At 70.1% G+C, this 57671-nt stretch carries 44 protein-coding genes and 1 rRNA gene (1 of these 45 running past the window's edge); 15 read left to right on the top strand and 30 right to left on the bottom strand.

Translation table 11 applies throughout. The features are described from left to right. Window positions 1-984: the 3' portion of a hypothetical protein gene (locus tag QMG73_RS21645; RefSeq protein ID WP_281898397.1), read on the top strand. It extends 492 nt beyond the left edge of the window; only the last 984 of its 1476 coding nucleotides appear in the window; its start codon lies off the left edge, out of view; it ends in the stop codon at window positions 982-984. Between the two features lie 3 nt (window positions 985-987). Here QMG73_RS21645 and QMG73_RS21640 read toward each other — a convergent pair whose 3' ends face one another. Beyond that, window positions 988-2517: a sugar transferase gene (locus QMG73_RS21640; RefSeq protein ID WP_281898395.1), complete on the bottom strand. Its 1530-nt coding sequence runs from the start codon at window positions 2515-2517 to the stop codon at window positions 988-990. Between the two features lie 109 nt (window positions 2518-2626). Continuing rightward, the gene (locus QMG73_RS21635; protein WP_281898393.1) at window positions 2627-3706 is read right to left on the bottom strand and encodes an LCP family protein; all 1080 of its coding nucleotides are present in this window, start codon (window positions 3704-3706) and stop codon (window positions 2627-2629) included. 98 nt (window positions 3707-3804) lie between these two features. On the opposite strand from QMG73_RS21635, the gene QMG73_RS21630 reads away from it, so the two are divergent. The 6 genes from QMG73_RS21630 to QMG73_RS21605 are packed head-to-tail and all read left to right on the top strand — an operon-like array spanning window position 3805 to window position 11913. Further along, complete coding sequence (locus QMG73_RS21630) at window positions 3805-4578, top strand: hypothetical protein (protein ID WP_281898391.1); 774 nt, start codon at window positions 3805-3807, stop codon at window positions 4576-4578. Further along, window positions 4579-5700, top strand: a complete 1122-nt coding sequence (locus tag QMG73_RS21625) for a glycosyltransferase (RefSeq protein WP_281898388.1) — start codon at window positions 4579-4581, stop codon at window positions 5698-5700. Then, the gene (locus QMG73_RS21620) at window positions 5697-6830 is read left to right on the top strand and encodes a glycosyltransferase family 4 protein (RefSeq protein WP_281898386.1); all 1134 of its coding nucleotides are present in this window, start codon (window positions 5697-5699) and stop codon (window positions 6828-6830) included. Before QMG73_RS21625 ends, QMG73_RS21620 begins: the two co-directional genes overlap by 4 nt. Before the next feature lie 5 nt (window positions 6831-6835). Continuing rightward, window positions 6836-8008: a glycosyltransferase family 4 protein gene (locus QMG73_RS21615; RefSeq protein ID WP_281898384.1), complete on the top strand. Its 1173-nt coding sequence runs from the start codon at window positions 6836-6838 to the stop codon at window positions 8006-8008. Continuing rightward, window positions 8005-9330: an O-antigen ligase family protein gene (locus QMG73_RS21610; RefSeq protein ID WP_281898382.1), complete on the top strand. Its 1326-nt coding sequence runs from the start codon at window positions 8005-8007 to the stop codon at window positions 9328-9330. Before QMG73_RS21615 ends, QMG73_RS21610 begins: the two co-directional genes overlap by 4 nt. 3 nt (window positions 9331-9333) lie before the next feature. Next, entirely contained in the window at window positions 9334-11913 is a 2580-nt protein-coding gene (locus tag QMG73_RS21605) for a glycoside hydrolase family 55 protein (RefSeq protein ID WP_281898380.1), read from the top strand. 3 nt (window positions 11914-11916) lie between these two features. Here the strand turns inward: QMG73_RS21605 and QMG73_RS21600 are convergent, their stop codons facing one another. Genes QMG73_RS21600 through QMG73_RS21590 form a run of 3 tightly spaced genes read right to left on the bottom strand, consistent with a single transcriptional unit; the run spans window position 11917 to window position 15154 of the window. After that, window positions 11917-12573, bottom strand: coding sequence for a GntR family transcriptional regulator (locus tag QMG73_RS21600; RefSeq protein ID WP_281898379.1), 657 nt, complete (start codon window positions 12571-12573; stop codon window positions 11917-11919). Continuing rightward, complete coding sequence (locus QMG73_RS21595; RefSeq protein ID WP_281898378.1) at window positions 12570-13694, bottom strand: CaiB/BaiF CoA transferase family protein; 1125 nt, start codon at window positions 13692-13694, stop codon at window positions 12570-12572. Before QMG73_RS21595 ends, QMG73_RS21600 begins: the two co-directional genes overlap by 4 nt. Window positions 13695-13708: 14 nt before the next feature. Then, on the bottom strand, window positions 13709-15154 hold the full coding sequence (locus tag QMG73_RS21590; protein ID WP_281898377.1) for an aldehyde dehydrogenase family protein: 1446 nt from the start codon (window positions 15152-15154) through the stop codon (window positions 13709-13711). A gap of 78 nt (window positions 15155-15232) precedes the next feature. Here QMG73_RS21590 and QMG73_RS21585 point away from each other — a divergent pair, with 78 nt between their 5' ends. Both QMG73_RS21585 and gabT read left to right on the top strand, forming a co-directional pair. After that, window positions 15233-16399: an acyl-CoA dehydrogenase family protein gene (locus QMG73_RS21585; protein ID WP_281898375.1), complete on the top strand. Its 1167-nt coding sequence runs from the start codon at window positions 15233-15235 to the stop codon at window positions 16397-16399. Further along, complete coding sequence (gabT, locus tag QMG73_RS21580) at window positions 16396-17709, top strand: 4-aminobutyrate--2-oxoglutarate transaminase (RefSeq protein ID WP_281898373.1); 1314 nt, start codon at window positions 16396-16398, stop codon at window positions 17707-17709. The genes QMG73_RS21585 and gabT overlap by 4 nt, the downstream gene beginning before the upstream one ends. A 56-nt stretch (window positions 17710-17765) precedes the next feature. Here gabT and QMG73_RS21575 read toward each other — a convergent pair whose 3' ends face one another. From QMG73_RS21575 to QMG73_RS21535, 9 genes are read right to left on the bottom strand one after another with little or no spacing between them, the layout of a single operon-like run. Next, window positions 17766-18827 carry a C45 family autoproteolytic acyltransferase/hydolase gene (locus tag QMG73_RS21575; protein ID WP_281898372.1) on the bottom strand — a complete coding sequence of 354 codons (1062 nt, stop codon included), beginning with the start codon at window positions 18825-18827 and terminating at the stop codon, window positions 17766-17768. After that, complete coding sequence (locus tag QMG73_RS21570) at window positions 18824-19456, bottom strand: FMN-binding negative transcriptional regulator (RefSeq protein ID WP_281898370.1); 633 nt, start codon at window positions 19454-19456, stop codon at window positions 18824-18826. The genes QMG73_RS21575 and QMG73_RS21570 overlap by 4 nt, the downstream gene beginning before the upstream one ends. Before the next feature lie 3 nt (window positions 19457-19459). Continuing rightward, window positions 19460-20443 (bottom strand): P1 family peptidase, encoded by a 984-nt coding sequence (locus tag QMG73_RS21565; protein ID WP_281898369.1) that lies wholly within the window; start codon window positions 20441-20443, stop codon window positions 19460-19462. Next, entirely contained in the window at window positions 20440-21177 is a 738-nt protein-coding gene (locus tag QMG73_RS21560; RefSeq protein ID WP_281898368.1) for an ABC transporter ATP-binding protein, read from the bottom strand. Before QMG73_RS21560 ends, QMG73_RS21565 begins: the two co-directional genes overlap by 4 nt. After that, window positions 21174-22124 carry an ABC transporter ATP-binding protein gene (locus QMG73_RS21555; RefSeq protein ID WP_281898367.1) on the bottom strand — a complete coding sequence of 317 codons (951 nt, stop codon included), beginning with the start codon at window positions 22122-22124 and terminating at the stop codon, window positions 21174-21176. Before QMG73_RS21555 ends, QMG73_RS21560 begins: the two co-directional genes overlap by 4 nt. Next, window positions 22121-22933 carry an ABC transporter permease gene (locus QMG73_RS21550; protein ID WP_281898366.1) on the bottom strand — a complete coding sequence of 271 codons (813 nt, stop codon included), beginning with the start codon at window positions 22931-22933 and terminating at the stop codon, window positions 22121-22123. The genes QMG73_RS21555 and QMG73_RS21550 overlap by 4 nt, the downstream gene beginning before the upstream one ends. Further along, a complete protein-coding gene (locus QMG73_RS21545; RefSeq protein ID WP_281898364.1) occupies window positions 22930-23868 on the bottom strand; it encodes an ABC transporter permease in 939 nt (312 codons plus the stop codon). Before QMG73_RS21545 ends, QMG73_RS21550 begins: the two co-directional genes overlap by 4 nt. A 3-nt stretch (window positions 23869-23871) precedes the next feature. After that, window positions 23872-25482 carry an ABC transporter substrate-binding protein gene (locus QMG73_RS21540; protein ID WP_281898363.1) on the bottom strand — a complete coding sequence of 537 codons (1611 nt, stop codon included), beginning with the start codon at window positions 25480-25482 and terminating at the stop codon, window positions 23872-23874. Window positions 25483-25495: 13 nt separating this feature from the next. Beyond that, window positions 25496-27412 (bottom strand): primary-amine oxidase, encoded by a 1917-nt coding sequence (locus tag QMG73_RS21535; protein WP_281898360.1) that lies wholly within the window; start codon window positions 27410-27412, stop codon window positions 25496-25498. 114 nt (window positions 27413-27526) lie between these two features. On the opposite strand from QMG73_RS21535, the gene QMG73_RS21530 reads away from it, so the two are divergent. Continuing rightward, on the top strand, window positions 27527-28516 hold the full coding sequence (locus QMG73_RS21530; protein WP_281898358.1) for a LacI family DNA-binding transcriptional regulator: 990 nt from the start codon (window positions 27527-27529) through the stop codon (window positions 28514-28516). A gap of 3 nt (window positions 28517-28519) precedes the next feature. Here QMG73_RS21530 and QMG73_RS21525 read toward each other — a convergent pair whose 3' ends face one another. Beyond that, on the bottom strand, window positions 28520-28891 hold the full coding sequence (locus QMG73_RS21525) for a hypothetical protein (RefSeq protein WP_281898356.1): 372 nt from the start codon (window positions 28889-28891) through the stop codon (window positions 28520-28522). Window positions 28892-29156: 265 nt separating this feature from the next. Continuing rightward, window positions 29157-30548: an aminotransferase-like domain-containing protein gene (locus QMG73_RS21520; protein ID WP_281898354.1), complete on the bottom strand. Its 1392-nt coding sequence runs from the start codon at window positions 30546-30548 to the stop codon at window positions 29157-29159. A 113-nt stretch (window positions 30549-30661) separates the two neighbouring features. Here QMG73_RS21520 and QMG73_RS21515 point away from each other — a divergent pair, with 113 nt between their 5' ends. Next, window positions 30662-31588: a branched-chain amino acid transaminase gene (locus tag QMG73_RS21515; protein WP_281898352.1), complete on the top strand. Its 927-nt coding sequence runs from the start codon at window positions 30662-30664 to the stop codon at window positions 31586-31588. Window positions 31589-31615: 27 nt separating this feature from the next. Here QMG73_RS21515 and QMG73_RS21510 read toward each other — a convergent pair whose 3' ends face one another. From QMG73_RS21510 to QMG73_RS21475, 8 genes are all read right to left on the bottom strand, one after another. Further along, window positions 31616-33664 carry a cellulose binding domain-containing protein gene (locus QMG73_RS21510; protein WP_281898351.1) on the bottom strand — a complete coding sequence of 683 codons (2049 nt, stop codon included), beginning with the start codon at window positions 33662-33664 and terminating at the stop codon, window positions 31616-31618. Beyond that, window positions 33661-34977 (bottom strand): extracellular catalytic domain type 1 short-chain-length polyhydroxyalkanoate depolymerase, encoded by a 1317-nt coding sequence (locus QMG73_RS21505; RefSeq protein ID WP_281898349.1) that lies wholly within the window; start codon window positions 34975-34977, stop codon window positions 33661-33663. Before QMG73_RS21505 ends, QMG73_RS21510 begins: the two co-directional genes overlap by 4 nt. Window positions 34978-35867: 890 nt before the next feature. Beyond that, window positions 35868-37325 (bottom strand): GTPase ObgE, encoded by a 1458-nt coding sequence (gene obgE / locus QMG73_RS21500; RefSeq protein ID WP_281898347.1) that lies wholly within the window; start codon window positions 37323-37325, stop codon window positions 35868-35870. Window positions 37326-37401: 76 nt separating this feature from the next. Next, on the bottom strand, window positions 37402-37659 hold the full coding sequence (rpmA, locus tag QMG73_RS21495) for a 50S ribosomal protein L27 (protein WP_281898346.1): 258 nt from the start codon (window positions 37657-37659) through the stop codon (window positions 37402-37404). Window positions 37660-37670: 11 nt separating this feature from the next. Next, on the bottom strand, window positions 37671-37985 hold the full coding sequence (gene rplU, locus QMG73_RS21490) for a 50S ribosomal protein L21 (protein WP_281898513.1): 315 nt from the start codon (window positions 37983-37985) through the stop codon (window positions 37671-37673). Between the two features lie 273 nt (window positions 37986-38258). Beyond that, a complete protein-coding gene (locus QMG73_RS21485) occupies window positions 38259-40946 on the bottom strand; it encodes an Rne/Rng family ribonuclease (RefSeq protein ID WP_281898511.1) in 2688 nt (895 codons plus the stop codon). A 134-nt stretch (window positions 40947-41080) separates the two neighbouring features. Further along, window positions 41081-41863 carry a TIGR03936 family radical SAM-associated protein gene (locus QMG73_RS21480; protein ID WP_281898345.1) on the bottom strand — a complete coding sequence of 261 codons (783 nt, stop codon included), beginning with the start codon at window positions 41861-41863 and terminating at the stop codon, window positions 41081-41083. 73 nt (window positions 41864-41936) lie between these two features. Continuing rightward, window positions 41937-43889, bottom strand: coding sequence for a TIGR03960 family B12-binding radical SAM protein (locus QMG73_RS21475; RefSeq protein ID WP_281898343.1), 1953 nt, complete (start codon window positions 43887-43889; stop codon window positions 41937-41939). A gap of 100 nt (window positions 43890-43989) precedes the next feature. Here QMG73_RS21475 and QMG73_RS21470 point away from each other — a divergent pair, with 100 nt between their 5' ends. After that, window positions 43990-45111, top strand: a complete 1122-nt coding sequence (locus tag QMG73_RS21470) for a hypothetical protein (protein WP_281898341.1) — start codon at window positions 43990-43992, stop codon at window positions 45109-45111. A 56-nt stretch (window positions 45112-45167) separates the two neighbouring features. Continuing rightward, the gene (locus tag QMG73_RS21465) at window positions 45168-46616 is read left to right on the top strand and encodes a cryptochrome/photolyase family protein (protein WP_281898339.1); all 1449 of its coding nucleotides are present in this window, start codon (window positions 45168-45170) and stop codon (window positions 46614-46616) included. 60 nt (window positions 46617-46676) lie between these two features. Here the strand turns inward: QMG73_RS21465 and ileS are convergent, their stop codons facing one another. Further along, window positions 46677-49790, bottom strand: coding sequence for an isoleucine--tRNA ligase (gene ileS / locus QMG73_RS21460; protein ID WP_281898337.1), 3114 nt, complete (start codon window positions 49788-49790; stop codon window positions 46677-46679). Between the two features lie 980 nt (window positions 49791-50770). Continuing rightward, complete coding sequence (ndk, locus tag QMG73_RS21455) at window positions 50771-51196, bottom strand: nucleoside-diphosphate kinase (RefSeq protein ID WP_281898334.1); 426 nt, start codon at window positions 51194-51196, stop codon at window positions 50771-50773. A 76-nt stretch (window positions 51197-51272) separates the two neighbouring features. Between ndk and QMG73_RS21450 the strand changes: the two genes are divergently transcribed. Continuing rightward, a complete protein-coding gene (locus tag QMG73_RS21450) occupies window positions 51273-52499 on the top strand; it encodes a VOC family protein (RefSeq protein WP_281898332.1) in 1227 nt (408 codons plus the stop codon). Between the two features lie 64 nt (window positions 52500-52563). On the opposite strand, the gene QMG73_RS21445 is transcribed toward QMG73_RS21450, so the two are convergent. Genes QMG73_RS21445 through QMG73_RS21435 form a run of 3 tightly spaced genes read right to left on the bottom strand, consistent with a single transcriptional unit; the run spans window position 52564 to window position 56830 of the window. After that, window positions 52564-52902, bottom strand: a complete 339-nt coding sequence (locus tag QMG73_RS21445) for a DUF4233 domain-containing protein (RefSeq protein WP_281898330.1) — start codon at window positions 52900-52902, stop codon at window positions 52564-52566. Further along, complete coding sequence (locus tag QMG73_RS21440; RefSeq protein ID WP_281898328.1) at window positions 52899-54227, bottom strand: bifunctional folylpolyglutamate synthase/dihydrofolate synthase; 1329 nt, start codon at window positions 54225-54227, stop codon at window positions 52899-52901. The genes QMG73_RS21445 and QMG73_RS21440 overlap by 4 nt, the downstream gene beginning before the upstream one ends. Further along, window positions 54224-56830: a valine--tRNA ligase gene (locus tag QMG73_RS21435; protein WP_281898326.1), complete on the bottom strand. Its 2607-nt coding sequence runs from the start codon at window positions 56828-56830 to the stop codon at window positions 54224-54226. The genes QMG73_RS21440 and QMG73_RS21435 overlap by 4 nt, the downstream gene beginning before the upstream one ends. 69 nt (window positions 56831-56899) lie before the next feature. Here QMG73_RS21435 and QMG73_RS21430 point away from each other — a divergent pair, with 69 nt between their 5' ends. Beyond that, complete coding sequence (locus QMG73_RS21430) at window positions 56900-57535, top strand: hypothetical protein (RefSeq protein WP_407676837.1); 636 nt, start codon at window positions 56900-56902, stop codon at window positions 57533-57535. Between the two features lie 47 nt (window positions 57536-57582). On the opposite strand, the gene rrf is transcribed toward QMG73_RS21430, so the two are convergent. Beyond that, a 5S ribosomal RNA gene (rrf, locus tag QMG73_RS21425) occupies window positions 57583-57671 on the bottom strand; the annotation flags it as partial.

The raw sequence follows: 57671 nt of genomic DNA, 5'->3' as shown, positions 1-57671 counted from the left end.
CAGCTCGAAGCCATGACGCCAGTCAACCCGTGGGCCACGCCACCCCAACCGGTTTCGGCGCCACCGGACCAGCCGATCTCGACGCCACCCCATGCGGTGTCCGGTCCGCCACATTCCATCTCGGCTCCCCCGGACTCGATCTCGGGCGTGCCGGACATGGTGTCAGGCCCGCCGCAGCACATGTCCGTGCCGCCGCACGTGGCGTCGAGCATCCCCTATTCGCCGACCCCCATGCAGTACTCGCCGGCCTACGGGCAGCCGCCACCCGACGGCCCCTCCCAGTACCCGGCGTACTACCCGCCGCAAGCCGCACCGCCGGCGGCTTCTCCCGCGCGGCCCCGCACCGGGCTGTGGGTCGGCATCGGTGCGCTCGTCCTGCTGGTGATTGTGGGCGGAGGCACCGCACTCGCCCTCCGCGGGTCGGGAGGCGATCCGTCGACGAATCCGACAACCGCGGCACCGCCGAGCGCCGCCGCCATGTTTCCCGGTATCGAACCGCCGCAGAATGGCTCGTGGCCCGCGCAATGGCCAACGTTCGCGACGACCGACCAGGTGCAGACCATCGCCGACCTTGAAGGGTTGGGCTTTCCACTCAAGGTGCCACAGGGCTGGGGGTGCACCCCGGGCGGCCGGTCCGAAGGCTACGCCCGCTACCTCTGCGGCATGCCGCCCGGCGAGAATCCCCGCATCGGCGGCGAGGTCATCGTGCGGACCTGCCCGTCACCGTGTTCGCCCGAGACCCAGACCGCGATGCGGCGCGCCGAGGAAGCCTGGGGACTCCAGTGGATCCAGGTCGGCGAGTCCGCCACGTACGCCGAGCTCGGCGGCGCGCAGCGGTACGGGCTCGTGGTCGTGGCCTATTGGCGCAGCACGTCGAGTGGCGACCCCGATCGTCAACTGGTCGTGCGAATGACGGGTCCCTTGGCCGACGCTGATGACCTGCACAAGATCGTCACGAACCTTCGCAAGGAGTTGAACTTCTGAGGTTCAGCGGCCGCCGCCGCGCAGCACCTCGGCGATCGTTCGCAGTACGACCTTGGCGTCCAGCCACAACGACCAGTTCTCGATGTAGTAGTTGTCGAAACGCGCTCGGTCTGAGATCGGGGTATCGCCGCGCAGCCCGCTCACCTGGGCCAGCCCGGTCAGGCCCACCGGCACCCGGTGGCGCATGGCGTAGTCGGGGTGTTCCGCGGAGAACTTCTCGACGAAGTACGGCCGCTCCGGCCGGGGCCCGACAACCGTCATGTCGCCGCGCAGGATGTTCCACAACTGCGGCAGCTCGTCAAGCGACGTACGGCGCATGAACCGCCCGACGGGGCCGACGCGGCGGTCGTTGGCGATCGACCATGTCGTCTGTGACTCCTGCTCGTCGGCAGGCCGCATCGAACGGAACTTGAGAAGCTCGAACCGCTTTCCGTAGCGCCCGATCCGCTCCTGCCGGAACAGGATCCCCGGGCCGCCTTCGATCCTCGTCGCCATCGCGCAGAGCAGGAAGATCGGGCTGAGCAGCACCAGCGCCGACACGGCAAAAGCGATGTCGGAGCCGCGCTTGACCGCCCAGCGCAGGCCCGCCAGCTCGATGTCGCTGATCCGGACGACCGGGATCGCACCGATGTGGTCGGGCAGCTTGACCTGGGAACGCGATCCCCACAGCCGGGGAACGGCCCAGAGGTCGCGCTTGGCGCACTCGTGCCGGCGCAGCACCTCCATGAGCGTGGACTCCGGCACCTCGGTGTCGGCCACGATCAGGACCTCACAGTCGACCAGGTCGATGGTCGCTTCGAGGTCGTCGACCGCGCTGAGCACGGGTGGCGTGCCGGTGCCGCCGCGCACCGGCGAGTCGACCCAACCGACGAACCGCAGGCCGTACTGGGGGTAGCGACGCAGGAGGCGGGCCAACTCGACCGCGATCGGGCCGCTCCCCACGATGACCGCCGTGTGCTCCACCCAGCGTCGCCTGCGTGCGATCAACGTCGCGGTCCTGGTCAGGACCCGACCGGCGATGACCAACCCGGCGGAAAGGGCCACAGTGCGCATGAACCCGGCTCCGTACTCGACGGAGTCGTGTCGCAGCGCGGCGATGACCGACACGATGGCCGCGGAGGCGAACAGCCGCCCGCAGAGGCTGGGCAGCTCGTCGAGGACGCTGATGTGCCGGCGCGCACGGTAGAGGCCGCCCGCGGTGAAGATGACCACGGTGAGACCGGCTGCGCTCAGCGTGCCCTTCCAATATCGATCCGTGATCAGCAGGGGTGCGACGAGCGCGACAACGTCGACCGGCGCGGTCAGCATCCACGCGCGCAGCCGGCGCGTGCGCCGGGACGCGACCGAGCCGGCGTACGGCAGAACGGCGGTCGAGTCGTGGTCAACTGGCTGATACGAGGGCTCGGGATGAAGCATCTCCGGCCGGCGCGCCGCCGGAACCACTCCAGGCGACGCCGCAACGTTGTCGCGTATGCGTACGATCGGCAGCTCAGTCGTGACTTCGCCGGCCGCCGAGACACTCCCCGTGCTCATGGCCCTCCCCCATTAGCCGCCGACCGCATACCCCGTGCGCTCGACGGCTGCCAGCACCATAGTGGCTATGCAGCTCCTTCACCAGAATCCATTAATTAACGTCACAGTTCTACGCTCCAGCGTTCAGTATCTCGGAGACGGCGTCGCGGCGAACGGCGTCGTACAGCGACTTGGCCTTCGCCTTGTCCTCGAAGACCACGCTCTCGCTTCCCACCTGTCCGGTGCCCTTGGTGGGATTGGTGAGGAAGGTGAGGTTGCCGCTGCGGAGGTGCCGCAGTTCCGTCGCGGTATCGAAGATCCCAAAGGTCTCGTCGACTGATACCGCATCGGCCGTGGCGCGGAGGAACGAGTTCAGCTTGGCGGGATTCGCCAGCGTGCCGCCGGACGCCGCCTTGTCGAGGATCGCCTTGATGACCTCCTGTTGGTGGCGAATCCGCGCGAAGTCCCCGTCCGGGAAGGCGTAGCGCTCGCGGGCGTAGTCGAGCGCCATGGCACCGTCCATGGTCTGCTTGCCCTGCTTGAATTCGCGCCGGCTGCCCGGCTGCAGCGAATGCGTCGACGTGAAGCTACGTTCGACGGTGATTTCCACGCCACCGAGGGCGTCCACGATCTCTTTGAATCCGGCAAAATCGACAATAGCCACATTATCGATGCGGATGCCGGTGTATTTCTCGACCGTCTGCACCGTCAAGGGAATGCCGCCCCACGCGAATGCCGCGTTAATCTTCGCATTCCGCCCGCCGCGCTTGCCGTCCTTGGACTTCGGCACGTACACCCAGGTGTCGCGCGGGATCGAGATCAGCTGCGCGCTCTGCCGCCCCTTGGGCAGATGCGCGAGAATGATCGTGTCGCTGCGCGAGCCACCGGTGTTTGCCGGGTCGCGCGTGTCGCTACCGAGAATCAGCAGATTCTTGGCCTTCTCGACGAGCTTTTGCGGCCGCGACTCCACAGGCACGTCCTGGAAAGCCTCGACGCGCTCGATGCTGCCCTCCACGGACCGGTAGTACAGTCCTGCGGCCAAGACTCCGCCACCTGCGACCAGGGCAACCGCCAGCAAGGTGATGAGCACGATGAGGCGCCACCGGCGACGCTTGCCCTTCCCGTCACTTCCGCTACGCGGCGGACCGGCCGGGGGCACGTCGAGGCCCTGTGTCGAGTCGGGCTCGGTGACAGGCGGTCGGGGTGACATGGCCTGATGGTACTGGTCGGCTCGTAGGCGACCACCCACATGCCCAGCTCAGGTCTCGCCTACGAGAAGCTCTCACAACGCTGATAACCTCACCGCTCGTGAGCGAAAACCCGTCTCGTGACGCCGAACACGCAGGTGGTGGGTGGACTGCGGGCGGCTATCCGCCGGTGGCCTATCCCGCGGTCGGTCAGACGGGCGCCGGCTATCCCGGCGCTCCCCCGACGGCGCCACCGAGCCGGACAAAATGGATGCTCGGTGCGGCCATTGGCCTGGTCGTGGGGGCGCTGGTGGCGGGCACACTGGGCTTCGTCATCGGCGCCAGCACCGCTGACGACCAGCCCGGCGACGAGACGTCCAGTCCCAGCCCCGACACCAGCCTCCGCCCCTACGAGGCGCAGCAAATGGCGGTAAACAAGGAGAAGTTCTCCGGCGACCTGGCGGTGCTGGCCGAGCCGTGGCTGCCCTGGGTCGGCGCGTGCGCGGCCAACACCGACCCGAACGGGCCGAAGCTGCCGTCGGACGAGAAGGTCCATGTCTTCTGCCGGTACGGAAACGTGTCCGTCCACTTCGCTGAGTACAACTCGGCCGCCAACCGGGACGACGCCCGCGCCTACCGCAACCGGCTGAACCTCGACGGCTTCGAGCTGGCGCCCGGCATGGAGCAGCCGGCCCGGAAGCGGGGTGGGTCGACCAACGCGCAGGGCAACTATGTGGAGTACGCGTTCCGCGGCTCCGACGACCGCGCCCTGTGCGGCATCTGGTGGGACCGGGACGACAGCACGTCGGCCGCGTTCTACCTGGAGACGCTGTGCCAGGAGACCCTCGGAGGCAAGTGGGAGCCGCTGCGGGACCTGTGGCAGCGGTACAGCTAGATGGCGATTTCCAGCACGCCGTCCCTGCTCACCGGGCGATCGGTCGCGGTGGTCCACGAGTGGTTCGCGTCGGCCGGTGGTTCGGAGAACGTCTTCCTGGCGATCGCCGGGCTGGTTCCCCACGCCCGGCGGTACGTCCTGTGGGCCGATCACGACGTCGACGCCGACCGGTTGGGGCTGCGCCAAACGTGGTTGGCGCGCACTCCGCTGCGCCGGAGCAAGGCACTCGGGCTGCCGCTGATGCCCGTGGTGTGGCGCACGTTAGGCGAGTCCGGCTTCGACGTGGTGATCTCGTCCAGCCACGCCTTCGCGCACACGGTCAAGCTCGGCCCGCCCGACCGGACCCGCCACCTGAGCTATGTCCACACCCCGGCTCGCTATGTGTGGAGTCCCGAGTTCGACGGCCGCGGTTCGAACCCGCTGTTGCGCCTGCCCCGGCGGGTGCTGCAGTGGTCGGACGTACGGCTGAGCCGGCACGTCGACGCCTACGCCGCCAACTCGGAAGAGGTCAGGAGCAGGATCAAGAAGTACTGGCGGCGCGACGCGGTGGTGATCAATCCGCCGGTGGACGTAACTTTCTTCGCCTCGCCGCCGGCCGCACAGCGCACCCAGGCACGCGACTACCTTCTCGGCGTTGGTCGCTGGATCCCGTACAAGCGGTTCGACCTCGTCATCGAGATCGCCGATCGCACCGGCCTGCCGCTGGTCATCGCCGGGTCCGGGCCGCTGGAGGACCGGCTGCGCCGCGCCGCCGCCAGCGCGCGAGTGCCGGTCAGGTTCGAGGTACGGCCAGATCGGGAACGCCTGCGCGAGCTGTACTGGGGAGCCCGCGCACTGCTCTTCCCCGCGCATGAAGACTTCGGCATCATCCCGGTCGAGGCGCAGGCGTGCGGGACACCGGTGATCGGATCGCGCCGCGGCGGTCTGCTGGAGACGGTTGTCGACGGCGAGACCGGCTTCCTGGTCGACGGCTCTGACCCGGCCGCGTACGCGGACGCGGTGCGGCGGCTGCCGGAGCTGTCGGCTGGGCGGATACAGCGCGGCAGCGAGCGATTCTCCGCAGATGTCTTCGCGGCGCGCATGGCCGAGTGGATCGCGCGCGAGGCCGGGCCGCGGTCATGAGCCCGGATGGTCACCGCGTCCGGCGCAGCACGATCCTGGACTGCAGCGGCGTAGGCGCGGGCGGGATCACCCGGGTCCTGACAGAACTGGTCCGGCACTGGCCCGAGGGGCACCGGCTGCAGATCGTCGCGGCACCGGACGGCTGGCAGCCACCCGCGCCACGCGCTGCCGAGGTGGATGTGCTGAGCCAGCAGGGCGGTGGCCGCTTCCAGACCATCGCCTCCGCGACGGTCGCCCTCCGCCGCGCTACCGCAGGGCAGCCGGCCGACCGCGAGGAGCCGGCGCGCGTACTGTCGCTGAGCCCGTCGGTCGCCATTCGCGGCAGCCGCCTGCCAGTGACCACGATCGTCCACGACCTGGCGTTCCGGCTGTGGCCCCAGGACCTTCCGGCGTCCGTACGCCAGTACCGCCGGATCAGTTACTCGACGGCGATCCGCCGGTCCCACCGCCTGCTGTGCGTCAGCGCTCGGACACAGCACGACCTTCTCGGCCTGTACGGCGTTCCCACCGATGCTGCCCAGGTCTGGCACCCTGGCAGCGACCTTGCCGCCGGACCCGGCACACCGCCAGCCGCGGTGGCCGGTATCCGCGGGCGCGGCGGGAAGTACCTCGTGGTGGCGGGCCACGCGCCGCACAAAGGCGTTGAGTTGGCGGTCGAGGCGATGGCTGCCCTGCCCGGATACGTACTGGTGGTGCTGACCGGCGGTCAGCGCGTCGAGCGGTTCGAGACGGCGGTCGCCCGGTCTGCCGCCGCGGAACGGGTGGTGTTTCTCGATCGCATCACCGATGCCGAGTACGCGGACACCGTCGCCGGAGCCGCCGCGTTTCTCATGCCCAGCCACTTCGAGGGGTACGGGCTTCCCGCGGCGGAGGCGCTCGCGCTGGGCACGCGCGCGGTCATCTCGCCCGATCCGGCCCTGCACGAGGCGACCGCCGGAGCGGCGATCCGGATGGCGAGTTGGACAAGTGCCGCCCTGGTACAGGCGCTGCGCGGGATCGACCAAGCCCCACTGCCGGCGACCGGGGCGGGGCGGTCGTGGGCCGAGGCGACCGGTCACCTCGTCGCTCTGCTCGCCGAGGAGCCACCGGTACGGCAGCAGCCGGCGGAGCCCGGCCGGAGGCGGATGTGAGCCGGATGCGTGTCGCCATGGTCCATTCCTCTTTCACGGTCCGCGGTGGCGCCGAGCGGTACATCCGTGACCTCACTCGCGGTCTGCTGACCCGCGGGCACGAGGTCGCGGTGTTCTGCCGCCCGTCACCGCACGCCGAGCCGGTGGACCGGCATGTCGGCGCGCGGCTCAGCGAACGCGCCTTCCGGCTGCCCAAGCTGCACAAGGTCGTCACGCACCTCGCTGACCTACTCGACCCGACCGGGCTCCGCCCTCGCGACCTGGGCGATTTCGCGCCGGACGTGGTACATGTGCACAACTGGCAAGGGCTCGGCATCCTGCCCGTGGCGCGGCTGTCACGGGCGTACCCGACCTGTCATTCGGTGCACGACATGGCCATCTGCGACCCGAACAACGCGCTCGGCAACCTGGGGCGATCCGGAGCCCTCGACGCCCTGCTCGGCCTGCGGTCGGCCTGGATCGGCCGGCGGCTGCGCCGCACGCTGCTGCTGTTCTCGGCGGAGCGGAACCGCGCGCTCGTACGCCGCCGGGCACGCGGCGGACGGCGGGTGCCCGACCGCGTCGTGCCGCTGGGAGTCGTCGCACCCGGCCAGGGGCAGCGCTGGCCGACCGGCCGCAGGGACACGTTCTTGTTTCTCGGGGCGCTGAGCCCGCACAAGGGAATCGACCTGTTACTGCGGGCGTGGGAAGCCGGCCACGCGCAGATCGACGGCACGCTGCTGATCGGCGGCGACGGCCCGCTGCGCGCCGAGGTCGAGCGGGTTGCCGGCGAGCTGCCTTCAGTGCGTTACCTCGGGTACCTCGACGAGGCCGGCAAGGAGTCGGCGCTGCGCCAGGCGGGCTGGTTGGTGTTTCCCAGCCAGGGGCACGAGACGTTCGGCCTCGCCTGCGCGGAGGCACTGATCGCCGGCCGCCCGCTGATCGCCAGCGCGGTCGCCGCGCCGCCTATGGCATCCGGCGGCTCCACTCTGGTCTTCGACTCCGCGGAGGACCTGCGCCGCCTGCTCGCACGAGCCGCGCACATGCCTGACCCTGAATACCAGACGATGTCGGCATCGGCCGCCACCGACGGTGGCCGGTTGGACTGGGAGGACCACGTGGACGCGGTGATCGGGGTGTACGAGAGCCTTCTGGCCGCCCGGTCCGCCAGCCCTGCCCGTGAAGGATTCCCGCGATGAAGGCCAAGAGGCGAGTCACGTTTTCGGTCGCCGCGACCATCGGGCTGGCCTACGTCGCGGTCGTGCTGGCCGCCCCGCTCGGGCTCTGGTTGCTCGGCATCCAGGCGGCCGCCGGCTGGATATTCGGTGGCCGGGAGTACGTCCTGAGCCTGTCCGGCGCGGCCGTGGTCTGTGTCCTCTTCGCCATCGTCGTGATCCGTCACCGCGCGCTCGTCCTGCGGTGGTGGCGGCCGGTGGCCGCGGCGTGTGCCGCGGTGGTGCTGTGGACGGTGCTGGGTCTCGCACATCACGGCATCGCGCAGACGGTGGTCGGTCTGCGGATCACGCTGCTGCCGCTGGCGCTTATCGCGGTCATGGCGGCGCTGGGCCAGCGCGAGCGTCGGATCCTTGTCGACGTCATGTCCTGGCTCGTCATCGCCAACGGGCTGGCCGCAGTCGCCGAGCTGATCATCGGTCCCGCCCGCCTGGTGGAGTGGGGCTTCGAAGAAGACCGCGCGATCCGGTACATCGACGGTGTGTTCCGGGCGCCAGGCCTGACCGAGTTCAACGCCGAACTCGGCATGCTTGCGGGCGCGTACCTGCTGGGCTACATCGCGCTCTGGCTCACCGCCGGCGCCCACCCTCACCGGCGGCTCTGGCACGCGGGCGCGATCGCCGCCGCGGTGGCGCTCGCCCTGAGCACGAGCCGATCCGGTGCGCTGCTCGTGGTGGGTGGTGCGCTCGGCGCCGTGCTGCTCAACCGTTCGCCGGGCCGGGTACGCCGGCGGATCTCACTGGTGCTCGCGATCGTCATCGCGGCCGGCGTCGCGGCGGGCTTCGCCGTCCTCGGCGCCACCGGGGCGAGCAGCCTGCGGCAGCGGCTGGACGTGTGGGCCGGCCTGCTCGACGGTGTACCGCTGCTCGGCTCCGGCTTCGGCAGCGCCGGGGCGGCGACGACCTCTCGGATCTCGGGCGGGCCGCAGGTGTTCGTGGACAACTACTTCATCAGCGTGGCGCTGCAGTTCGGCCCGATCGCCGCCATCGCGCTGCTCGGCTGGCTCGGTTATCTGCTGGTGCGGCTGGCCCGCCGGTCTGCCACTGATCCGCGCGCCGTGCCGCTGCTGGCCGGGCTGACCGGGTTGGCCTGCGCGTCTCTGGTCGTCGAGACGTGGGAGTACGGCGCCGGGATGATGTGCCTGATCGTGTTCGCGCTGTACGGCAGCCTTCGGGACCCCGGCACCTCGACGCCATCGGCCGGTTCGGCACGCCCCCTCCGGATGCCGGGCGTGCCGTCACTGCCCGGCCGGCGGTCGCGACCGCCGGCCGGCGAACCGGTGGGCTGATTCGTGCACCGCGTCCTTCCGCTGCTCGGCCAACTGCAACGCTCGCAGCTCTCGGTGCAGGCGCTCACGCGGCTGGGCAGCGTCTACCTCTTCCTGCTGGCATCCGCTACCGACGCCGAGCATCTGCCGTACATCGCCTTGCAGGGCATGCTCCTGGCCGTGCCGTACACGCTGCTCGAATCGCTGGTCGGCCGGCCAATGGCGGCCGACCTCGTGCCAACTCACTGGGACCTCGAAAGCTGGGCCCGGCGAGCGGCGGCGACAGCGATGCTGCCGGTCGGCGCGGTCGCCTATGTCTCGGCGTACATCGCCCTGCCGCAGGCCAGCCACCTGGACCGGCTGGTAGTCGTCGCACCCGTGCTGCTGCAACTGCCGATCGAGGCGCTGTTCTGGGCCGCCGGTCGGACCCGTTCGCGCCGCGAGGCCAACCTGATACCGCAGCTCACCGCCGTCGGCGTCCTGGTCGGCGGTGCGATCCTGGCCGCGGCCAACGTCCGGCTGGACGCCGCCGCGATCCCCGGGCAGCTCGCCGTGCTCGGCTGGCTCCTCATCCGCCGGCCCGCGGCACGCGGGGTACGCCCCGGCATCCGCGAGACCCTGCGGGTTGGCACGGTGTACCTGATCACGGCCATAGCCGACCTGTCCTACGCGGTGGCACTGCCGTCGGTGGCGGGGGCGGCCGCCGGGCAGGGTGCCATCGTGGTCGTTCGCGCGATGGATCTTGCGTTCGGGCCGTTCCACGTCGCGCTGTCCGCTACCACCCGCGAAGACATCGTGGCTGGCCGGCGGATTCGCTGGCTGACCGGCCCGCGGGTGCTGACCGCAGGGGCGCTACTGACCGTCACGGCCGTCCTGCTGGCCAGCGACTGGGTACGCGAACTCCTCGCACCTGACCTCGCCCGCCTGGGCACTGCCGTGGTGGCGACGTACTGCGGGTACAAGGGGCTTCTCATGGTGTCGACGTGGCTCGCCACCCGGCACATGATCTGGGCCGTTCCGAGCCAGTTCCTGATATCGGGGATCGGATCACGGGTGGTGGCGTTCGGCGGCCTCGGCGTGGTCGTGGGCTGGGTCACCAAAACGCCACAACTGTTCGCGGTCCTGCTGGTCGCCGAGGCGTTCGTGGTCGCCTGGTTCCTCTACCGGATGTACCGCACCCGCGGCGCGCCGGACGAACCAACACAGCACGAAGGGGAACACATGGTCTGGGACGGCCCTAACCACACACCCTCGCCGTCGCCGTCGCCGCCGGTGTCGCGGCGCGCCGCGCTCATCGGTGGCGCGGTCGCGGCGGGGCTGGGTACGGCGGCGATCGGAGCGGCCGCCGCCCGGGGTGGCGGTCTCACGACCCCGGAGGACGCGTACAACGTCCGCGAGCATGGTGCGGCCGGTGACGGGTCCACTGACGACACCGAGTCGATCCAGCGCGCGATCGACGCGGCGCGGGAAACCGGCGGCATCGTGTTCTTCCCGCCCGGCACGTACCTGACCGGACGGCTGATCCTCCACTCCCGGGTTCACCTGCGCGGGGCCGGCGGCGATGCGTCGGTGCTGCGACTGCGGCCGGGCGCGAACTCCGCCATCGTCGAGTCCGACGGCTTCGAAAAGTTGACCGGCGGGCACGCCGACGTGGGGATCACCCTCTTCAGCATCCGCGACCTCGCCCTGGACGGAAACAGCGAACAGAACCCGGAAGGCGGGTACGGCCTCCGCGTCTACGGCTATGGGTACGAGCTCACCGAGGTCATCGTCTTCAACTGCCGCGAAGACGGCATCTACAGCGAGTGGGGGCCGACCGGCGCTCTGCCGGGCCGGTCACATCAGATGGAAGCCCGATTGACGAGCGTGCGATCGCACAGCAACGGCGGGTACGGGATCAACTTCAACGGCCCGCACGACTCGATGTTCCTCAACTGCCTGGCGTTCCAGAACCGGGCGGCCGGCTTCCGGATGGGCGGCGACGCGCACGGCTCATTGATGGTCAGCTGCCACGCGTGGGGCATCGAGCAGAACCTCGCGTTCGAGCTGTCCTCGCCAAGCATCAGCTGCATGAACTGCTACGCCGACATTCACGGCGGCGTGGGCGTACGGATCGCACGCAACGACTGCCGGTGGGTCGGCGGGCTGGTCCTCGGGTACAACCACGAACCCGACCAGGAAATCGGCATCCAACTCGTACCCGGCACCACCCGGTACGAGCCGGCTGGCACCGTCATCGACACGAAGATCATCAACTGCGCGACCGCCGCGGTCGACTTCGGCGCCGACCGAGGACTGTCCGTCGTCCGCGCGACCCTGTCGCAACCAGGGGTGCCGGACAACAACGGCCAGCCCCGGGCGGGCACGGGCAAGGGCTGGATCGGCACCCCGGCGCCCACCACGCAGGTGGAGATCACCAACGGCCTCGGCAACAACGAGAAGAACCTCGTCGTGCAGCCCGCGTTCGACCTGCGGGCGCAGCAGGCGCCGGCGCGCCCTGGGGCGGAAACGGTACGAATCTTCGCGCGCGAGGTCGGCGGCAGGACCCAGCTGTGCGCGCTTTTCCCCAGTGGTGCGGTGCAGGTGCTGGCCACCGAGCCGTAGGCCTTAGCTGGGAGGTTCCTCGAGGAGCGCCTCCAGAGCGGCCACGGCGTGGTCCCGGTGAGCATCCAGAATCCGCACCGCCTCATCCACGTCACACTTCCGTAACGCCGCCAGTACAGCGTTGTGTTCGTCGACGACTCGGGCGCGGTTGTCGCCTTCGCCGTAGTACATCGACCGGTACGCGTCGGTGGCGTCCCACAGGCTCTGGATCAGGCGGATCAGGCGCGGCATCCCGGCCAGTTCGAAAAGCGCCATGTGAAACCGCCGGTTGGCGGCCGCCATCTCCAGCACGTCGCCCGCGGCGCCGGCCCGCTCGACCTCGCGCTCGGCCGCGTCGAGCCGATCGAGATCCGCGCCGGTGAGGCGCGCCGCGGCTCGGCGTACGGCCTCCTCTTCCAGGAGCTGGCGGATGCGGTACGCCTCGCGCAGGTCGTCGAGCGACAGTGACTCCACGAAGTATCCGCGGTGTGCCTGGTAGCTCACGAGGCCCTCGCCCTGGAGGGTCTTCAGCGCCTCGCGCAGTGGTACCCGGCTGACGCCCAGTTCCTCGGCCACCGCGTCCTGCCGGATCGGGGCGCCGGGGCGCAGTCGCCCAGCGGTGATCGCCCGGCGCAGCTCACCGAGGACGAACTGCTGGGCGGTGGGCGGCCGAACACTCATGGCTTTAACATCTCACGGACCCAGGCGCCGTCTTCGTCGAGGCGGGGCGGTGCCAGCCGGTACCCGGGTGGGGCGGCGTCCAGCCGGATCGGGTTCGCCACCTGGGGTACGGGTGCCTCGCGGCGCGGGTCGGCGATGTCGACGACCGGGTCCAGTCCCACTGACTCGGCGAGCTTGAAGGCGGCGGCCAGGTCGTTGACGGGACCGCAGGGCACGCCAGCCGCCATCAGGACCGCGAACCAGTCGTCGGCGGTACGAGATGACAACGTTTCGGAGAGCGAAGCCGCCAGCGCGCCGCGGGCGGCGACCCGCGATGTGTTCGTCGCGAATCTGGGGTCGGCGGCGAGGTCGCCGCGGCCGAGTGCCGCGCACAGCGACCGGAACTGGCGGTCGTTGCCGACCGCGACGGCGATGGGCCGGTCGCGGGTCTCGAAGACCTCGTACGGCGCGATGCTGGGGTGACGGTTGCCCATCCGGCCCGGCACGACGCCGGCCGACACGTAGCCGGACGCCTGGTTGACGAGCGCGGACAGCAGCGACGACAGCAGCGACACCTCGACGCGCTGGCCTTCTCCGGTCTGGTCGCGGTGCCGGAGCGCGGCGAGCACACCGACCGCGGCGTGCAGTCCGGTGATGACGTCGACGACCGCCACGCCCGTCTTCGTGCCCGGCCCATCCGGCTCACCGGTGACGCTCATCAGCCCGCCGACCGCCTGCACCAGCAGGTCGTACCCGGGAAGGCCGGCGCCCGCCCCGCTGCCGAAGCCGGTGATCGAGCAGTAGACCAGCCGCGGATTGCGCTCCTTCATCGAGGTGTAGCCGAGGCCGAGCCGCTCCATGGTGCCGGGCCGGAAGTTCTCCACGACCACGTCGGCACGGGTCGCGAGGTCCCGGGCGACGTCCACATCGGACGGGTCGGCGAGGTCGAGCGCGATGGAACGCTTGTTGCGGTTGACGCCGAGGTAGTACGTGGCCTCACCACCGGCGTGCGGCGGCCCCCAGGCGCGGGTGTCGTCGCCGGTGCCTGGACGCTCCACTTTGACCACCTCGGCGCCGAGGTCGGCGAGGAGCATGGTCGCGTACGGCCCGGCGAGCACCCGGCTGAAGTCAGCGATCAGCACCCCCGCGAGGCTGCTCAACCCGGAGCTCCAAGGTAGACGGTGACGGTGTGCGTGAAGAACTCGCGTGCGGCCCGGCCCTGTTCCTTCGGGCCGTACCCGCTCTGGCGCCTACCACCGAACGGCACCCACGGAAACGTGCCGGCCGACTCGGAGTTGATGTGCAGCACGCCCACCTCGACGTGCTCGACGGCCTTGAGAGCCACGCCGAGGTCCCGGGTGAAGATGGCGGCGGACAGGCCGTGGTCACTGTGGTTCACAAGGCTCAGCGCCTCTTCGGGCGTCTCGGCCCGCAGTACGCCCACGACCGGCCCGAAGAGCTCCTCGCGCCAGAAGTCGACGCCGGTGCTGGGCAGGTCGAGCACGGTCGGTGGCGTGAACCAGCCGGCCGCCAGATCCCCGTCCGCGTACGGAGTGCCGCCGGCGACCGGGGTCGCTCCCTGGTCGAGCGCGCGCCGCACACCCGCGGACACCCGATCGCGGGCGGCGGCGCTGACCAGCGGTCCCATGTGGACACCGTCGCGCAGCGGGTCACCGACGACGAACTCCTCGGCCCGCCGGGCGACCCGGCGGAGCAGGTCGTCGGCCACGTCGGACTGCACGATGAGGCGCGACGTGGCGGTGCACTTCTGGCCCGTGGAGCGGAAGGCGCCCGCGACCACCTGCGCGGCCGCGTGGTCGAGGTCGGCGTCCGCCAGCACCACCGAGGCGTTCTTGCCGCCCATCTCGGTCTGCACCGGCTTGCCCAGCTCACCGCAGCGCGCGATGACGGCGCGACCCACCGATGTGGACCCGGTGAACGAGACGGCGTCCACATCGGAGTGGTCCACGATGGTGGTACCGATGTCTCCCTCGCCGAAGACGAGGTTGAGCACGCCGTCCGGGAGCCCGGCCTCGACGAACGCCTGCGCCAGCCGCAGCGCCAGCAACGGCACCAGCGACGACGGCTTCCACACCACCGTGTTGCCGTAGGTGAGCGCGGGCGCGATCTTCCAGGCCGGGATCGCGATCGGGAAGTTGAACGGCGTGATGACACCGGCGACGCCGATCGGACGGCGCACCACGAGCAGGTTCTCCCCCGGTCGCGGCGACGCGTAGATCTCGCCGCTCTCCCGGTCGGCCTCGTTCGCGTAGTACCGGATGATCCGCGCGGCGCCGCGCACCTCGGCGACCGCCTCGGGCAGCGTCTTGCCCTCCTCGCGGGTCAGCTCGCGGCCCCACGCGTCGGCGTTCCGGTCGATGATCTCGGCCGCCGCGGTGAGCACGGCGGCGCGCGCGTGGTGCGGGGTGGCGGCCCAGGCGGGCGCGGCGGCGTCGGCCGCCGCGATCGCGTCCAGCACCTCGGGTACCGAGGCGTGGCGGCCGGAAGCGACCGTCTCGTCCGGCCGGGCCGGGTTGGTGTCCGTGAAGGGCGCGCCCGAGCCCTCGATCCACTTGCCGGCGACGAGGTTGAGGAGGTCCATAGCGCCCTAACGGTAGTGACTCAAGATCGGATAATCAATACTGGATCCAAAATCCAATCTATGCCAACCTGGTGCCTCATGAGAGTCCATCCCGCCGCCCTGTTCGGCTTCGATGACCTGCTCACCGACGAGGAGCGCGAGATCCGGCAGGTCGTCCGCCAGCTCTGCGACCGTGAGCTGCGGCCCAATGTGGCCCGGTGGTTCGAGGAGAGCCACATCCCCGCGCGCGAACTCGCCCGCCAGTTCGGCTCGATCGGCGTGCTGGGCATGCACCTTGACGGGTACGGCTGCGCGGGGCTGGGCGCCGTCGCATACGGGTTGGCCTGCCTCGAGATGGAGGCCGCCGACTCCGGACTGCGCAGCCTGGTGTCCGTGCAGGGCTCGCTCGCCATGTACGCGATCCGCGCCTTCGGCAGCGAGGACCAGAAGCAACAGTGGCTGCCGGGCATGGCCGCGGGAGAGCACATCGGTTGCTTCGGCCTCACCGAGCCCGACTTCGGCTCCGACCCCGCCGGCATGCGCACCACGGCCAAGCGGGACGGCGCCGACTGGGTCCTCGACGGTACGAAGATGTGGATTACCAATGGGTCCGTCGCCGACATCGCCGTCGTGTGGGCACGCACCGACGATGGCGTCCGGGGCTTCCTGGTACCGGCGGGCACGCGCGGCTATTCGACCCGGGACATCGGGCACAAGTTCTCGCTGCGGGCCAGCGTCACCAGCGAGCTGATCCTGGATGGCGTGCGGCTGCCCGCCGAAGCCATGCTGCCCGAGGCGCGCGGGCTCTCTGGGCCCCTGCGCTGCCTCGACGAGGCCCGGTTCGGCATCGTGTTCGGTGCGATGGGCGCGGCGCTCGACTGCCTCGAAACCACCATCGCGTACGCGGGCGAGCGGGAGGTGTTCGCCAAACCGCTGTCCGCGTACCAGCTCACGCAGGAGAAGCTCGCCGACATGGCGCTGGAGTTGGGCAAGGGACTGCTGCTGGCGCTGCACCTCGGGCGCCGCAAGGAAGCCGGCACGCTCGTCTCCGAGCAGGTCAGTGCCGGCAAGCTCAACAACGTACGGGAGGCGCTCGACATCGCCCGCAAGTGCCGCACGATCCTCGGTGCCAGTGGCATCACGCTGGAGTACCCGGTGATCCGGCACGCGGCCAACCTCGAATCCGTGCTGACGTACGAAGGGACCTCCGAAATCCACACGTTGGTACTGGGCCGCGCGCTCACCGGAATCCCGGCGTTCCGATGACAGTTCCTCAGATACGCCGTCTCGTCACCGACGTACCCGGGCCGCGCTCCAAGGAGCTGATGGCACGCCGTTCGCAGGCCGTATCCCGCTCGCTCGGCCACGTACTGCCCGTCTTCACCGCGGCTGCCGGCGGTGGCGTACTCGTCGACGTCGACGGCAACTCGTTCATCGACTTCGCGTCCGGCATCGCGGTCACGAGCGTGGGCAACGCCGCCCCGGCCGTGGTGTCGGCGATGGCGGCACAGGCGTCGCTCTTCACGCACACGTGCTTTCTGGTCACCCCGTACGAGGGATACGTCGAGGTGTGCGAGCGGCTGAACGCGCTCACCCCCGGCGACCACGAGAAGCGCTCGATCCTGCTGAACTCCGGCGCCGAAGCGGTTGAGAACGCGGTGAAGATAGCCCGCGTCCACACCGGGCGGGACGCGGTCGTCGTCTTCGACCACGCGTACCACGGCCGCACCAACCTGACGATGGCGATGACCGCCAAGCACAAGCCGTACAAGCACGGCTTCGGGCCGTTCGCCAGCGAGGTCTACCGGGTACCCATGTCGTATCCGTTCCGGGAGCCACTGTCCGGCACCGACGCCGCGCACCGCGCCATCGACGTGATACAGGCTCAGGTCGACGCGTCCAATGTGGCCTGTGTCGTACTGGAACCCATCCAGGGCGAGGGCGGCTTCGTCGTACCCGCGCCCGGGTTCCTGCCCGCGATCGCCGACTGGTGCCGCGCCAACGGCGTCGTGTTCGTGGCCGACGAGGTGCAGACCGGGTTCTGCCGCACCGGCGACTGGTTCGCCAGCGAGCACGAGTCGGTCGTACCCGACCTCGTCGTCACCGCCAAGGGCATGGCCGGCGGGCTCCCGCTCGGCGGCGTCACCGGTCGCGCCGAGATCATGGACGCGGTGCACGCCGGCGGTCTGGGCGGCACCTTCAGCGGCAACCCGATCGCCTGCGCCGCCGCGCTCGGCGCCATCCAAACCATGATCGACCTCAACCTGCCAGCCTCCGCCCGCCACATCGGCGACACGATGCTTCCGCGCCTGCGCGCCCTGCAGTCCCGCGTGCCAGCGATCGGCGACGTACGCGGCCGCGGCGCCATGGTCGCCATCGAGCTGGTCCGCTCCGGCACGTTGGAGCCCGACGCGGCGCTGGCGGCGGCCGTGTCCAAGGCCTGTCACGCCGAGGGCCTGCTGACCCTGACCGCCGGCACATACAACAACGTGTTGCGCTTCCTCCCCCCACTCGTCATCCCCGACGCTCTTTTGGACGAGGGCCTGTCCATCCTGGAGTCCGCCCTCCAGTCGTGATCAGGGCGTCCCTCAAGTCGTTAGAACACCTTGAGGGACGCCCTGATCACGGCGGGTTAGAAGTGTTGCCAGGTGTCGGGGGTCGCGGAGCAGGGGCCGCCGGGGTGCACGGACAACGTGGTGGTGGCGACGTCGAGCGCGATGGTGGCTACGGTTTCCCAGCGCTGGTCGAAGGGCAGGGCCGGATCGGCGTGGGCGCAGACCGGGGCGTCCGCTGGGCCGTGGCTCAGGAGGGCGCGGGCTCGTGCGGTCGGGTCTGCCGAGCCCAATCCGTCGGCGCGGTCGAGCAGGTGCTTCAGGCGGGCGTAGGTCAAGGGGCGCTCCACACCCAAGCGCTCGCCCATCGCCAAGCCTGGGTCCAGGAAGTGGTTGGTGTGCACCAGGAAACGATCGGCCGGCACGACCGCCACGCCGTCCGGGCAGAGTTCCAGCGTGGCGGCGGCGCCGCGGCAGACGACCGTGATCGCGGTGGACGCGGACACTCGTGCCGAGCGGGCAAGAGCCAGAGCTTCGTCCACTGTGGTTGCCTCGTCCAGGATGCGGCGGGCGACCAGGTGGACTGGTACGCCGATCGCGGCGTGGTCGGAGGCGTGCCGCAGGATGTTGAAGTGCACGCCCAGCCCGGCGCTGTTCACACCGATTTTGGCCAGCACGCCGAACTCGGTGAAGGTCCGCACCACGTGCCCGGGGCGGGGCTCGTACGCCCACAGCACCGGCACGTCGCGCAGGTGGTCGTGCCAGTCCCAGGTCTGCACGGTGCGGGGAGCACCGCCGCCCGGTGGCAGGACGACAGCTGTCGAGCACTCTCCCTCGCCGGTCACCCGCAAAGCGGCGAGGATCTCGGTTCGCGCGTTCACGGCCGCAACCTGCCACGGCGCGAGGCACGCGCCGCTGGCGATGCCCACCATCTCCGCGGCCAGATCGGGCGCCCACGCCTCGGTGGCCGCCAGCGCCTGCGAACCCCAGTCGCGTACCTGGGCGTCCGTGGCGCCGCCCGCGCGGAAGAGGGCGGCGTATCCATCGAAGGTCGCCGCCACGGACGACTGCCACCGGGCGCCGAACTCCAGGCCGCGCGAGCCCGGAGAGGTCTCGGTAGACGTGTGGGTCGGGATGCTCACGCGGGATCCACCCGGTCCATCAGGTCTGCCAACGGCGCGTTCTGGTAAGGCCCGTTGCGGAACGCGTCGCGGACGCGGCCACGGCGGTCGGCGTCGCCGTCCTGGCTGAGCTTGAAGAGGCTCCGCTCGGCGGTGACGTGTACACGAAAAGCCATCACTCCGGAGAGCAGCGAAGCGAAGCGGTCGCGGGACTTCGGGGTCGGGTGCCACTGTGGACTTAGCGGCGACTCAAGTGCTGTCACCGTGCGCTCGACCACGTCGAGAATGCCGGCTGAGTCGTCGATCAGCTCGACCCTGCCGGTGAGGTGCACGGCCGCGTAGTCCCAGGTGGGCACGGCGGGATCGGTGGCGTAGACGGTCGGCGACACGTATCCGTGTGGACCCGTGAAGACCGCCAGCACCTCGGGCGCGTCGGCGAAGTCGCGCCAGTGCGGGTTGACGCGCGCCATGTGCCCGAGCAGCGTCGCGCCCACAAAGGACGTTTCCACCGAGCCGTCCACGATGACCGGCACGTGGGTGGCGACCGGTGCGCCGCCCACGGCGGTCACCACCATCGCGAACGGGTGGGCGCGGACCAACTCGACGGCGTGCCTCGGGTCGCCGGTCGCGAAGCGGGGAAACTCGAACACGGCCTACTCCGCGCCGCTCAGGATCGCGTCCCAGGCCACCTCGGAGGCGAAAGCGCCGAGACCGGTGGGCTTCAGCCCGTCGAGGTCGGCCTCGTCGGTGGTCAGCGCGAAGAGTACGTCGCCGTCGTTTTCGGTGTGGAACGGCTGGATGCCACGGTGCATGGAGCTGTGCACCTGGCGCGCGAGCTGGTTGAGCTCGCGGTCGGTCAGGCGCGCGTTCGTCACCATGACGGTGAGCGTCGTATTGCCGTTCACGGGCTCGGGAAGCGACAAGGCGTAGTCCTCCACCGGATGCACCCGCGAACCCAGCGACGCGTGGTAGTTGCCGCGCACGATCGTGCCCGACCGGTCGACCACGACACCGACGGCGTTGAGCACGGTGGCCACCAGTACCTTGATGCCGCCGATCGACCGGAACGCCGCGCCCTGCCCGCCGTACTCGGCGCGCACGTTGTCGACCTTTCCGACAGTGGCGCTGCGCCCGGCACCGCAGCGGCCGACCGGGAACGCGCCCTCCACCGCGTTGCGCAGTGCCGCCCGGCCCAGCTCCGGATCGGGGTGGATCGCCGTCTCGCGGGAGGAGAAGTCGTACACCACCGCGCCCGACACGAGTTGCAGCTCGTCCCACTTGGTGCGGTTCTGGCGACGGGCCAGCAGTTCGGCGCTCACGCCCGCCGCGGCGGACAGCCCGTACACGGAACCACCCGCCAGGCAGATCGCGTGGTTGAACTCGTAGCCGCCCGTCATCCCCACCGCCCCACCACGCGCGTCGACCGCCGTCCGGGCACCCGCCGGCACATACACCACCGTGCAGCCGGTCGGGCCTTCGGTGTACTCGGCGGTGCCGACGAAGACGCCGGGAATGTCGAACGGCACGGCGGCCCGCCCGGGGCTGGGCCGCGGTGTGAGCGGCAGGTCACCGTTGGCCGGTACGTCCGGTGCGAAGGCCGACACGGGTGCCAGGCGAGGTTCAGGGACAGTACTCACAGTGCCTCCAGGAGCCGCTTCGAGTACTCGTGAGCGGGCGCGGTGTAGAAGGTCGCGGTATCGGCGGTCTCGACGACCTCGCCGCCGCGCATGACGGCGATCCGGTCGGCGATGTACCGCACGACGCCGAGGTCGTGGGAGATGAACAGCGCGCTGAAGCCGAACTCGCGCTGTAGGTCCTTGATGAGGTTGAGGATCTGGGCCTGCACGGACACGTCGAGCGCGCTGACCGCTTCGTCGAATACGAGGAACCGGGGCCGGGTCACCAGTGCCCGCGCGATGGAGACGCGCTGCCGCTGGCCGCCGGACAGCTCGTGCGGGTACCGGGTCGCAAGGCCGGCTTCGAGGCCGACCCGTTCCAGCATCTCGTGTACCCGGTCGGGTGCCTTCTCCCCCAGGACGGCGAGCGGCTCGGCGACGCTGGCACCGACCCGCATCCGCGGATTGAGTGACCAATGTGGATGCTGGAGCACAGCCTGCATGTGCCCGGCCAGCTCGCGCCTCCGCTTGGGGAACGGCTTGCCCTCGAAGCGCACCGCGCCGGCCGTAGGACGCTGGAGTCCCAGGGCGACCCGGCTGGCCGTCGTCTTGCCGGAGCCTGACTCGCCGACCAGCCCGAGCGTCTCGCCCTCGGCCACGTAAAGGGAGACGCCGCGCATCGCGTGCACATGCTCGCGCCGGAACGGCGGGCCCGCCGTGAAGGTGACGGTGACATTGTCGAGTTCCAGGATCATGACGCGGTCACCAGCTCGGTCGCGCGGTGGCAGAGCGCCTCCTGGGTACGGACCACGTGCAGTTCCGGCCGTTCCTTGGCGCACCGCTCCTCGGCGTACGGGCACCGCGGCTCGAACGCGCAGCCGTGTGACGCCTCGGCCAGTACCGGGGGCCGCCCGGGCACCGGCGATAGGCGATCACCGAGAGAGGCCATCGCGGGCGCCGATCGGGCGAGCGCGGCTGTGTACGGGTGCGCGGGCTGCCCCAGCACATCCGCCGCGGGACCGTCTTCGACCACCCGGCCGCCGTACATCACCGCGACCCGCGAGCACCGCCGGGCGACCGCGGTGAGGTCGTGACTCAGCCACACGATGCTGGTGCCGGCTTCGGCGGCCACGGAGAACACCACTTCCAGCACCTCCTCGCGCACCTGGGCGTCGAGCGCGGCGGTCGGCTCGTCGGCGATGAGCAGCCGCGGCTGGCACGCCATGGCGATGGCGAGCGCCACCCGCTGTGCCATGCCGCCGGAGAGCTGGTGCGGGTACATCCGGGCGACGCGCCCAGGGTTGGCGAGCCGCACCCGGTCCAGATGGGACAGTGGGTCCCCTTTGGACCCGAGTACCAGCTTCAACTGCTTGCCCACCCGCATGGTCGGGTCGAGCGAGGCGATCGGGTCCTGGAACACGAAACCGAGCCGCTCGCGCCGCAGGCGCCGGATCCCCGCGGGCGGCAGGTCGAACACCCGCTCGCCGGCGAGCCACACATCGCCGGTGACGCGGTTGGCGGTACTAGGAAGGAGCCTGCCGACGGCGGACCCGAGCGTGGATTTCCCAGATCCGCTCTCGCCCACGATGCCAATGGTTTCTCCGGCGGCGACCGTCAGGTCGGCGCCGTCGAGCGCGCGGACCCGGCGCTCGCCGCTGTCGTATTCGACGGCGAGGTCGCGTACTTCGAGCAAGGCGGTCATACCAGTGACCTCGCTTGTCTGGGTTCGAACCGGTCGCGGAGCCCGTCGCCGACCACGTTGATCGCCAGCACCGCGACCACGAAGACGACACCCGGGCCGGTGATCATCCAGGGTGCGGCGGTCATGTACGTGGTGCCCTGCTGGATCAGCACGCCGAGTGACGCCTGTGGCGGTTGCACCCCGAACCCGAGGAAGCTGAGTCCGCCCTCAACGGCGATGCCGACCGACAGCGCGTAGGTGACCTGTACCGCGATCGTGCCGGCGACGTTCGGCAGCAGGTGCCGGCCGAGGATGCGAGGCAGCCGTGCGCCGCTGATGATGGCGGCTGTGACGTAGTCGCGTTGCGCCACACCGACCGCCGCCGCCCGGACGAGCCGCGTCATCAACGGGATCGTCACGAGCACGATGCTGGCGAGCGCGGCGAGCTGGCCGGGACCGAAAACCGCCGCGACGAGGATGGCCAGCACGATGGCGGGGAACGAGTACAGCACCTCGACGAGGCGCATGATGAGTTCGTTGACGACGCCGCCGCGGTATCCGGCGACGATGCCGAGCACCGCGCTCAGGGCGGCGGTCACCAGCACCGCCACCGACGAAAGCAACAGCGTGGTGGCGATTCCCTCCATGATGCGCGGCAGCATCGAGCGCCCGAGGTTGTCGGTGCCGAGCCAGTAACCCGGTCCCGGCGGTGCCAGGCGCGGTCCGACGATCTCGTCGGGGTCACCCGCGAGGTTCACCACCGACGCGAGCGCGACCAGGACGATGAGCCCCAGACACACCATTCCGGCGCGCGTCAGCCAATCCTTCATGCGCGCCTTCCCTTCGACGTCACGCCCAGCCGCGGGTCGATGAGTCCAACGACCAGGTCGACCAGGAGGTTCAGCACGATGAAGACGGTGGCGGCCAGCAGCACACCGGCCTGTACGACGGCGTAGTCGCGCCGGCCGACGGCCTGGACCACATAGGACCCGATGCCGGGCAGGTTGAAGACGTACTCGACGATGAGCGCGCCACCGAGCAGGTACGCCGTGATGGTGGCCAGCAGAGTGACCACCGGGATCGCCGCGTTGCGCAGCACGTGGTGCCGGATGATGAACCACGGCGACTCACCGCGCGCCACGGCGGCGGTGACGTACGGCTCGACGAGCACACCCATGACCGCGTCACGCGTGGTGCGCGCGGTGATGGAGATGGCGAAGAACGACAGCACCAGCGACGGCAACACCAGCGAGCGCACGTTGTCGTATCCGCCCGCTGGCAACCCGAGCGCGTACCGGGAGAACAGGAACACCACGAGGCTGCCGAGCACGAACTCGGGAACGCTCACGCCTAGTCCACTGAGGAGCCGCCCGACAGCCGCACGCCTGGCCCGCACCGCGGTCAGCACACCGAGCGGCACGCCCACCAGCGTGGCTATCAGCACCGAGAAGAGGGTCAGCTGGCCGGTCACCGGCAGCCGTGCCCACAGCTCCGACACCACCGGCTCCCGGCTGATCATCGAGACGCCGAAGTCGCCCCGCGCCACGGCGGCCAGCCAGTGTCCGTACTGGACGAACACCGACTGGTCCAGCCCGTAGCGGTCAGCCAGCTCTGCCTTCTGGTCGGCGGTCGCGAACGGCCCGAGGATCGTCTCCGCGAAACCGCCCGGCATCATGCGCACGGCGGCGAAGATGAGAATCGAGACGCCAAGCAGCGTCGCGGCGGCGCTGACCGCCCGACCTAACCACCAGAGTGCGAGCCGCATGTGTCAGGCCGACTTCTTCCGGAAGTCGGCGATGAGCCGCAGTGCGTTGCCGTAGCCCTCGGTGGCGTAGAGGCCCACGCTGGCGGCGTCGGTGCGGTACGCCACTGTGGACGGCCGGGTCACCAGCGGCAGCATCTGAGCGTCCTCGTCCACCTTCGTGCAGACCTCCGCCAGGGCGGCCGTGCGCGCGTCGCCGGCGGGCAGCACGACCGCCTTGTCGATCGCCGAGCTGAGCGCCGGATCAGACTTCATGAAGCCCTTGTTGAACACGGCCACATCGGGGTTCCACCACTTGGTGACCATGCCCGCGTCGGCGTACCCGGCGAACCAGGACAGCGCCGCGTCGAAGGTGGCCGGCACCGCGCCGTACACCTTGCCGGCCCAGCTGGCCTCGTCCATCTGCTCGATCTTGACGGTGATGCCGACCTGCTCCAGGTTCTGCTGGATCACCTGGGCCACGGCGGGCGCCGGGGCGGTCGAGAAGATGCTGAGCGTGAACGTGAGGTTGGTCGCCCCGGCCTCAGCGAGGAGCTTCTTGGCCTCCTCGGCGCCAGCGGTCGCCGACGGGAGCCCGGCCGGGTCGCAGGCGCCAGGCAACCCGGTCGGTGTGACACCGGTCGGTTTGCCCTGGCCGCCGAGCGCCACGCTGGAAATCTGCTCGCGGTCCAGCGCGATGTTGATGGCCTTGCGCACCCGCGGGTCGGCGAACTTCGAGCCGCTCACCTGGGTGTTGAGCATCAGGTAGTAGAAGTCGGTGGTGGCCTGGCTGAGCACCTCGACTCCGCTGGCGCCGGCGAGCATCGACTTGGAGTCCACGTTCCCGAGCGTCGCGACGGACGCCTTGCCGCTCTGCAGCGACGCCACCCGGGCCGCCTCTTCGGTGGCGATGGTGACGTTGACGCCGTCGAGGCGGGGCTCACCGTCGGACCAGTACTTGTCGTTCTTGCCGAACGCCCACGACACGTCCTGCCGGTGACTGTCCACCTTGAACGGTCCGGTGCCGAGCATCGTCTTCGTGACGTCGACCGACTTTTCGTTGATCTCCTTCATCGGCAGTACGGCCGCGGGCACGTTGGCGAGCGCGGCGAGGAACGGGGTGTACGCCGTGGTCAGCTCCACGTCGACCGTCTTGTCGTCGACCTTGGTGACCGACTTGACCGGACCGAGCTGGCCGCGCCACACCGACTGCGAGGCGAGCAGCCGCTGCAGGCTCCCGACCACGTCGTCGGCTGTCATCGCCCGCCCGTTCGAGAAGAAGACGTCATCGCGCAGGCGGAAGACGTACTTGGTCGGCGACGGGTTCTCCCAGCTCGCCGCGAGCGCGGGCTGCACGGCGAAGTCGGGCCCGACCGTCACGAGCGTCTCGTACACCAGCGACATGAGCTGCCAGGAGGAAGCCACGTCGGCGAGCTGCGGATCGAGCCCGGTCGCCGCGCCGATGTCGATCGGCAGCTCCACGTCGAGCGTGCCGCCGGCGGGCAGCGAGTCGTCGACTGTCGCGACGTATCCCGCCTTGGCGGTGCTGCCGCCGGTCGTCGAGGTCTCTTGCGCGGAACACGCCGACGTCACCAGTACGGCCGCGGCTAGCGGGACGGCCAGCAATCTATGGCGCACGGAGCATCATCTCCTAGCAATGACAGTGATCTTCAGAAGTCGTCGGGGGGACGTCCAAGGTGGGGTTCCGGTCGAAGAAACCGACCGGCTTGAGGGTGAATCCGCAGGTGTCGACCGGCATGATCGGCCAGTCTTCGGGCCGGGGGAAATGCGTGAGCCCGAACGTGTGCCACAGGACGATGTCCTGCCCGTCGATGTCGCGGTCGGCGGCCGCGTACCGGGGCAGCCCGGCGCCGCCGGGGTGCTGGTTGACCAGGTCGCCGGCCGGGTACCGCTCGGCCGGGTCGTACCGGGTGACCCACAGGTGCCGGGTCGCGAAGGCGGCCCGCCGCCGGATCGAGGAGCCCTCGCCGGCCATCAGAGTCGGCTTGTCCTGCGGGAAGAGGGCGTACCCGACGGGCTGGCCGAACCGGTTTGGCACGGACGGGTTGACCACGTGCCAGGTGCGGTCGACGCTGCCGTCCGCGTCGCGCTGCCCTTCCGCCTCGGTGCGCAGCCGGGTGAACGCCTGCCCGAACGCGCTGCCGTACGGGTTGATCGGCCCGCGCGGGTAGCGCGCGACGTCGACCTCGTCGACCGCGTTGGTGGTGCCGTCGACCGTCATGTCCAGCCGGGCGCTGAAAATGTGCTGGTGGTACGGCGCGGCCAGGCCGGGCGCGACCTGTGAGGCGTATGGCACGGCCCGCTCGTCGTACACGCCGGTGAAGACGATGCCGGTGGCCTTGACCTCCAGCTCGATCGTGCCGTCCAGGTACAGGTACCAGTAGAAGCCGTAGTCGTAGTTGCCGACGGTGACGAAGAACGAGATGACGAGGCGGCGCTGGCGGCGGGTCTCGCGCGAGCCGTTGGCCGGGTCGGTGTGCTTCCACAGCACCCCGTAGTCCTCTTCGTGCATGCAGATCGCGTTGGGCAGCACGATGGGTTCACCGTTGTCGCCGGCGATGGTGGCGTCGAAGTAGGTGATGTCACCGACGCAGTCGCAGCCCAGTTCGAGCGCGTTGGCGAGCTTGCCGAGCTGGTACTCGCCGGTGTCGAAGTAGTTCTGCCAGAAGCGCACGGGGCTCGGGTCGGCGTACGGCACGACCATCTCGGCGACCGAGGCGCGGTACACGATCGGCCGGACCCGGCCACCGTCCTCGAACCCGATCTGGTGCAGTGTGAGCCCCTCGCGCATGTCGTACCCGAGCCGCAGGCTCCACTTTTCCCAGGTAACGAGGTTGCCGTCGACCTGGAAGCTGGGCCCTTCCGGTTGCGTGATCTGGATCGGCTTCTGGGTGGTGCGGTGCGGCCCGGACACCTCGGCGAGGTGGTAGTCGCCGGACTCCTCGGGGATCGGCAGTGCGCCGGTGTCCACGATCTCCAGCACCGCCTGCTTGGTCAGGTCGACGTACGCGACCAGGCCGTCGAGCGGGTACGCCCACGGCAGGCTCTCGGGTGCCGGCTGGCGGTGTGCCAGTACCCGGGCGATCCTCCGTCCTTGCTCGGCAGCCAGCTCGAAGTGGCCGGCGGTGAGCGCCGCGACGTACACCGTGCCCGGGTCTGTGATGCCGCGGCGCCGCAGGGCCGCGAGCCAGCCCTCGTCGGTCTCCAGCACCCGGCGGACCAGAGCGTGCTCCTCGGTGAGGAGCGGCACCTGGCCGTCGGTGGCGGGGTCGATCGGAGCGCGTACCTCGACCCGTTGGTCCGTGAGCGAGACGATCACATCTTCGGAAGCCTCGGTGGCGAGGTCGAGCAGGAACGCGCGCACCCGTCGAGCACAGGGCTGACCTGCGAGGACAGCCTCCTTGGGCGGCTCTTCGAGGCCGAGGTAGGCGACACGTGTGGAAGCTACCAGGACACCCTCGTCAGCCAAGATCTGCCGAGCGGCGAGGATCTCCTCCGCGCTCAGCGGGTCCAATGGGTGGGACCGGTCGCCGCCTACGAGAAACACCCCGAGCTCCCTCGCCGTCCGTGCCGGAACGTTCCGGCACCGTCAAGCTACTGGCCACCCGCAGGTAGGGCAAGGGGCGATACAGGGTTTTAACCCAGGGCTACCATCTGAGCCGTGCCCGCAGCCGAACCGGTTACCCTTCTCGCCGTCGCCCAGTTGGCCGGCGTGTCCAAGACGACCGCGTCCGACGCGCTGCGCGGCTCCGGCCGGGTGTCCGAGGAGACGCGCGCCCGCGTGCTGCGAATCGCGGAGGAGCTCGGATACGTGCCGAACGGCTCCGCCCAGCACCTGCGCAAGGCGAGCACCGGCGCGATCGGCCTGCACCTGCCCGCCGTGCTCACCCGGTCGAACTACTACATGTCGTTCGTGTTCGGCGTCGTCGAGAAGGCCGCCGACTTCAACTACGACGTCACGCTGATCACCTCGGGTGCGCCCAACCGGCGACCGCCTCGCGTCGACGGCCTCGTGCTCGGTGACCCGCTCGGGGGTGACCCGGTCGTCGACCGGCTCATGAACGCCGGCGTACCGACGGTGACCTGCGAACGCTTCCCCGGCGGCGCGCGGGCTGGCGGCGTGGTGCGCTCAGAGCACGCCACCGTCGTGGGCGACCTGCTCGATCACGTGCGGTCCGCGGGCGCGAGCAGGCCCGCGCTCATCGTCGCCGGCAACGAAAGCGACTGGGCCGCGGGTGTGCATCAGGGGTATCGCGAGTGGTGCGCCCGCAGTGGCGTGGCGCCGATGGTGCGGACCGTCGAGTTCGACACCTCGGGCGAGGAGCTGCATCTCGCGGCGCGTGACCTGCTCAAGTCCGAGCCAGAGCTGGACGCGCTGGTCTGCGCACCGGCCGGCGCCGCGACCGAGTTGCTCCCGGTGATCCGCGAATGTGGCCGCACCGTGGGCGCCGACCTCCTGCTGGCGTCCTGTGTAGACGGTCCGAGCATGCGCTCTGCCAACGTGACCGCCATCGACCTCCGCCCACGCGAGGCAGGCGCCGCGTGTGCCGAGCTGCTCTTCGACCTGTTGGACGGCGCGGCGGAGGAGGGCACTGAGCGCCTCCATGAAGTAGAACTCATCCGCCGCGCCTCAACCCTCAGCAAGCAGTAATCACTACACCGATACGTCGTCGTGGTCGGGCGCCACGCTCACACCCTGTGCCGCCAGCAGCGCACTCAAGGCCCGCTTCGTCCACCGCGCACCATCACTCAACTCGGCCACGTCACTCTTCAACCCAGCCACATCGCTCTTCAACACGGCCACGTCACCCTTCAACCCGGCCACGTCACTCTTCAACACGGCCACATCGCCACTCAACACAGCCACGTCACCGCTTACCGTGGCCAACTTGTTCTTCATCCAGGAAACGTCTTCGTGGATCTCCACCACGGTTGAGATCACCGCTGTGACGTCCTCATCCGCTCGCTGACTCCGCAATTCCACACCGCGCACGCGGGCTACCAGCTGAGCAAAGGTCGTTGTCAATTGTCCTCCTCGCATCGTCCCCGTACCGCCGCGATCTGACCGAGCGAGGCTACCGCGCTATTCATGGGCACACCTCCCCCAAACCAGAAAAGACTTCGAGCTACCGCGACGCCCGCCGCGCGCCATGCCCGTTGCTCCCGCGGCCTCACCCACCGCGTCCAGTCACGCTCACGATCTGGCGGGTTGTGTAGCCGCGAAGGGCGAGGCCGCGGGAGCAGCGGTATGGACCGCGGCGAGCGTCGCGGTAGCTCGGCATCTCTTTGAACTAGACCGGCAACCCCAGGCCCGGATCGATGGCGCCCGCGCTGGCATCGCGGGCGTGCCAGGCCGTCGCGAGCGCGACGACCGCGCGATCCAGCAGCTCCGGCGTCAGGGCGAAGCTGATGCGCACGTGGTCGCGGTAGGCGCGGTCGGGCGAGAAGAGCGGGCCGGGGGCCACCGCCACGCCATGCGCGCGGGCCAAGTCGGCGTAGCGTTCGGCGTCGGCGCCGGGCAGGCGCACCCACAGCGAGAGGCCGCCATCGGGTTGGCGCCACGTCCACTGTGGAAGAACGCGACGCAGCGCGGTGGACAGGTGGTCGCGCCGCCGAATCAGCTCCGCGGGCCACTCGTCCAATGTGGAATTCTCCAACGCCGCTGCCGCCATCCGCTGGCTGACGGTGCTGGTGGCGAGGTCGTTCTCCATCTTCAGCTCGGCGATCCGGGCGAGCAGCGCTGGTGCCGCGGCCACCCAGCCGACGCGCAGGCCACCCCAGAGCACTTTGGACAGTGAGCCGACCGTGATCGTGCCGTCCGGGTGCTCGCCGGCGTAAGAGGGCGGGACGGGCGCCCCATGTACCAGTTCGGCCAGAGCGCGGTCCTCGACCAGCAGCACGTCGTGCTCCCTCGCGATGCGGGCCACCTCCGCGACCCGCTCGGGCGCGGTCACGCGGCCGGTCGGGCTGTGCACCGCGATGAGGTACGCCGCGGCGGGCCGGTGCCGCGCGACGGCGGCCCGGAACGCGTCCGGATCGGGCCCGTGAGTGTCACACGCCACCGGTACCGGCTCGGCACCGCACCGCCGGATCACGGCGAGCGCGCCCGGATAGGTGGTCTCCTCGACCAGCACCGCGTCGCGCGGCCGGGCGAAACTGCGCAGGGCCAGGTCGATGCCGTGCTGCCCGCCGCTGGTGACGAGGAAGTCGCCGGCCACTCGTCCACGCAGCGCCGCTCGCAGCCGCGCGTCGCCCATCAGGTCGTACCCGTGCTGGCTCGGCGCCCGCAGCAGCTCGGCCGGGTCGAGGTCCGGCAGCCGGAGGAAGGACGGGTCCGGCACCGTCGACTTGGACATGTCGATCAGCAGAGCGTCGCGGCGCATCAGGTGCCCGATGTCGCTGATGGCCGGCGCCAGGAGGTACGTGCCGCTGCCGTGCCGCCGCTCGCAGAGCCCGGCGTCGACCAGCGCCCGGTACGCGGCGGCGACAGTACCCCGGCTCATCCCGACCGCGGATGCCAGCTCGCGCTCGGAGGGCAGCCGGGTACCGGCCGGGAGCGCGCCCGCCTCGGCGAGGTCGCGAACCGCCCCGGTCAGCCGCCGGCTGGGCGTCTCACCGCCGCCGCGCAGCCGGAGCCGGTCGCGCAGGAGCAGCGTGAGGTGGTCGTGGTCGGGGCTTCGCACGTGGACATTTTCCCGGTGTGTGGGCAATCGCTTGCGGGCCTCCCACCAGCTTGCCACCCTCTGAGCAAGTGGCCCAATTTCTTGTCGATTTTTGATCCACCTGGAGACGACTGATGGAACCCGCGAAGTTCATCTGGATGGACGGCGCGCTCGTCCCGTGGCACGAGGCGCGCGTCCACGTGCTCACTCACGGCCTGCATTACGGCACCGGCGTGCTGGAGGGTACCCGCGCCTACCCGACCCCGGACGGCCCCGCGATCTTCCGGCTCGACGACCACGTCGCCCGGCTCCTGCGCAGCGCCCGGATCATCGGGATGCCACTCCCGTACTCGCACGCCGACCTGCGCGCCGCGTCGCTGGAGCTGGTCGCCGCCAACGGGCACCGCTCCTGCTACCTGCGCCACGTCGCGTACTACGGGTACGGGGCGATGGGCATCGACGTGCGCTCCTGCCCGGTTGGTGTGTCGATAGCGAGCTGGGAGTGGAGCGCATACCTGGGCGAGGGCACCGACAACGGCATCCGCCTGATGGTCAGCTCCTGGCGCCGCAACGACCCCAACGTGGTGCCGCCCGCCGCCAAGGCCACCGGCCCGTACCTGAACTCGGTGCTCGCCCGCGCCGAGGCTGCCGCCGCCGGCTACGACGAGGCGGTGCTGCTCTCCCCCACGGGCCAGATCAGCGAGTGCAGCGGAGAGAACATCTTCCTGGTCCGCGACGGTGAGCTGGCGACGCCGCCGGCCAGCGCGGGCGCGCTCGAAGGCATCACCCAGGACACCGTGCGGCGGCTCGCCACCGACCTCGGCCTGCCGGTGCGCACTCGAACGCTGGTGCGCTCCGACCTGTATACGGCCGACGAGATCTTCATCTGTGGCACGGCCGCCGAGGTGATCCCGGTGCGGTCGGTCGACAACCGCGAGATCGGTGAGCCAGGCCCGGTGACCCGCAAACTGCAGGCCGCCTTCGCGGACGCGGTGCGCGGTGCGGATCCCCGCTACCGGGCCTGGCTCACTGTGATCAGGGCGTCCCTCAAGTCGTTCTAACGACTTGAGGGACGCCCTGATCACGGGTTACAGCGTGGTGCAGACGGTGCCGTTCAAGGTGAACGCGGTCGGTTGGATGTTGGGCCCCGAGTAGCCGCCCACGAAGCCGACGTTGATCGTGCCGCCGCCAGCGGCGAGATCCGCGTCGCTGGTCACCTTCACCGCGTTGCCGGTCTGCGACCAGTTCGCGTTCCAGCCACCGTTCATCGACTGCCACCCGGTCGGCCAGGTGAACCCGAAGGTCCAGCCGTCGATCGGGTACTGGCCGGTGTTGGTGACGTCGATGCTCGCCACGTACCCGCTGGCCCAGTCGGTGACGGTGGTCCAGCGCACGGTACATGTGCTCTGTGCCGGCGAGCCGGTGGTGACGGTCAGCGGCGGCGACGACCATGAAACGTTGCCGGCTGTGTCACGGGCGATCACGTTGACCGTGTACCGGCTGCCCGGCTGCAGGTTGTGCACCGTGAACGAGGTGCCCGGCGTCTCGCCCAGTTGCTCGCTGACCGCACCGTTCTGCCGGTGCACCTCGTACTTTGCCACCGGGTGAGCGCCCGCCGTCGCCGCCGGCCAGGAGATGGTCGCGGCCGTGTCGGTCACGTTGCTCGCTGCGGGCTGCCCCGGCGCGCCGGGTGCGCCAGCGACCGTCCGGGACGGCCGCAGCACGAGTGCGGTGAGCGAGTACGGCGGCAGCGTCTGGCTGGTGGCGGTGCCGGTCTGGGTACTGCTGACCGACGTGGCCCCGTTGGTGTGCGAGTAGACGGTCGGGGCACCCGCTGCCGGCGAGAAGCCCGTGTAGCCGAGAGCGACCGGGTACTCGTTGTCCGGATCCTTGTTGAGCAGCATGACGGCGAGGTCCCCGTTCGGCCGCCGCGCGGCGTACGCGGTGACCAGCGGCTGGTCGGTGGCGGTCTTGACGAACTGGTCGCCCGGCCGCACGAACGAGTTCACCAGCGACAGCCCGTGGTACGGCGCGAATGGCGTATTCAGGGCCGGCTCGCACACGCTGCCGTCGGCGTTGCAGCCGCCGCTGGAGAACATGCCGAAGTCACCGTAGTCGGTGTGCCCGGCCACAGTGGACACCGTGCCCATCCCGTTGTGCACGTTCCACCAGTGCACGGTGAAGACACCGCTCGCGAGCAGCCCCGCGTACGCGTCCGCGAGGTAGATCGCGCCCGGCTGGGTGTTCTGCCCGAAGCCAGCGTTGGTCTCCGTCATGCTGATGCCGATGCGCGACGAGTTCGGGCCGGCGTACTTGGCGATCATCTCGCGTACCAGGTAGACAGCGTCGACGATGTGCGCCGTCTTGCCCAGCGACTCGGCGGCGGTGCTGCCGCCCGGGTACCAGTGCAGGTCCACGAAGTCGATCTTTGGGCCGACGATCGACAGCACGGTCTGGTTCCAGGTCGCCGCGTCGCCGCTGCCGACGATCGCGTCCGGCCAGTTCGCCGGCATGGTGAGCACGGCGCCCACCTTGATGGTCGGGTCGACCGCCTTCATGGCGTCCACATAGTCCACGACAAGGTTGGCGTATCCGGTCGGACTCTTGTCGGCGTGGTTGTCGGCTTCCCAGTTCGCGCCGTAGTGACCGTTGCCGTAGTTCTCGTTGCCGATCGTCCAGTACTTCACGCCGTACCGCTTCGTCACGTTCGCGTACCGCACCCACCCGGCCGCCTCGGCGGCGGTGCCGGTGCCGTAGTTCGCGACGATCATCGGCTGGGCGCCGGTGCGCTGGACACCCGCCATGAACGTGTCAAAGTCGGTGTTCGGCGCGACGTACCCGCCCGGGGCGGTGTGGTCTTCCCAGTGGTAGATGTCGCTGTACGAGCCACCCGGGTAACGGCGCATGTCGACACCGGCTCCCTTGAGCAGGTCGGCGACCGCGTTGGTGCCCAGTTCCTGATCCCAGATCGCGTCGTTGATGCCGAGTGCCGTGTCGGGCACCGTGGCGAGGCCGGCGCGTGCGTTGACGGAGACCGTGACAGCATCGCCGGCGGCCGCGTGCGCGGCGGGCTGTGCGACACCGGTGAGCACACCGGTCGCGAGGAGCAGCGCCGCCAGAATGGGCTTGGTTCTCATGCGACCGCACATCCTGTTCCGTTGAGTGTGAAGGTTGTTGGCTTGCCACTGTTGCCGGTATGAGTGGCCTGGAAGCCGATGCCCACCGAGGCGTTCGGCGCGATGGTGCCGTTGTACGAGAGGTTGCTGGCGGTCACCGCTCCGCTGTTCGGGGCGTAGGTGGCATTCCAGCCGTTGGTGATTGTCTGTCCACTGGGGAGCGTGAAGCCGAGGCTCCAGCCGTTGACCGCGGTGGTGCCGGTGTTCGTGATTGTCACGCTGGCGGTCAGGCCGGTGTTCCACGCGTTGACGGCGTAGTTGATCCGGCAGTGACCTGCGGAGGGCGCCGGAGTGGTCGGAACCGGCACCGTAGGGCCTGGTGTGGTCGGAGCGGGCGTTGTGGGGCCCGGTGTGCTCGTGTCGAGGCCGAAGAAGCGGATCGCCTGTGTCGCGTCGACGGGAAGGTTGTGTCCGACACCCGCCATGCTGATCGCCTCGACCGGCGCCATCCCGCCCGAGCCGCCGTACCGGGTGCGCGTGTAACCCGACTGTGGCGTATCCGTGTACGTCGGTGTCTGGCTCAGCCCGTGCACGTTCGTCCACTGTTTGATCTGCTCAGCGAAGTTCCGGTAGTGCAGCCCCGTGTCTTCGGTGCCGTGCGAGGTCTGCATGCGCGGCCACGGCCCGGTGTATCCCGGATTGGCGTTGCGCACCAACGTGCCCCACTCCTGCGCCGTCTTGATGATCTGGCCGCTGGAGCATTCGCCGTTCCACTCCGAGCCGCCGGTCGTGGCGAAGCAGGTGTACGGCACGCCCGCGAAGGCCGAGCCCGCGTCGAACACATCCGGATACAAGGCGAGCAGGACGTTGGTCATCATCGCGCCGGACGACACACCGGTGGCGAAGATGCGGTTCGGGTCCGCGTTGTATCGCTGCTGCACGTAACTGACCATCGACGCGATGCCGACCGGGTCACTGCCACCACCGCGACGCAACGCCTGCTCGGTGTAGACGTCGAAGCAGGCACTGCTGCGGGTCACCGACGGGTAGATGACGATGAAGCCGTACCGGTCGGCGAGTTGGGCATACTGCGTGCCCGAGTAGAACGCCTGGCCGTTGCCGCCGCACCAGTGCACACCGACCACAATGGCCGGCCGGGGCGCGACGTTGTCCGGCACGTACAGGAACATGCGCAGGTTGCTGGGGTTCGCCCCGAACGCGGTAACTTCGGTCAACGTCGCGGCCGACGCGGGCGCCGCGAAGGTCAACGCCGCCGCCACGGTCAGCACCGCCGCCAGGAGCCCGGCGCACAGCAGTTTGATCTTCAATTTCATGGGTCTCGAGTCCTCCGGAACATGGCGCATCACGGGATGCCCGATCGGAAGCTGCCCATCCTCCGACCACGTCCGGCTCTCAGACAGTCGTAAGTATCGAACTGAAGCGCTTCGATGACAAGCGCCGTTCGGCTGAGTCGCGGCTCACCGCCGACCCAGTTCAAGAAATCCCGCGCTACCGCGACGTACGTCGGGCGCTATACCGTCGCTCCCGCAGCCTCACCCACCGCGTCCCCGACTTCGCCGGCCGCCCCTCAAGATCCCAACAACATCCCGTTTCTTGTCCCCTCGGCAACGCCCGGAGGCCGCAAAATCAGGGAAACTGCTGCCACGAACGCAGCTGCGGGGCGCGGGTCGTGTGGCCGCGGAGGGCGAGGCCGCAGGAGCAACGGCCGCACACGCGACGCACGTCGCGGCAGCCCAAGTCTCAACCCTGACCCGAGCGCAACCAGGTGGGCCCCCCGGCGGCACGCCGTGGCGCCGTGGCGCCGTGGCGCCGTGGCGCCGTGGCGCCGGCGAGCATCGCCGATCAAGGGCATTCGCGTCGATCAAGGGCAAAAACACGCGGAAAAGAGATCCAACCACGTGTGTTCGCCCTTGATCGGCGCAACTGGCGTGGCGACACGCCGTACCACGCGCGCCGCGTGGCGCCTCCGCGCGGATCGGAGATCCAACCACGTGCGTTCGCCCTTGATCGGCGGCGGAGGGTAGGGGGCGGCGCGGCGCCGTCCGCCGCGCGGACCGCCGCACGGGTCAGTGCAGGGACCGGCGCAGCGGCGCGGACCGCTGCAGGGGGCAACGCGGTGTCGCAGGGCCGGTGCAGCGACGCACGGACCGGCGCGCGGACGGCGCGACGGCGCGCGGGTCACCGCAGCGGCCGGCGCGGCCGGCTAGTCGGGGTCCTCGTCGTCGTCTGGGACGAGGTCGTCCAGGTCGTCGTCGGGCTGTAGGCCCAGCAGGCGGGGCCGGCGGGCCTTGCGGGCGGCCAGGCGCTCGGCGGCTGTGGCCCGTCCGGACTTCTCCTCCAGGCGGATGTCGGTGCCGCGCGGCCCGGAGACGTACTCCCCAGCCGTCGGGTGCCAGTCGAACTCGCGCTCGCCGATCCGCACCAGGTCTCCCGGCTCGGCGCCAGCCTTCGCGAGCGCCTCCTCGACACCAAGCCGCTCCAGCCGATCGGCGAGGAAGCCGACCGCCTCGTCGTTGTCGAAGTTGGTCTGGCGCACCCAGCGCTCCGGCCGCGGCCCGCGCACCACGTACACGCCGTCTTCCTCGGCGACCGTGAAGCCGGCGTCGTCGACCGCGGGAGGCCGGATCACGATGCGGGTGGCCTCAGGCGGCGGCGCCAGGACGCGTGCCTCTTCCACGCGCGCCGCCAAGGCGTAGGTCAGCTCGCGCAGGCCCTCACGCGTGGCGGTGCTGACCTCGAACACTGCCAACCCGCGCGCTTCGATGTCGGGGCGGACGATGTCGGCGAGGTCGCGGCCGTCCGGTACGTCCATCTTGTTGAGGACCACCAGGCGGGGGCGGTCGGCCAGCCCGCCGTACTCGGCCAGTTCAGCCTCGATCGCGTCGATGTCGGCCAGCGGGTCGCGGCCGGGCTCCATCGTGGCGGTGTCGACGACGTGCACGAGTACCGCGCACCGCTCGATGTGGCGCAGGAACTCCAGCCCGAGCCCCTTGCCCTTCGCCGCGCCGGGGATGAGACCCGGCACGTCGGCGATCGTGAACGTGTGGTCGTCGACGCGCACGACGCCCAGGTTGGGCACGAGCGTGGTGAACGGGTAGTCGGCGATCTTCGGCTTGGCGGCCGACAGTACAGCGATCAAGGACGACTTCCCGGCCGACGGGAACCCGACCAGGCCGACATCGGCGACGCTCTTGAGCTCCAGGATGACGTCGCGGCGCTCACCCGGCTCGCCCAGCTCCGCGAAGCCGGGCGCCTTACGCTTGGTGTTCGCCAGCGAGGCGTTGCCGCGACCACCGCGACCACCGCGGGCGATCTCGATCGTCGTGCCGGCGCCGACCAGGTCCGCGAGCACCTCACCGGTCTCGGTGTGTACCACGGTGCCGTCCGGCACCTTCAGGACCAGGTCGCCACCGTTGGCGCCGTCGCGGTTGGAGCCCTGCCCACCCTTGCCGCTGTCGGCCTTGATGTGCGGGCGGAAGTGGAAGTCGAGCAGGGTGTGGACCTGCGGGTCGACGACCAGCGTGACGCTGCCGCCATGGCCGCCGTTGCCGCCGTCTGGCCCACCGAACGGCTTGAACTTCTCGCGGTGGATGGAGACACAACCGTGCCCGCCGTCACCCGCCTGGAGGTGCAGCACGACACGGTCGACGAACGTCGCCACGTCCCCATCCTCTCGTACTAAGACAGCGAAACGGGCCGGGACACCAGGTCCACGGCCCGCTTCGTAGGTCTGGTTGCTAGGCCTGCGCCGGCACGATGTTGACGACCTTGCGGCCGCGCTTGGTGCCGAACTGCACCGAGCCGTCGGACAGCGCGAACAGCGTGTCGTCGCTGCCACGCCCGACGAGGTCGCCCGGGTGGAACTTGGTGCCACGCTGCCGGATCAGGATCTCGCCGGCGCTGACGACCTGCCCGCCGAACCGCTTGACGCCGAGGCGCTTTGCCCCGGAGTCGCGGCCGTTGCGCGAGCTGGAAGCACCCTTCTTGTGAGCCATTCTCTGGTCGCCTACTTCCCGGTGGAGATGCCGGTCACCTTGACCTGGGTCAGCGGCTGGCGGTGACCCTGGCGCTTGTGGTAGCCGGTCTTGTTCTTGAACTTGTGGATCCGGATCTTGGGGCCCTTGGTGTGCGCGGCGATCTCGCCGGACACCGAAACCTCGGCCAGCTTGGCCGCATCGGTGACGAGGTCTTCACCGTCGACGAGGAGCACCGCCGCGAGCGTCACCGCGTCGCCGGGCTCGCCGACGAGCTTCTCGACCTCGATCACGTCGCCCTCGGCGACCTTGTACTGCTTGCCGCCGGTCTTGACGATCGCGTACATCGGACGCGTACTCCTAGTCATTTGGTGGGCACACTAAAAGCGGGCACACGAAAATGCGCCGCAGGCAAGACTACGCCATAGTGCTGGCGAAACCCAAATTGAGTCATGGGGCGCACAGCCTGCCCGCTGGCGGTGTGTGCCGCGGCACACACCGCGTCACTGTTTCCACCAGCGGGGGCCACGACCACACCCGAGGGCGAAGCCGACGGAGAACCGAGGGCTGGCTCGTGCAGCCAGCCGCCAGCGCGACCGGCCCCACGAGCAGCACCCATCTCATCGCGGGCGGCGGCGCCGGGACCGGCGGCGACCACCCGCACCCGCGGGCTCGTCGTCGTCATCGTCGAGAGCGTCGGGGTCGTCGGCGCCGGCGAGGCGCAGGGACTCCGAGGCGTCAGCGGCGACACCGTTCGCCAGCCCGTTGGCGCCACCCTCCTCCGGGAGGTCGGCGGACTCGTACGCGTTCTCGTAACGCGACAGGTCGTACCCCATCGTGTCGTCGTCATCGTCAGCGGCGACCGTGGCCGGCACCGAGGGCATGATCTCGCCGGACACGGCGGGCGCGGACGTGGCCTTGCGCCCCCGACGCCGCGACGACGTGCTCTGCGCCGTAGCCGACTCGGTCTTGGCCGCCGCGGCGACCGCCTTGACCTTGTCGCCCGCGCCGGAGGCCGAGCCGGAACCGCCACCGGAGCCGCCGCCCGAAGACGCCGCGCCCGAGGACCGCCCTGCCACCGGCTCGGTGTGGATGGTCAGGCCGCGCCCCTTGCAGTGCTCGCAGGTCTCGCTGAACGCCTCCAGCAGCCCCGCACCGATCCGCTTTCGCGTCATCTGGACGAGGCCGAGCGAGGTGATCTCGGTGACCTGGTGCTTGGTGCGGTCGCGCCCGAGGCACTCGGTGAGCCGCCGCAGCACCAGCTCGCGGTTCGACTCGAGCACCATGTCGATGAAGTCGATCACCACGATGCCGCCGAGGTCGCGCAGCCGGAGCTGGCGCACGATCTCCTCGGCCGCTTCGAGGTTGTTGCGGGTGACGGTCTCTTCGAGGTTGCCGCCCGCACCGGTGTACTTACCGGTGTTGACGTCGACCACGGTCATCGCCTCGGTGCGGTCGATGACGAGGTGACCGCCCGAGGGCAGGAAGACCTTGCGGTCGAGCCCCTTGAGGATCTGCTCGTCGATCCGCTTCTCGGCGAACACGTCGACCGCGCCAGCGTGCCGCCGCAGCCGCGCCACCAGGTCCGGCGAGACGTGCGCCAGGTACGACTCGACCATGTCGTAGGCGGCGTCGCCCTGCACGACCAGCTCGCGGAAGTCTTCGTTGAACAGGTCGCGGACGACCCGGATGACCAGGTCGGGCTCCTCGTAGAGGAGCGCCGGCGCGCCACCCTCGGCGGCCCGGGCCTGGATGTCCTCCCACTGCGCCTGCAGCCGCTTGACGTCGCGGGCCAGCTCGTCTTCGCTGGCACCCTCGGCGGCGGTGCGCACGATCACGCCCGCGCCGTCCGGTACCAGCTTCTTCAGCACGTCACGCAGCCGCTTGCGCTCGTTGTCGGGCAGCTTGCGGCTGATGCCCGAGGCGTTGCCGTGCGGCACGTAGACGAGGTGCCGGCCGGAGAGCGCGATGTGGCTGGTCAGCCGGGCGCCCTTGTGGCCGATCGGGTCCTTGGTGACCTGCACCAGCACCGAGTCGCCGGACTTGAGCGCGTGCTCGATCGAGCGCGCCCGCCCTTCGAGCCCGCTGGTGTCCCAGTTGACCTCGCCGGCGTAGAGCACCGCGTTGCGGCCCCGCCCCACGTCGACGAACGCCGCCTCCATGCTGGGCAGCACGTTCTGCACCTTGCCGAGGTAGACGTTGCCGGCCATGGTGCCCGCCGACGCCCTGGTCACGTAGTGCTCGACCAGCACGCCGTCTTCGAGCACGGCGATCTGGGTGCGGTCGCCGCGCTGGCGTACGACCATCACCCTGTCGACGGCCTCGCGCCGCGCCAGGAACTCGGACTCGGTCAGGATCGGCGGCCTGGTCCGGCGCTGCTCGCGGCCGTCGCGGCGGCGCTGGCGCTTGGCCTCCAGCCGCGTCGAGCCGGACACGCCCTGCACCTCGTCGGAGCCGCGCCGCGGCTCCCTGATCTTGACGACCGTCGGCACGCCGTCGTCGTCGCCGGCCTCGCCCTCGTCGCTGCCCTTACGCCGGCGCCGGCGGCGCCGCCGGGTCAGCGTCTCGCCGTCGTCGCCCTCGGCCTCGTCGGACTCGGCCTCCGCGGCCTCCTCCTCGTCGGCGTCCTCGTCAGCCGGGCCCTTGCCGCGACCGCGCCCGCGGCGCCCGCGGCGGCGCCTGCGTCGGCCAGCGGCATCGTCGTCGTCATCGCCGTCGTCCTCGTCCGCCTCGTCGACGGCCTCCTCGACCTCCGCCGCGGTGCTCTCCTCGGGAGGCTCCGGCGCCGCTTCCACGGCTTCAGCTGTACGCCGTCCGCGCCGCCGCCTGCGAGATGCCTGATCCTGCTCGGCGGGCTCCTCCGCGGCTGGCTCGCTCACCGCCACCGGCGTCACCGGCTTGGGGGTGGGTGCTTCCTCGGGCTCGGGCGCCATGAAAAGCACCGTCGGGGTGAACAGGGCCGCCTTGCGGCGCGCGCTGGCCGACTCCTCTTCCACCACCGGGACATCCAGGGTGTCCGCGGCCGCCTCGATCACCGGCGGTGGCTCTTCGGTGACCTCGGGGGCGACCGCCTTCTTGCGCCGGGTGCGGGTCGCCTTTACGGGCGCGTCCCCCTCGACCGGTGGCGTGCTCGCAGCCGTGCGGCGGCGCCGGGTTGGGGCGGGCGTGTCCTCAGCGACCGTTTCGACCGGCTCAACCGCTTTGCGCCTCGTACGGGTGCGCTTGACCGGTGTGGTGCTATCTGCGGCGGTATCGCCGGCCGGCTCGGAGCCGGTCCGGTCACCGCCCTCTGGCTCGTTGTCGAGCATGGGCGTTCTCCAGTTCTGGCCGCCCCGGGCGCGGGTGAGCGCTGCCACGCAGGGTCGCCTAAGTGTTTCCGGCGGCGCGCCCGCGAGGGACGGGCCACCGAAGTCTGCCTAACTGACCGCCAACCAGAACCCAGCTAGCGTTCACCGATGGGTATTCCGTCGCGATCCGCCTCCAACGGATCGACGATCTCCCCCTGCGCGGTCAGCGTGCCCTGCGCCAGCCGGGTCGCCCTTGGCGGGACCGGCGGCTCCAGGTCGGCCACCACGCGGAGGCCGGAAAGGACGTCATCGGGTCGCACAGCCGGGGTGACCTGCCGTACGACTAGGTCGAGTATCGCACACGGTACGCCCGTGACCTCGTTAGGTGCCGCAATCTCGGTGCCGGCGCTGATCCGTGCCACCGCGCCGCGCGCGTCGAAGGTGCGGCGGCCCTGCTTGGTAAGGCGCTCGACGAGCACCTCCTCGGCGGCCTCGAACGCGTCGACGGCGTGCCGCAACGTGTCGGATTCCACACCCGGCAGCTCGATCCGCCATATCGAGGCGTCGATGCGCTCGGCGAGGCTGCCGCCATGCGCCTCGACGGCGTCGATCACGTCGAGCCCCGGCGAGAGAGCCGCGTCGAGAGCCGCGCGCACGTCGGCCGGGTCGACGGTCGCCCGGAGGCCGATCTCCAGGTACTCGGCCTCGCTGGCCACACCGGTCGGTGCCGCGCTGGCGTACGAGATCTTCGGGTGGGGGGTGAAGCCCTGCGAGTACGCGATGGGGACACCGGCCCTGTTCAGGGCGCGCTCGAACGCCCGGGCGAAGTCTCGGTGCGACGTGAACCGGAGCGGGCCACGCTTGGCGTACCTGATCCGGATGCGCTGGACGACCGGCGCCTGGCCGCCCTCCGGCTGCGGTTTCCTACTGATCGTCATGCTCCTGTCTTCGTGATCAGGGCGTCCCTCAAGTCGCTAGGGCGCCTTGAGGGACGCCCTGATCACGGCGCGGTTAGTGGGGCGCGGGCACCTTGAGGCCGGTGTTCACCGGGGTCAAGGGCAGCAGCTTCCTACCGGTGGGGCCGATCTGGATCTCGGTGTCCATCGACGGGCACACGCCGCAGTCGAAGCACGGCGTCCACCGGCAGTCGTCCTGCTCGAACTCGGACATCGAGTCCTGCCAGTCCTGCCAGAGCCAGTCCTTGTCGAGCCCGGAGTCCAGGTGGTCCCACGGCAGTACTTCCAGCTCGTCCCGCTCGCGGGTGGTGTACCAGGCCAGATCGACGCCGAAGTCGGGCAGTACCGCCGCGGCCGCGTCGACCCAGCGCTGGTACGAGAAGTGCTCGCTCCAGCCGTCGAAGCGGGCGCCCTCTTCCCAGACCCGCCGGATGACCGCGCCGACCCGGCGGTCGCCTCGGGACAGCAGGCCCTCGATCAGCGACGGCTCGCCATCGTGGTACCGGAAGCCGATGGCCCGACCGAGCGACCGGTCCGAGTTGATCTCGGCCTTGAGCTTGCGCAGCCGGGAGTCGATCACCTCGGGCGGCGACATCGACGCCCACTGGAACGGGGTGTGCGGCTTGGGCACGAACCCGCCGATCGACACCGTGCACCGGATGTCTTTGGAGCCGGTGGCGGCCCGACCTGCCCGGATGACCTCGTGGGCGAGCCGGGCGATCTGGAGCACGTCTTCGTCGGTCTCGGTGGGGAGGCCGCACATGAAGTACAGCTTCACCTGCCGCCAGCCGTTGCTGTAGGCGGTGACCACGGTGCGGATGAGGTCTTCCTCCGACACCATCTTGTTGATCACTTTGCGGATGCGCTCGGACCCGCCCTCGGGCGCGAACGTGAGACCGGTGCGCCGGCCGTTGCGCGACAGCTCCTGGGCCAGCGTGATGTTGAAGGCGTCGACCCGCGTGGACGGCAGCGACAGCGAGACGTTCGTGCCCTCGTACTGCTCAGCCAGGCCAGAACAGATGTCGCCGATCTCGGAGTGGTCGGCCGACGACAGCGAGAGCAGGCCCACCTCGGAGAAGCCGGAGAACTCCAGCCCCTCCTTCACCATCTGCCCCACGGTCGTGATCGACCGCTCGCGTACCGGCCGGGTGATCATGCCGGCCTGGCAGAACCGGCAGCCGCGGGTGCAGCCTCGGAAGATCTCCACCGCGTACCGCTCGTGGACGGTCTCGGCCAGCGGGACCAGGGGCTTCTTCGGGTACGGCCAGGCGTCGAGGTCCATGGTCGTGCGCTTGTGTACCCGGAACGGCACGTCTGCCCTGTTTGGCACCACGCGCTGGATCCGGCCGTCGGGCAGGTAGTCGACGTCGTAGAAGCGCGGCACGTACACGCTCTCGGTGCGGGCGAGCCGCAGCAGCAGCTCGTCGCGCCCACCGGGGCTGCCCTCGGCCTTCCACTGCCGCACGATCGTGGTGATCTCCAGGACGGCTTCCTCGCCGTCGCCGAGCACCGCCGCGTCGACGAAGTCGGCGATCGGCTCGGGGTTGAACGCCGCGTGCCCGCCGGCCACCACGACCGGGTGCGAATCGTCGCGGTCGCGCGCCTCCAGCGGGATCCCCGCGAGGCTGAGCGCGGTCAGCAGGTTGGTGTAGCCCAGCTCGGTCGCGAACGACAGGCCGAAGACGTCGAACGCGCCCACCGGGCGGTGCGCGTCGACGGTGAACTGGGGCACGCCGTGCTCGCGCATCAGCCGCTCCAGGTCGGGCCAGACCGCGTACGTGCGCTCGGCGAGCACGTCGGGCAGCTCGTTGAGCACCTCGTACAGGATCTGGACGCCCTGGTTGGGCAGCCCCACCTCGTAGGCGTCGGGATACATGAGTGCCCACCGGACGGTCGTCGCGTCCCAGTCTTTGACGACCGCGCCCAGCTCGCCACCCACGTACTGGATGGGCTTGCTCACCTGGGGCAGCAGCAGCTCTAGCTGCGGGAAGACGGACTGGACGCTCACAAAACCTCCACCGGACGGGTCCAACCGACCAGAATACGCGCCGTAACAGCGGTGGCGTGGCGTGGCTATCTTCGGAAGGGCCCGAAGGGAGTGCATGGACATGCCGGGATCGGACCCGGACGACACGCGGCCCACCGCACCGTCCTCACCGGTCGAAGCGGATAAAGCCGCTGAATCGGACGAAGAGGTCACGCCTACCCGCCCCACGCCGCCGGTGAAGTGGACCGGCGCGGCGGCCGTCCCGCCGCCTGCCGCGAAGAAGAAGTTCCGCTGGCGCGGGAGCGGCTCCGACGGGCAGGGTGAGGCGCCCGACGACGAGATACCGACGCCGGTCGACCCGTGGGCGCATGCCGACCCGCTCGACCAGCCATACCCGCCCGCGCTCCTGGACGGCCAGTACCCGCCGACGCTGCTCGACGGCGTGCCGCCGCGCGCGGCGCTCCCTCCGGCCCTGCCGCCCGCCGCGCTGCCCGGCCCACCCGCGAACCGCACTCCCGCGACCAGGCCGCCGGTGCAGCCGCGCGCCGCGCTGCCGCCCCCGCAGGCCTTGGTACCGGTGCGTAAGCCACCGAAACGGCCCAAGCCGCCCAAGGTTCGTAACGCGCCACCACCACCGCCGCAGGCTCCCCCCGGCTACCCACCGGGCTACCCGCCGGGGCCACCCGCGTTCCGCCGTCGCCGCCGCAAGTGGCCGTGGTTCCTGCTGTTCACGATCGCCTGCTGCTGCGGCTGCCCCGCGTACTTCGGTAAGCCCATGTGGGAGCAGTACCCGGCCTCTGCCTCCCTGCCGGCCCAGGTCGCCGACCTGCGGCTGCGCGAAGACAACGCCACCCAGCGCACCACGGAACGCCTGAAGGCGGACCTGCGGGCGGCGCACTGGCTGGCGGAGGACACCTTCGCCGGCGTGTACGCCGACCGGGCCGGCAAGAAGGTGACCGTCTTCGGCACCACCGGCTTCCGCTTCTCCCCCGAGGGCGACCTGCGGGCGGAGATGACCCGCCTCACCGACGAGTACCGCCTTCAGGATGTCGAGACGATCGACACCGGTACCCGCGGCGAGTTCCTGAGCTGCGGAGTCGGCAAGGAGGGCAACGCGACCGTCGCGGTCTGCGGTTGGGCCGACCACGGCAGCCTCGCCACCGCCGTCTTCACCCGGCGCTCGCCCCGCGACAGCGCGAGCCTGCTCGAAGAGCTACGGGAAGCGATCGTCAGCCGGCAGTAGTCAGCCGGGAGTGGTACGTGATGGCCCTGACGAGCATTTCCGGGCACAATCTGGACATGCGGCGGCGCTGGTTGTTCGCTGATCAACTCGGCCCTCACTACTTGGACGTCCCACACCAACAGGTTCTGCTGATCGAGTCGAAGGCGGTGTTCCGGCGCCGGGCGTTCCACCGGCAAAAGGCGCACCTGGTGCTCTCGGCGCTGCGGCACCGCGCCGCCGAGCTCGGTGACAAGGCCGTGCACCTGACCGCCGAGACGTACCGGCACGCCCTGCGCCGGCTCGACGAACCGCTCGACGTCTGCCACCCCACATCCCGCCGCGCCCGCGACTTCGTGCGCGCCCAGCCCGGCGTGGCGATGCTGCCGCCGCGCGGCTTCGTCACCAGTTCCGAAGACTTCGCGACCTGGGCCGACAGCCAGCGGGGCACGATGCGCCTGGAGAACTTCTACCGGTACGCCCGGCGGCGGCACCGGGTGCTGATGGAGGGCGACGAGCCGACCGGTGGCCGCTGGCACGTGACGCCCACCGGCAACGTGCCCGACCTGCCACCGCCACCGGCGCCCGTCGAAGACGACATCGACGCCGAGGTGCGCGACGATCTCAACCGCTGGCAGGCCGAGGGCATCGAGTTCGTCGGGCGGGACGGGCCACGGCTGTTTCCCGCGACCCGGCGCGAGGCGGTCGACCGGCGCGACCACTTCATCGCCCACCGGCTGCCGTTCTACGGTGCCCGCGACGAGGCGATCCGTGCCACCGACCCGTGGGTATCGCACAGTGGACTGTCCACATCGTTCAACCTCGGGCTGCTGCACCCTTTGGAAGCGGTGCGCCCGGCCGAGGCGGCGTACCGGGCGGGCGATGCGCCGCTGTCCAGCGTCGAGGGCTTCGTGCGCGGCATCCTCGGCTGGCGCGACTACATCTGGCACCTGTACTGGTACCTGGAGGCCGGTTCACCCGCTGGCCGGCGCCCGGGGAGCACGCGTACCGTGCCGCCGTGGTTCGCCCGGCTCGACGCCGACGCGGTGCGCGCCCGGTGCCTGTCCGACACGCTGGCGCAGGTGCGCGACCGCGGCTGGGTGCACCACACGCAGCGCCTGATGGTGCTGGCGAACTACGCCCTGCACCGGGGCTGGCGGCCGAGCGAGATGGTCGACTGGTTCCACCGCTCGTTCGTCGACGGGTTCGAGTGGGCCATGGTCGGCAACGTCGTCGGCATGACGCCGTACGCCGACCCGGGCACGATGACCACCAAGCCGTACGCGGCCGGCGGGGCGCACCTGGACAAGATAAGCGACTACTGCACCGGCTGCCGGTACGACTTCACCAAGCGGCGGGGTCCGGACGCGTGCCCGTTCACGGCCGGGTACTGGGCTTTCCTCGACCGTGCCCGCGAGCGCCTGCACGGCAACGTCCGGATGACCCGCGCGCTGCGCCAGCTCGACCGCATTCCCGACCTGCCCGACGTGGTCGCGCAGGAACGGGAACGCGGCGAGACTCCCCCGTGACCCCAACTACGTGATCAGGGCGTCCCTCAAGTCGTTAGGGCGACTTGAGGGACGCCCTGATCATGCGCGGGCCACGCCGACCGTGACCTGCTCGCCCTCGCCGACCTCGCCGGCGAAGCCACCGTCGACCGGGGCGTAGGCCAGCGACGTGGCCAGTACCTCGCGCATCACGAAGTCGCGGTGCGCCTCGACGGCGGCCGTGACCTCCGGCGCCCCGGCGAGCGTGACCGCGATCCGGTCGGACACGTCGAGCTGCGCCTCGCGGCGGGCCTGCTGCACGACGCGGACGACGTCACGGGCCAGCCCTTCGGCGGCCAGTTCGGGCGTCACGGTCGTGTCGAGCACCACCACGCCCTCGCCACCCGGCAACGGCGCCGAGTGGTCGGCGTCGGCGGCCACCAGCTTCAGCTCGAACTCGCCCTCCTGAAGCGTCACGCCCGCGGCGACCGGCTGACCATCCACAAGGGACCAGTCGCCCGACTTGACCGCCCGGATCACCTGCTGCACCGCGCCACCGACCCGCGGGCCGAGCGCGCGCGGCACCACGGTGAGCACCTGCTCGCAGTACGTCGACACCTCACCGGTGAACACCACCGACTTGACGTTGACCTCGTCGGCGACCAGATCGGCGAACGGCCGCAGCGCCTCCGCGGACGGGGTCGCCACCGTGAGCGCCAGCAGCGGCAGCCGCACCCGCAGCCCTCGGGCCTTGCGCAGCGACAGTGCCGCCGAGCAGACGTCGCGGACGGCGTCCATCGCGGCGACCAGGTCGTGGTCGGCCGGGAAGTCCTCTTCGGACGGCCAGTCGACCAGGTGCACCGAGCGCTCGCCGGTGAGCCCGCGCCAGATCTCCTCCGCGGTCAGCGGCGCCAGCGGTGCGACCACCTTGGCGAGCGTCTCCAGCACCGTGTAGAGGGTGTCGAACGCGTCCCGGTCGCCGCTCCAGAACCGGTCGCGCGAGCGCCGCACGTACCAGTTCGTGAGCGCGTCCAGATAGGACCGCACCGAGCCACAGGCACCGGAGATGTCGTACTCGTCCATCTGCTTGCGCACGGTCGCCACCAGCTCGCCCGTCTTCGCCAGCACGTACCGGTCGAGCAGGTGGTCGCTGTCGGTGCGGCGCTTCGCCTCGTAGCCGGACGCGTTGGCGTAGAGCGTGAAGAAGTACCACACGTTCCACAGTGGAAGCAGCACCTGGCGTACCGCGTCGCGGATCGCGCCCTCGGTGACCGGCATGTCGCCGCCGCGCAACACCGGAGACGACATCAGCATCCACCGCATCGCGTCGGAGCCGTGCGAGTTGAATACCTGATACACGTCCGGGTAGTTGCGCAGGCTCTTGGACATCTTGCGCCCGTCTTCGCCCTGCAGGATGCCGTGGCTCAGGCAGTTGCGGAACGCCGGCCGGTCGAAGAGCGCGGTCGCCAGCACGTGCATGGTGTAGAACCAGCCACGCGTCTGTCCGATGTACTCCACGATGAAGTCGCCCGGGTAGTGGTTTTCGAACCAGTCCCGGTTTTCGAACGGGTAGTGCACCTGGGCGAACGGCATCGAGCCCGACTCGAACCAGCAGTCGAGCACCTCGGGCACCCGGCGCATCATCGACTTGCCCGTCGGGTCGTCGGGGTTCGGCCGCACCAGCTCGTCGATGCCGGGCCGGTGCAGGTCGGTCACCCTGACGCCGAAGTCACGCTCCAGCTCCTCCAGCGACCCGTACACGTCGACGCGCGGGTACTCCGGGTCGTCCGACTTCCACACTGGGATCGGCGAGCCCCAGAACCGGTTCCGGCTGATCGACCAGTCACGGGCGTTGGCCAGCCACTTGCCGAACGAGCCGTCCTTGACGTGAGCGGGCGTCCAGTTGATCTGCTGGTTCAGCTCGACCATCCGGTCCTTGAACCGGGTCACCGCCACGAACCACGACGACACCGCCTTGTATACGAGCGGGGTGTCACACCGCCAGCAGTGCGGGTACGAGTGGGTGTAGGTGTCCTGGCGCAGCACGACACCGCGGTCGCGCAGCTCCCTGATGATCGGCTTGTTGACGTCGAAGACCTGCTGACCCTGGTACGGCGGCACCAGCGAGGTGAACCGGGTGTGCTCGTCGACGGTCACCACGGTCGGGATGCCGGCCGCGTTGCAGGCGTTCTGGTCGTCTTCACCGAAGGCCGGCGCCAGATGCACGACCCCCGTGCCGTCCTCTGTGGTCACAAAGTCGGCGCCCAGCACCTGGTAGGCGTTGGGGCCGGCCTGCTCGGTCAGGAAGTCGAACAGCGGCGTGTAACGGCGCCCGACCAGGTCGGCACCGCGCACCACGCCAACGTGAGTGAGATCCCCCAGCTCCTTCTGGTACGCGGACACCCGCGCCGCCCCGACGAGGTACTTCTGTCCGCTGGCGTCGGCCAGCTCGGCGTACTCGATGTCGGGACCGACGGCGAGCGCGAGGTTCGACGGCAGCGTCCACGGCGTGGTGGTCCAGACCGCGAGCTTCTCGCCAGTGTCCAATGTGAACCACACGGTGACGGACGGGTCCTGCCGGTCGCGGTAGACATCGTCCATGCGGGTCTCGGTGTTCGACAGTGGCGTCTCGCACCGCCAGCAGTACGCGAGCACCCGGAAGCCTTCATAGACCAGGCCCTTGTCGTGCAGGGTCTTGAAAGCCCACATGACGCTTTCCATGTAGTCCAGGTCGAGCGTCTTGTAGTCGTTGGCGAAGTCGACCCAGCGCGCCTGCCGCGTGACGTACCGCTCCCAGTCCTGGGTGTACGTCAGCACCGACGAGCGGCACACGTCGTTGAACCTGGCCATGCCCAGGTCGATGATCTCGGCCTTCGTCGAGATGCCGAGCTGCTTCTCGGCCTCGACCTCGGCCGGCAGGCCGTGACAGTCCCACCCGAAGCGGCGTTCCACCCGCCGTCCCCGCATGGTCTGGTACCGCGGCACCACGTCCTTGACGTAGCCGGTGAAAAGGTGACCATAATGCGGCAGCCCGTTGGCGAACGGCGGCCCGTCATAGAAGACGTACTCGTTCGAGCCATTGGGCCCAGCGTCCCTCTGGTCGACCGACGCCTCGAACGTCTTGTCGGACGCCCAGTACTCCAGGACCCGGCGCTCGACGGCCGGCAGGTCCGGGCTCGCCGGCACGCCGGCCGTGGGATCGGTCTTCGGGTACACCGTAGGTCTCCTCGCAGCTCACTCGTTCGTGTCTGCGAGGACGAGCCACATGGCCCGCGGTACCACCCCGCTTGGCGGCTCCCTGGTGGGGAACCACCCGCTCGTTGGCCGGCTGTGACGGGCCGGACCCGTCCGGTTCTACTGAGGCTCGCGCCCGTTCTTCCGGAGGCTCACCGGTGATGGCCGGGTCAACGCCTTTACAACCGCCAAGAATACCCGACCGCTCATTCGAGAGCCCGCCAATAACCCGGGTGCGGCATGCCGCCGCTCACAACCCACCCGTCACGCTGGCCCCCGCCCCTAGTCGCCGATCAAGGGCGAATGCACGCGGTTTGATCTCAAATCCGCGTGTATTCGGCCTTGATCCATGGAGATCTCCTTGATCGACGACGCGATCTCGCCTGCAGGCCGGGGGCAGCCACACGTGCGGGCCAGGGCAGGGCACGCATGCGCGGCGGACCAGACGCAGCGACGCGGGCAAGGGCGCAGCGAGCAGGGTCACGGGTTACCAGGACACCGGCGCGGGCGGTCCGTCCGTCCGCGGAGGTCGGGAAGCACCTACCCGATTCATGGGTTCGAGCTGCCGCGACGCCCGCCGTGATCCAGACCGTCGCTCCCGCGGCCTCACCCTGCGTGTCCCCACCCCCAGAGCCCCGTCGTGATCAGGGCGGCATGGACCAGCGGCGGGCACCGCCGCCAAGACCCCGGCGGGCCGGCAGGGTCCGGGTCGTTTGATTGTGGACCGCGGAGGGTGAGGCCGCGGGAGCAGCGGCACCGACCGCGACGCACGCCGCGGCAGCCCAAAGGACCCTGACCCTGGCCCTGACCCTGACCGCGATCAAGGAGATCTTCATCGATCAAGGCCGAGTGCACGCGGATTTGAGATCAAAGCGCGTGCGTTTGCCCTTGATCGACGCTCAGGGGGCGCGGCCAGCGCGGCCGGCGGCGGCCGGCGGCGGCCAAGGGGCGGCCGAGGGCGGTCAGGGGAGGTCGGGGAACCAGAGGGTGATCTCGCGCTTGGCGCTGTCGGCGGAGTCGGAAGCGTGTACCAAATTCTCCCGGTTTGACAGGGACAGGTCGCCGCGGATCGTGCCCGGCGCGGCCTTGCGCCCGTCGGTGGCGCCCGTCAGGGTGCGCACGACCTCGATCGCCTGGTCGCCAACCAGCACCGCCGCGACCAGCGGACCGCCGGTCATGAAGTCTTTGAGCGGCGGGTAGAAGCCCTTGTCGACGTGCTCGGCGTAGTGCTGGTCGGCGAGCGCTGCGTCCATGCCGCGCAGGACCATCGCCTCGATCGTCAGCCCTTTGCGCTCGAAACGGCCGAGGATCTCGCCGACGAGGCCGCGCCGCACTGCATCGGGCTTGATGAGGACGAGCGTGCGCTCTACGGGGGTGCTGGTGGTCACGCCGCTAGCCTATCGAGTCTTCCCATGGGTGGCCGGACCGGCCTAGCCTGGCGGGGAACCCCCTGGGAGGTCCACTGTGGCTGACGCACGTCGCCGACCCATCGCGCCGGTACGCAAGCTCGTCGCGGGCGTGCTGGCGACCTTCGCGGCGTTCATCGTGCTCTTCGGCGCGGGCATGCAGAGCTGGGCGATCGTCGCGCTCGGCGTCGCGGTCATCGTCTTGGCTATCGGTCTGGTCTTCGTCACGACGATCCGCGGCGGCGCCCGTGCGTGGGTCGCGGGCACGGCGCACGTCGTCAGCGCGTCAGAGCCGCCGGCCAGTTCCTCGTACGGTCGTTGCGAGCTCCAGATCGTGATCGACGCTCCCGGCCTGCCGGGCGCCGCGATCAAGGTGCGGGATCCTCGGGTACCGGTGGCGAAGTGGCCCGACCACGGCGCGACCCTGCCGATCATGGTGGCGGTCGACGACATCCGGCACGTCCGCATCCTCTGGGACGACGTGCTGACCCATGCCGAGGCGGCCGCCAGCGGGTTCAGCCGGCCCGCGAGCGGCGGCCTCAGCGACGCCGACCTGCTCGGCGACGACCTGTTTCCCGACGAGGAGCCGCCGTGGTCGCGCCGGCCCGACGAGCCGTTCCCCGATCTCGACGGTGCCGAGCCGGTCACCGCTGACCTGACCGACGACCTGGGCGGCGGCATCCGCGACGAGCCGGTCGTCGTGCACCAGAAGCCCGGCGGCCCGATCGTGCTGGAAGGCACGCTTGTCGAGCCGTCCGTCGAGCCGCGCTCGGTGCCGCTGCCCCGCCGGGCGAAGGCCGCGTCGCACGAGCAGAACGGTGGCGAGGCCGGTGCCGCGACAGCGGTCGCCGACCCGCCAGACGACGCGGCCAGCCCGTACCCGAGCGCGCACCCCAGCCCCGGCGGCTCGATCCACGGCGTGGGGGTGACCGTGCTGGTCACCGACCTCGACAGGTCGATCGCGTTTTACCGCGACATGCTCGGCTTCTACGAGGTCGACAACGGCGACGGCAATGCCGTGCTGGCGTCCGGCGAGACCCGGCTGGTGCTGCGGTCGATCTCCGACCTCGAGCCGGCCGGCCCGCGCACCGTGCACGTCAACCTGGAGGTTGGCGACGTCACGGCGATGTACGAGGAGCTGAAGGAGAAGGGCGTCCGGTTCACGTACGCCCCGCGGGTGGTCAACCGGGGTTCCAAGCTCGACCTGTGGGCCGCGGCCTTCCGCGACCCCGACGGCCACGGCATCGCCCTGACCCAGTGGCGCAACCGCCCCGCCCCCGACTAACCATCCCGCGCTTCGTGATCAGGGCGTCCCTGAAGTCGTTAGAACGACTTGAGGGACGCCCTGATCACGCGAGGATCGTCTTTCGCACGTGGAGGACGTACAGCCAGACCGCGCCGAAGACGACGCCTAGCACGGCCAGGGACCAGTGCAGGAAGCCGCCCAGCGTCAGCAGCCCCTGCAGCCCCGCCACCGCGCCCCACGCCCAGCGGTGCTTGAGCAGCCCGGCGAGCACGACACACGCCACCGCCACCCCGATGATCACGCCGATCGCCGCGCCGCTCAGGTCGCCGCCGAGCACGCGCATGGGCTGGATGCCCAGTACCAGCACGAGCGTCTCGATGATCAGGGTGCCGGCGCCGAGACCGCGCGCGGCGGCCTGCGGGTTGCGCAGCCCAGAGCTCATCGTTTCAGGAGCTTGCGCGCGTCTGCCACGGTGACGATCGAGCCGGTGATCAGCACGCCGACACCGCTCAGCTCGCCCTCCACATCGGACTCGGCCAGGGCGACGGCCGCCTCGATGGCGTCGGGCAGGTTGGCGGCGACGGTCACCCGATCCTCGCCAAACACCTCTTCGCCGATCGCGGCCAGCCGCTCGACCGGCAGCGCCCGCGGCGACGTGTTGCGGGTGACCACGAGCTCGTCGGCCACCGGCTCCAGCAGCTCCAGTACGCCGGCGGCGTCTTTGTCGTCGAGGATCGCCACGACGGCCACGAGCCGCCGGAACGCGAACTCCTCCAGCAGCGCGGTCACCGTCGCGGTCATGCCGTGCGGGTTGTGCGCGCCGTCGAGCAGGATCGTCGGCGCGCTTCGCACTCGCTCCAGCCGACCCGGCGAGCTGGCACCCGCGAAGCCCTCGCGGACCACCTCGGGGTCGAGCTGCCGGTTGGCGCCCGCGCCGAGAAACGCCTCGACCGCCGCGAGCGCCAGGGCGGCGTTCTGCGCCTGGTGGGCGCCGTGCAGCGGCAGGAAGATCTCCTCGTACACGCCGCCGAGGCCCTGGATGCTGAGCACCTGGCCGCCGACGGCGACCGCGCGCCGCAGTACCCCGAACTCGCTGCCCTCGCGCGCGACGGTGGCCTCGACCTCGGCACAGCGCTCCAGGATCGGCCGAGCGGCTTCCTCGTCCTGTGCGGCGGTGATCACCGTGGCGCCCTTGTGGATGATGCCGGACTTGGCGACCGCGATCTCTTCGATCGTGTCGCCGAGCCACTCGGTGTGGTCCAGGCCGATTGGGGTGATCACGCAGACGCCGGCGTTGATGACGTTCGTGGAGTCTTCGGCGCCGCCCAGGCCCACCTCGACGATCGCCACATCGACGGGGGCGTCCGCGAACGCGGCGAACGCCAGCGCCGTCGTCATGTCGAAGTACGTCAGCGACTCGTCGGCACGCTCGTCGACCAGCGCGGCCAGCGGGGCCACTTCCTCGTACGCGGCCACGAACCGGCGCTCGCTGATCGGCTCGCCGTCGAAGCTGATCCGCTCGCGAACGGTGTCGAGGTGCGGGCTCGTGTATCGCCCGGTGTGGATGCCGTGCGCGCGCAACAGCGAGTCGATCATCCGAGCCGTCGACGTCTTGCCGTTGGTGCCGGTGAGGTGGATGGCCGGGTACGCCCGCTGTGGGCTCCCCAGCAGGTCGAGCAGCTGCGTGATGCGATCGAGGTCGAAGACCATCCGCGTGTAGCCACGGCGGGACAGCTCCGCCTCGACCGCTTCGTACTCGGTACTCATGAAGCCGGCAACGCCCCCAAGGCCGCAACGATGCGCGCCAGGTCAGCCTCGGCGGCGGCCAGGCGGTCTTTGATCTTACCGACGACCTGCTCGGGCGCCTTGTCGACGAAGGCCGGGTTGCCGAGCTTGGCCCGGCACTGGTCGGCCTCCTTCTGGGCGGCGGCACGGTCTTTCTCGAGCCGGGCACGCTCGGCCGCGACGTCGATCGTGCCGCGGGTGTCGAGCTCGACGCCGATCGCACCCGTCACCGCGAGCGTCGCGGTGGCCGCGAAGCCGTCGCCCGGCTCGTCGAGCCGGACCAGCGAACGGATCAGCGGCTCGTGTGCGGCGATGCCGGCGCCGGCCAGGCCGCCGAGGCGCGCGGTGACCCGCTGGCCGGGGCGCAGGCCCTGGTCGGAGCGGAACCGACGGATCTCGGTGACCACCCGCTGCACGGTCGCCAGCTCGGCCTCGGCGGCGTCGTCGACGAGCGCCTGATCGGCGACCGGCCACGCGGCCGTCACCACCGTCTTGCCCTTGGTGAGCGCGGTCCACAGCTCCTCGGTCACGAACGGCATGACCGGGTGCAGCAGGCGCAACAGCTGGTCGAGGACGTGGCCCAGGACCCTTCTCGTCGCGTCCCCGTCAGCGGTGGCCAGCACCGGCTTGACCAGCTCGACGTACCAGTCGCAGACGTCGTCCCAGGCGAAGTGGTAGAGGGTGTCGCACGCCTTGGCGATCTCGAACCCTTCGAGCTGCTGGTCGACCTCGGCCACCACGTGCTGGAGGCGGGAGAGGATCCACCTGTCGACAGTGGACAGCGACGCCGGCAGCTCGCCCTCGGTGTGCGCGCCGTTCATCAGCGCGAAGCGGGTGGCGTTCCACAGCTTGTTGCAGAAGTTGCGCGAGCCCTGCACCCACTCTTCGCTGACCGCCACGTCGGAGCCGGGGTTGGCGCCGCGGGCCAGCGTGAACCGGGTCGCGTCGGCGCCGAACCGGTCGATCCAGTCGAGCGGGTCGACCACGTTGCCGAACGACTTCGACATCTTCTTGCCGTGCTGGTCGCGCACGATGCCGTGCAACGCCACCACGTCGAAGGGCTGCTTGCCGTCCATCGCGTACAGGCCGAACATCATCATCCGGGCGACCCAGAAGAACAGGATGTCGTATCCGGTGACCAGTACCGACGTCGGATAGAACTTCGCCAGGTCGGGCGTCGCGTCGGGCCAGCCCAGCGTGGAGAACGGCCACAACGCGCTGGAGAACCACGTGTCGAGCACGTCTTCGTCCTGGCGCCACCCGTCACCGCTCGGCGGCTGCTCGTCGGGGCCGACGCAGACCACCTCGCCGTCCGGCCCGTACCAGACCGGGATGCGGTGGCCCCACCACAGCTGCCGCGAGATGCACCAGTCGTGCATGTTGTCGACCCAGTTGAAGTACCGCTTGGCCAGCTCTGGCGGCTCGATCCGGGTGCGGCCGTCGCGCACCGCGTCGCCGGCGGCCTTGGCCAGCGGGCCCGTGTTGACGAACCACTGCAGCGACAGGCGCGGCTCCACCGTCGTCTTGCAGCGCGAACAGTGGCCGACCGCGTGCACGTACGGCCGCTTCTCCGCGACGATCAGGCCCTGCGCCCGCAGCGCGGCCACGATCGCCGGACGTGCCTCGAACCGGTCAAGCCCTTGGAACGGGCCGTGCGCGGTGATCACGCCACGCTCGTCCATGATCGTGAGGCTCGGCAGGCCGTGCCGCTGGCCGATCTCGAAGTCGTTGGGGTCGTGCGCCGGTGTCACCTTGACCATGCCGGTGCCGAAGGTCGGGTCGACGTGCTCGTCGGCGACGATCGGGATGCGCCGGCCGGTCAGCGGCAGCTCGACCTCGGTGCCGATCAGGTGCTTGTAGCGCTCGTCGTCGGGGTTGACCGCCACCGCGGTGTCACCGAGCATCGTCTCGGCGCGGGTGGTCGCGACGACCACCTCGTCGCTGTATCGGATCGAGACGAGCTCACCATCGTCGTCGGTGTGGTCGACCTCGATGTCGGACAGCGCGGTGAGGCAGCGCGGGCACCAGTTGATGATCCGCTCAGCCCGATAGATCAGGCCGCCGTCATACAGCCGCTTGAAGATGGTCTGGACGGCCCGCGACAGGCCCTCGTCCATGGTGAAGCGCTCGCGCTCCCAGTCGACGGAGTCGCCGAGCCGGCGCATCTGCCCGAGGATCGCGCCGCCGGACTCGGCCTTCCACTGCCAGACCCGCTCGACGAACTTCTCCCGGCCCAGGTCGTGCCGCGACAGGCCCTCGGCGGCGAGCTGGCGCTCGACCACGTTTTGCGTGGCGATGCCCGCGTGGTCCATGCCCGGCAGCCACAGCGCCTCGTATCCCTGCATCCGCCGCCGGCGCACGAGCGTGTCCTGGATCGTGTGATCGAGGGCGTGGCCGACGTGCAGGGAACCGGTCACGTTCGGCGGGGGGATGACGATGGTGAACGGGGGCTTGTCGCTGCTCGCGTCGCCCCGGAAGTGACCCGCCGATACCCAGCCCTCATACCGACGCCCCTCTACCTCGCCCGGCTGATACTGGGCGGACAACGTCGGTGCATCGGTGCGGGTCTGCGGTGTCTCGGTCACCCTGAGAGTCTACGGAGTGGCTCGCGGCACGTGGCGTGCGCCACCCGCCGTTTCGGTACGGTGGCGTGTGTGCATCCCGAGCCTGTAGACGTGACGCCTCCGTCTGCTTCTCCTCCCCCGTCGCCTGTGCGTTCGCCTTCACGTTCGCCTTCACGCAAGCGGAAGATCGTGCTCGGCTCGCTGCTCGCCGTCGCGTTGGCCGGCGGTGCGGTGGCCGGCGTCGCCGGGTGGCGGATCCTCCAGCAGAAGGACGCCAAGCTCACGACCCCTGACGAGGTCGCGGGGTTGCGGCTCGACCGCAGCGAACGCGCCGCTTCCACAGCCGATTATCTGCGTACTGCCATAGGCGCCCAGATCGACCTGGACGAGAGCATCGGAGCCGTGTACGCCGACCCGGCCGCGGCCGATCGCAGCGTGCTCATCTTTGGGGGCACCACGCTGCTGCTCTCACCCGAGCGTGACCTCGACAGCCTCTTTGATCTGCTCTCGGACGACACCGGAAAGGTCAACGGGCTCAAGGGCGTCGACGCCGGCGACCTGGGCGGCGTGATGAAGTGCGGCACCAGCGCCTCGCCCGAGGGTGACATGCCGGTGTGCGGCTGGGCCGACCACGGCAGCGTCGCCATCGCGATGTTTCCGGGCCGCTCGATCGACGACTCGGCCACGCTTCTGCGTGACATTCGCGAGGGCATTCAAGAGCGCTGAAACGCGTCGAGGCCACCCCCGAAGGGGTGGCCTCAAACGTGAAAGATGTCCGGCGGTGTCCTACTCTCCCACACCCTCCCGAGTGCAGTACCATCGGCGCTGGAAGGCTTAGCTTCCGGGTTCGGAATGTTACCGG

Origin of the sequence: Phytohabitans aurantiacus (genome assembly GCF_027923225.1) — a bacterium.
GTDB lineage: Bacteria > Actinomycetota > Actinomycetes > Mycobacteriales > Micromonosporaceae > Phytohabitans > Phytohabitans aurantiacus.
This window is presented reverse-complemented; position numbering and strand designations above follow the sequence as displayed.

Bases quoted from the DNA above. Each gene is read 5' to 3' on its own strand.
- QMG73_RS21625 (WP_281898388.1), top strand. From the start codon at position 4,579: ATGGCGATTTCCAGCACGCCGTCCCTGCTCACCGGGCGATCGGTCGCG.
- QMG73_RS21485 (WP_281898511.1), bottom strand. From the start codon at position 40,946: ATGCTCGACAACGAGCCAGAGGGCGGTGACCGGACCGGCTCCGAGCCG.
- QMG73_RS21635 (WP_281898393.1), bottom strand. From the start codon at position 3,706: ATGTCACCCCGACCGCCTGTCACCGAGCCCGACTCGACACAGGGCCTC.
- QMG73_RS21610 (WP_281898382.1), top strand. From the start codon at position 8,005: ATGAAGGCCAAGAGGCGAGTCACGTTTTCGGTCGCCGCGACCATCGGG.
- QMG73_RS21555 (WP_281898367.1), bottom strand. From the start codon at position 22,124: ATGACCGCCTTGCTCGAAGTACGCGACCTCGCCGTCGAATACGACAGC.
- rplU (WP_281898513.1), bottom strand. From the start codon at position 37,985: ATGTACGCGATCGTCAAGACCGGCGGCAAGCAGTACAAGGTCGCCGAG.
- QMG73_RS21615 (WP_281898384.1), top strand. From the start codon at position 6,836: ATGCGTGTCGCCATGGTCCATTCCTCTTTCACGGTCCGCGGTGGCGCC.
- QMG73_RS21480 (WP_281898345.1), bottom strand. From the start codon at position 41,863: ATGACGATCAGTAGGAAACCGCAGCCGGAGGGCGGCCAGGCGCCGGTC.
- gabT (WP_281898373.1), top strand. From the start codon at position 16,396: ATGACAGTTCCTCAGATACGCCGTCTCGTCACCGACGTACCCGGGCCG.
- QMG73_RS21465 (WP_281898339.1), top strand. From the start codon at position 45,168: ATGCGGCGGCGCTGGTTGTTCGCTGATCAACTCGGCCCTCACTACTTG.
- QMG73_RS21445 (WP_281898330.1), bottom strand. From the start codon at position 52,902: ATGAGCTCTGGGCTGCGCAACCCGCAGGCCGCCGCGCGCGGTCTCGGC.
- QMG73_RS21550 (WP_281898366.1), bottom strand. From the start codon at position 22,933: ATGAAGGATTGGCTGACGCGCGCCGGAATGGTGTGTCTGGGGCTCATC.
- QMG73_RS21545 (WP_281898364.1), bottom strand. From the start codon at position 23,868: ATGCGGCTCGCACTCTGGTGGTTAGGTCGGGCGGTCAGCGCCGCCGCG.
- QMG73_RS21515 (WP_281898352.1), top strand. From the start codon at position 30,662: ATGGAACCCGCGAAGTTCATCTGGATGGACGGCGCGCTCGTCCCGTGG.
- QMG73_RS21510 (WP_281898351.1), bottom strand. From the start codon at position 33,664: ATGAGAACCAAGCCCATTCTGGCGGCGCTGCTCCTCGCGACCGGTGTG.
- QMG73_RS21620 (WP_281898386.1), top strand. From the start codon at position 5,697: ATGAGCCCGGATGGTCACCGCGTCCGGCGCAGCACGATCCTGGACTGC.
- QMG73_RS21440 (WP_281898328.1), bottom strand. From the start codon at position 54,227: ATGAGTACCGAGTACGAAGCGGTCGAGGCGGAGCTGTCCCGCCGTGGC.
- QMG73_RS21640 (WP_281898395.1), bottom strand. From the start codon at position 2,517: ATGAGCACGGGGAGTGTCTCGGCGGCCGGCGAAGTCACGACTGAGCTG.
- QMG73_RS21585 (WP_281898375.1), top strand. From the start codon at position 15,233: ATGAGAGTCCATCCCGCCGCCCTGTTCGGCTTCGATGACCTGCTCACC.
- rpmA (WP_281898346.1), bottom strand. From the start codon at position 37,659: ATGGCTCACAAGAAGGGTGCTTCCAGCTCGCGCAACGGCCGCGACTCC.
- QMG73_RS21590 (WP_281898377.1), bottom strand. From the start codon at position 15,154: ATGGACCTCCTCAACCTCGTCGCCGGCAAGTGGATCGAGGGCTCGGGC.
- QMG73_RS21505 (WP_281898349.1), bottom strand. From the start codon at position 34,977: ATGAAATTGAAGATCAAACTGCTGTGCGCCGGGCTCCTGGCGGCGGTG.
- QMG73_RS21470 (WP_281898341.1), top strand. From the start codon at position 43,990: ATGCCGGGATCGGACCCGGACGACACGCGGCCCACCGCACCGTCCTCA.
- QMG73_RS21600 (WP_281898379.1), bottom strand. From the start codon at position 12,573: ATGAGTGTTCGGCCGCCCACCGCCCAGCAGTTCGTCCTCGGTGAGCTG.
- QMG73_RS21560 (WP_281898368.1), bottom strand. From the start codon at position 21,177: ATGATCCTGGAACTCGACAATGTCACCGTCACCTTCACGGCGGGCCCG.